This is a genomic window from Megasphaera massiliensis, from assembly GCF_036305205.1.
Taxonomy (GTDB): Bacteria; Bacillota; Negativicutes; order Veillonellales; family Megasphaeraceae; genus Megasphaera; species Megasphaera massiliensis.
Map to the genome: position 1 here is coordinate 1 of NZ_JAXIXE010000031.1, position 43501 is coordinate 43501.

Annotated in this window: 38 protein-coding genes and 1 tRNA gene; 31 read left to right on the top strand and 8 right to left on the bottom strand. The window is 48.4% G+C overall.

Annotated elements, in window-relative coordinates; all coding sequences use genetic code 11:
* The first annotated feature begins 65 nt into the window (after positions 1–65).
* The 16 genes from UCI88_RS05785 (at position 66) to UCI88_RS05860 (ending at position 18680) form a co-directional block, all read left to right on the top strand.
* A tRNA-Val gene (locus tag UCI88_RS05785) sits at positions 66–141 on the top strand.
* 208 nt (positions 142–349) lie between these two features.
* Positions 350–1588, top strand: a complete 1239-nt coding sequence (locus UCI88_RS05790; protein WP_256180297.1) for a hexokinase family protein — start codon at positions 350–352, stop codon at positions 1586–1588.
* Between the two features lie 109 nt (positions 1589–1697).
* Positions 1698–2477: a MurR/RpiR family transcriptional regulator gene (locus tag UCI88_RS05795; RefSeq protein ID WP_044505255.1), complete on the top strand. Its 780-nt coding sequence runs from the start codon at positions 1698–1700 to the stop codon at positions 2475–2477.
* A 201-nt stretch (positions 2478–2678) separates the two neighbouring features.
* Positions 2679–4841, top strand: coding sequence for an alpha-glucoside-specific PTS transporter subunit IIBC (locus UCI88_RS05800; protein ID WP_044505256.1), 2163 nt, complete (start codon positions 2679–2681; stop codon positions 4839–4841).
* A 9-nt stretch (positions 4842–4850) separates the two neighbouring features.
* Entirely contained in the window at positions 4851–6518 is a 1668-nt protein-coding gene (locus UCI88_RS05805) for a glycoside hydrolase family 13 protein (RefSeq protein WP_330024104.1), read from the top strand.
* A gap of 11 nt (positions 6519–6529) precedes the next feature.
* Complete coding sequence (locus UCI88_RS05810) at positions 6530–7309, top strand: HAD-IIB family hydrolase (protein WP_256180299.1); 780 nt, start codon at positions 6530–6532, stop codon at positions 7307–7309.
* Positions 7310–7326: 17 nt separating this feature from the next.
* Positions 7327–8736 (top strand): S-layer homology domain-containing protein, encoded by a 1410-nt coding sequence (locus UCI88_RS05815; protein ID WP_256180300.1) that lies wholly within the window; start codon positions 7327–7329, stop codon positions 8734–8736.
* A gap of 291 nt (positions 8737–9027) precedes the next feature.
* A complete protein-coding gene (locus UCI88_RS05820) occupies positions 9028–9279 on the top strand; it encodes a hypothetical protein (RefSeq protein ID WP_330024105.1) in 252 nt (83 codons plus the stop codon).
* 205 nt (positions 9280–9484) lie between these two features.
* Positions 9485–10294, top strand: a complete 810-nt coding sequence (locus UCI88_RS05825) for a DeoR/GlpR family DNA-binding transcription regulator (protein ID WP_330024106.1) — start codon at positions 9485–9487, stop codon at positions 10292–10294.
* 9 nt (positions 10295–10303) lie between these two features.
* Complete coding sequence (locus UCI88_RS05830; protein WP_256180302.1) at positions 10304–11524, top strand: four-carbon acid sugar kinase family protein; 1221 nt, start codon at positions 10304–10306, stop codon at positions 11522–11524.
* Positions 11525–11859: 335 nt separating this feature from the next.
* Positions 11860–12843, top strand: coding sequence for a 4-hydroxythreonine-4-phosphate dehydrogenase PdxA (gene pdxA, locus UCI88_RS05835; RefSeq protein WP_044505263.1), 984 nt, complete (start codon positions 11860–11862; stop codon positions 12841–12843).
* A 33-nt stretch (positions 12844–12876) separates the two neighbouring features.
* On the top strand, positions 12877–13755 hold the full coding sequence (gene dapA, locus UCI88_RS05840; protein ID WP_065360304.1) for a 4-hydroxy-tetrahydrodipicolinate synthase: 879 nt from the start codon (positions 12877–12879) through the stop codon (positions 13753–13755).
* Between the two features lie 22 nt (positions 13756–13777).
* Entirely contained in the window at positions 13778–14755 is a 978-nt protein-coding gene (locus tag UCI88_RS05845) for a hydroxyacid dehydrogenase (protein WP_044505265.1), read from the top strand.
* A 186-nt stretch (positions 14756–14941) separates the two neighbouring features.
* The gene (locus tag UCI88_RS05850) at positions 14942–16249 is read left to right on the top strand and encodes an MFS transporter (protein ID WP_044505266.1); all 1308 of its coding nucleotides are present in this window, start codon (positions 14942–14944) and stop codon (positions 16247–16249) included.
* Positions 16250–16348: 99 nt separating this feature from the next.
* Positions 16349–17503, top strand: coding sequence for an amidohydrolase family protein (locus UCI88_RS05855; RefSeq protein WP_154651923.1), 1155 nt, complete (start codon positions 16349–16351; stop codon positions 17501–17503).
* A gap of 28 nt (positions 17504–17531) precedes the next feature.
* A complete protein-coding gene (locus tag UCI88_RS05860) occupies positions 17532–18680 on the top strand; it encodes an iron-containing alcohol dehydrogenase (protein WP_256180304.1) in 1149 nt (382 codons plus the stop codon).
* 62 nt (positions 18681–18742) lie between these two features.
* On the opposite strand, the gene UCI88_RS05865 is transcribed toward UCI88_RS05860, so the two are convergent.
* From UCI88_RS05865 to UCI88_RS05875, 3 genes are read right to left on the bottom strand one after another with little or no spacing between them, the layout of a single operon-like run.
* Positions 18743–20149 carry a vWA domain-containing protein gene (locus tag UCI88_RS05865; protein ID WP_044505269.1) on the bottom strand — a complete coding sequence of 469 codons (1407 nt, stop codon included), beginning with the start codon at positions 20147–20149 and terminating at the stop codon, positions 18743–18745.
* Between the two features lie 5 nt (positions 20150–20154).
* On the bottom strand, positions 20155–21228 hold the full coding sequence (locus UCI88_RS05870; protein ID WP_256180305.1) for an ATP-binding protein: 1074 nt from the start codon (positions 21226–21228) through the stop codon (positions 20155–20157).
* A gap of 10 nt (positions 21229–21238) precedes the next feature.
* Positions 21239–22018, bottom strand: coding sequence for a hypothetical protein (locus tag UCI88_RS05875; protein WP_288159946.1), 780 nt, complete (start codon positions 22016–22018; stop codon positions 21239–21241).
* A gap of 339 nt (positions 22019–22357) precedes the next feature.
* Between UCI88_RS05875 and UCI88_RS05880 the strand changes: the two genes are divergently transcribed.
* The 8 genes from UCI88_RS05880 (at position 22358) to UCI88_RS05915 (ending at position 30647) form a co-directional block, all read left to right on the top strand.
* Entirely contained in the window at positions 22358–23230 is an 873-nt protein-coding gene (locus UCI88_RS05880; protein ID WP_044505272.1) for a LysR family transcriptional regulator, read from the top strand.
* A 52-nt stretch (positions 23231–23282) separates the two neighbouring features.
* On the top strand, positions 23283–23975 hold the full coding sequence (locus UCI88_RS05885; RefSeq protein WP_044505273.1) for an iron-sulfur cluster assembly scaffold protein: 693 nt from the start codon (positions 23283–23285) through the stop codon (positions 23973–23975).
* A gap of 12 nt (positions 23976–23987) precedes the next feature.
* Complete coding sequence (locus tag UCI88_RS05890; RefSeq protein WP_044505274.1) at positions 23988–24998, top strand: GGGtGRT protein; 1011 nt, start codon at positions 23988–23990, stop codon at positions 24996–24998.
* A gap of 148 nt (positions 24999–25146) precedes the next feature.
* Positions 25147–26073, top strand: a complete 927-nt coding sequence (locus UCI88_RS05895) for a C40 family peptidase (RefSeq protein WP_044505275.1) — start codon at positions 25147–25149, stop codon at positions 26071–26073.
* 129 nt (positions 26074–26202) lie between these two features.
* Positions 26203–27552, top strand: coding sequence for an MFS transporter (locus UCI88_RS05900; protein WP_044505276.1), 1350 nt, complete (start codon positions 26203–26205; stop codon positions 27550–27552).
* 129 nt (positions 27553–27681) lie between these two features.
* Entirely contained in the window at positions 27682–28602 is a 921-nt protein-coding gene (locus UCI88_RS05905) for a substrate-binding domain-containing protein (protein ID WP_256180306.1), read from the top strand.
* Position 28603: 1 nt separating this feature from the next.
* On the top strand, positions 28604–30046 hold the full coding sequence (locus UCI88_RS05910) for a HAMP domain-containing sensor histidine kinase (RefSeq protein WP_256180307.1): 1443 nt from the start codon (positions 28604–28606) through the stop codon (positions 30044–30046).
* On the top strand, positions 30027–30647 hold the full coding sequence (locus UCI88_RS05915) for a response regulator transcription factor (RefSeq protein WP_044505279.1): 621 nt from the start codon (positions 30027–30029) through the stop codon (positions 30645–30647). The genes UCI88_RS05910 and UCI88_RS05915 overlap by 20 nt, the downstream gene beginning before the upstream one ends.
* Before the next feature lie 69 nt (positions 30648–30716).
* Here UCI88_RS05915 and UCI88_RS05920 read toward each other — a convergent pair whose 3' ends face one another.
* Positions 30717–31670 carry a LysR family transcriptional regulator gene (locus tag UCI88_RS05920; RefSeq protein WP_330024110.1) on the bottom strand — a complete coding sequence of 318 codons (954 nt, stop codon included), beginning with the start codon at positions 31668–31670 and terminating at the stop codon, positions 30717–30719.
* A gap of 224 nt (positions 31671–31894) precedes the next feature.
* On the opposite strand from UCI88_RS05920, the gene dinB reads away from it, so the two are divergent.
* The 3 genes from dinB to nagA all read left to right on the top strand — a co-directional run bounded on the left by dinB (position 31895) and on the right by nagA (position 34981).
* Positions 31895–33070 (top strand): DNA polymerase IV, encoded by a 1176-nt coding sequence (gene dinB / locus UCI88_RS05925; protein WP_044505281.1) that lies wholly within the window; start codon positions 31895–31897, stop codon positions 33068–33070.
* Positions 33071–33211: 141 nt separating this feature from the next.
* Complete coding sequence (locus UCI88_RS05930; RefSeq protein ID WP_330024111.1) at positions 33212–33370, top strand: hypothetical protein; 159 nt, start codon at positions 33212–33214, stop codon at positions 33368–33370.
* Between the two features lie 453 nt (positions 33371–33823).
* Positions 33824–34981 carry an N-acetylglucosamine-6-phosphate deacetylase gene (gene nagA, locus UCI88_RS05935; RefSeq protein ID WP_256180309.1) on the top strand — a complete coding sequence of 386 codons (1158 nt, stop codon included), beginning with the start codon at positions 33824–33826 and terminating at the stop codon, positions 34979–34981.
* A gap of 72 nt (positions 34982–35053) precedes the next feature.
* Here the strand turns inward: nagA and UCI88_RS05940 are convergent, their stop codons facing one another.
* Entirely contained in the window at positions 35054–35932 is an 879-nt protein-coding gene (locus UCI88_RS05940; RefSeq protein WP_256180310.1) for an ROK family protein, read from the bottom strand.
* A gap of 125 nt (positions 35933–36057) precedes the next feature.
* Between UCI88_RS05940 and UCI88_RS05945 the strand changes: the two genes are divergently transcribed.
* On the top strand, positions 36058–37902 hold the full coding sequence (locus UCI88_RS05945; RefSeq protein ID WP_176698869.1) for an alkaline phosphatase: 1845 nt from the start codon (positions 36058–36060) through the stop codon (positions 37900–37902).
* 95 nt (positions 37903–37997) lie between these two features.
* Here UCI88_RS05945 and UCI88_RS05950 read toward each other — a convergent pair whose 3' ends face one another.
* The 3 genes from UCI88_RS05950 to UCI88_RS05960 all read right to left on the bottom strand — a co-directional run bounded on the left by UCI88_RS05950 (position 37998) and on the right by UCI88_RS05960 (position 40231).
* Positions 37998–38834 carry an Mrp/NBP35 family ATP-binding protein gene (locus UCI88_RS05950; RefSeq protein ID WP_044505285.1) on the bottom strand — a complete coding sequence of 279 codons (837 nt, stop codon included), beginning with the start codon at positions 38832–38834 and terminating at the stop codon, positions 37998–38000.
* Positions 38827–39192 carry a DUF134 domain-containing protein gene (locus UCI88_RS05955; RefSeq protein WP_044505286.1) on the bottom strand — a complete coding sequence of 122 codons (366 nt, stop codon included), beginning with the start codon at positions 39190–39192 and terminating at the stop codon, positions 38827–38829. The genes UCI88_RS05950 and UCI88_RS05955 overlap by 8 nt, the downstream gene beginning before the upstream one ends.
* Before the next feature lie 343 nt (positions 39193–39535).
* Positions 39536–40231 carry a FadR/GntR family transcriptional regulator gene (locus UCI88_RS05960; RefSeq protein WP_256180311.1) on the bottom strand — a complete coding sequence of 232 codons (696 nt, stop codon included), beginning with the start codon at positions 40229–40231 and terminating at the stop codon, positions 39536–39538.
* Between the two features lie 312 nt (positions 40232–40543).
* Between UCI88_RS05960 and UCI88_RS05965 the strand changes: the two genes are divergently transcribed.
* From UCI88_RS05965 to kdgT, 3 genes are read left to right on the top strand one after another with little or no spacing between them, the layout of a single operon-like run.
* Positions 40544–41524: a C-terminal binding protein gene (locus UCI88_RS05965; protein WP_256180312.1), complete on the top strand. Its 981-nt coding sequence runs from the start codon at positions 40544–40546 to the stop codon at positions 41522–41524.
* 29 nt (positions 41525–41553) lie between these two features.
* Positions 41554–42399, top strand: coding sequence for a 5-dehydro-4-deoxy-D-glucuronate isomerase (gene kduI, locus UCI88_RS05970; protein WP_256180313.1), 846 nt, complete (start codon positions 41554–41556; stop codon positions 42397–42399).
* Between the two features lie 24 nt (positions 42400–42423).
* Positions 42424–43389, top strand: coding sequence for a 2-keto-3-deoxygluconate transporter (gene kdgT / locus UCI88_RS05975; protein ID WP_330024114.1), 966 nt, complete (start codon positions 42424–42426; stop codon positions 43387–43389).
* Positions 43390–43501 lie beyond the last annotated feature (112 nt).

The following is a 43501-nucleotide window of genomic DNA, read 5'->3' on the forward strand; positions in this document are numbered from 1 at the left end:
GTGGTCTAAGACATCGCCCTTTCACGGCGAGAACATGGGTTCAAATCCCGTAGGGGTCACCACATGGGCGATTAGCTCAGCTGGGAGAGCGCCTGCCTTACAAGCAGGATGTCAGCAGTTCGATCCTGTTATCGCCCACCAAATTTTATTCAGGGACAGTGCATGAATGATATCTTCATGCACTGTCCCTTTTCTTGTATTATGATGGGGTGTACCGAAGTTCACAATATGTACCACCGTCCAAGGCGGTTTCATGGGAACAAAACGGCCCTTGTCGGTTGTATTCCCGATGCATTTCCTTTATGATGGAGGCATAGATGTTTAAAGTACAGACAGGAGGCCTACAGCAATGGCAGATACGATAAAGGACTTTAAGACGATGCAGCAGAAATTGAATTTAGACGGCGCCGATTTATGCCGCTTGGCTCAGGATTTTCGCCGGACGGCGGAAGATGCCCTGGCCGGTAAAAAGAGCTCTCTTTCGGCCCTGCGTACCTATTTGGGACTCCCGACGGGATTGGAAACGGGGACCTTCATGGCTCTTGATTTCGGCGGGACCAATGTCCGGGCTTCACGTATCACCTTATCCGGCGCAGATGGATTTACGATTGAAACCAAGGTATCGAAGCCTTTAAGAGGTGACGCTTATGACTACACGACTTCGTCGACGACGGCAGAGGCCTTGTTTGACTTCATCGCCAATATCGTAAAAGAAGCGGCCGGCGGCAATGAGCCCTATAAGTTGGGATTTACCTTTTCCTTTGCCGTCAATCAGACGTCAGCCAAAGATGCCAGCCTCATCGCCTGGTCGAAAGAAATCGATGTCCCCGGTGTTGCCGGTAAGTCGATCAACGGTCTTCTTAAGGAAGCCCTCGTTCGCAATGGAATGGACCGTATTGAACCGGTGGCCCTGTTGAACGATACGACAGCGACCCTCTTGTCGTCTGTCTATCAGCATAATCCGGCCCAGATCGGCATCGTCTGCGGTACAGGCTTCAATATGTGTTATTATGAACCGGCACTTTTGATGATCGTCAACTTAGAAGCCGGGGGTTTTTCGGGAGGACCGCGTACCGATTGGGATCGCCGTGTCGACGAAGAATCGCAGCAGCCCGGAGATCATTGTTTTGAAAAGATGATTGGCGGCCGTTACTTGAACGAGCTCTTCCGCGTCATGGTGATGGATTATTTGGATCGCGACGATGTTCCCCGTTTTACGACGCGCTGTATGAATGAACTTTTCTCCGGTGAAAAGACGGTCCGCGACGTTCTCGGCTTTGACGTGACGCTGGCCCAAAAAGAAGGCCTCTGTGCCTTGGGCGGAGCTGTCTTTACGCGGGCAGCACAGATGATCGGCGCTGCCAGCTTCGGCATTCTCGGCCATTTGGCGGGAGAAGAAGAACTTAAGGAACAGGCCATTGCTATCGAAGGCAGCCTTGTCGAAAAAATCGCCGGCGTCCCCAGCGTTATTGAAGGGGCTGTCTGCCGTTCCTGCATGGGTCTCTCTGAAGGAACGCCGATTCACATTGTGCCCAACAGCCACGGCGCCTCCATCGGGGCCGCCATTGCTGCGGCTCTCTGCGTCTGATGCCGGTTCCCGACTCTTGACGCCCTTCCCCTAATTTTCTATAATAAAAGCATAATTCCGGCCCTTGCGGAAATCTCCGCAAGGGCTTTTTTGCAAGGGAGGAGCGGCCATGGCACTGGAGGAACTCATCAATGAACACCGACAAGAATTAAATAATACCGATATGGGTATCTGGAAGTATATCGTACAGCACCGGGCTGAGGTTCGCCGCAGTTCGATTCACGAATTGGCTCGAGCCTGCAATGTATCGACGACGACCATTGTCCGCTTTGCGCAAAAATTGGGCCTCGAAGGCTTTGGCGAATTCAAGCTGCTCCTCAAACGGGAACAGGCGAAATCCTTCGAGTATGATGCCCATACCTTGGAAGGGCTGAATCGATTTTATGCCCAAACCGTCGATAAGGTCTGCAATCTTAATTTTGATCGGGCCAGTTCCCTCATCCATGAAGCCAATCGGATTTTTACGTATTCTTCGGGCTATGTGCAAAATAACGTCGTTCAAGAACTGAAGCGCCTCTTCTTCTATGACAATATTTTGATTTACGATGTGCCGGCGCGGGAAGAATTCCGCAATCTTGTCCATTCCCTGACTAAGGACGACTTGTTTATCATTGTTTCTTTTTCCGGCGAATCGCCGGCCGTAACCGAATTGGGCCATCTCCTGAAGGCGCGGGATATTCCCTTTATTTCCGTTACCCGTCTGCAGGATAATACCCTGGCCTCGTTGTCGACGGTCAATTTCTATATTTCTCCGGGCCAGTTCCAACTCTACGATAAGGAAGAGGAACACGTCCCCTTCCAGTCTATGATGCCTTACTTTGTCCTCATCGAAGTCTGGTATGTCAATTACTGTATGTACTGTCATCGCCTGCGCCAAGGTGACGAATGATATGTACCAAAGTACGTATTTTGTACCAGATTACAGCCCCGTGCCGCAGTGCCGGAAAGCCGCGAAACTATTGTGTTCGCGGCTCTTTTTTTATATCCTGTTAGTAAAGATAGCTTCAAGGAATACATCGAATGACGTCTTCGCTATATGACCGAGAATGCTAAGGACTTATATTTTTATTTTAAACGGGAGGAAACTGTTATGACATTCAGCAAGGAACGCAGTATGCAGGAATTGCAGCGCTTTGGCGGCGCTATGTATACGCCGGTCATTTTATTTGCTTTCTTCGGCTTGACTGTTGCCGTGTCGATTATTTTCAGTAATACGGGACTCTTTGGCAGCTTAGCTGAAGAGGGGACCTTGTGGTACGATTTCTGGTACGTCGTCCAGCAAGGTGCCTGGACGGTATTTAAGCAGATGCCGATCCTCTTTGCCATCGCCGTTCCCATTGGTTTTGCCAAGAAAGAACAGGCACGCTGTGCCATGGAAGGCTTCGTCATTTATATGATTTTCAACTACTTCATTTCTGGCCTCTTGAGTCTCCACGGCAGTTATTTCGGCGTCGATTACAGTCAGGAAGCCGGAGCCGGTACGGGGCTGGCTATGATTGCTAACATCAAGACCTTGGATATGGGCATGCTCGGCGCCATCTTTATTGCCTGCATTTCTGCCTATCTCCACAATCGCTTCTATGATACGGAAATTCCCGACTGGCTCGGTATCTTCAAAGGTCCGGCTTTCGTCGTCGCCGTCGGCTTTTTGGTCATGCTGCCGACAGCCCTTCTCTTCTGCTATATCTGGCCGCCCATTCAGCACGGTATCGAACAGTTCCAGTTCTTCCTCAAGACCAGTGGTATCTTCGGTGTCTGGGCTTATACGTTCTCCGAGAAGATGCTCCTGCCGGCAGGCCTTCATCACTTCATTTACCTGCCCTTCATTTTTGGGCCGGCTGTCGTTGACGGCGGCATTCAGGCCTACTGGTTGGGACACATCAACGACTTTGCAACCAGTGCCCAGTCATTGCGGGATATGTTCCCTCAGGGCGGTTTTGCCCTTCACGGCAGCGGTAAAGTCTTCGGTCTTCCCGGTGCAGCCTTGGCCATGTATTACTGCGCCAAACCGGAAAAGCGTAAAAAGGTAGCAGCCCTCTTGATCCCGGCTACGATCACAGCTGTCCTCTGCGGCATTACCGAACCGATTGAATTTACCTTCTTGTTCGTCGCCCCTGTGTTGTACGTCGTCCATGCCGTTTTATCGGCGACGTTGTCGTCCATCCTCTACTTTATCGGCTTGTCTGGCAACTTTGGCGGCGGCCTCATCGATGCCTTCGTCCAAAACTGGATTCCCCTGTTCCGCTTCCACGCCGGGACGTATATCATGCAGATTGCCATCGGCCTCTGCTTTACCGCTATTTATTTCGTCGTTTTCCGTTTCTTGATCCTTCACTTCGACTTTAAGACGCCTGGGCGGACCGATGATGGTGAAGACGATAAATTGTTTACCAAGGCGGAATATAAAGCCAAGAAAGAAATGGAAAAGAAGGGCATTGCCGGTGGTGCCGATGCCTTGAAAGCTCAGGTCTTCCTCGACTGCCTCGGCGGTCCGGACAACATTCAGGAAGTCACCAACTGCGCGACTCGTCTGCGGGTCACGGTCAACGATCCGGATAAAGTTGCCGGGACGAGCAAGTTTACCAATGCCGGGGCCTTTGGCTTGGTGAAAAACGGCCGTGCCGTTCAGGTCATCGTCGGTCTGTCCGTGCCGAACGTCCGCAGCCATTTCGATGCCTTGCTGAAAGGCGATTATACGCCGATTGCTGAAACCGTGCCGACAGAACCGAAAGCGGCTGAATCGGATGGCACTAAGGCGGAACCCGTTGCTGCTGTCGCTTCTGTCGATGAAGATTCCCGCTCCATGCGGCTGAAAGCCTTCGTGTCCGGCGACCTCGTCGATATCAGCGAAGTCCCTGATGACGCCTTTTCTCAGATGATGATGGGCGACGGCGTAGCCATTAAGCCTTCCGGCGATACGATTGTGGCTCCGGCGGACTGCGTTGTGTCGATGATTATGGAAAGCTCCCTCCACGCCGTGGGCTTGGAACTGAGCAATGGCGCTGAAATCTTGATTCACATCGGTCTCGATACGGTCAATTTGAACGGTGAAGGCTTTACCCTCTTGACGGAACAGGATGCACAGGTAAAAGCAGGTGATCCCTTGATTCGCTTCGACCGCGATGTCATTGCTAAGGCCGGCTATGACGATATCGTCATCATGGCCGTTACCAATTCTCCGGAATATCCGCAGATGAAGAAAGAACCGGACCAGCCTGTCGTCGCTGGTGAAACACCGATTGTCATTTTCTAGGAGGTTTTTATGGATACGTTAAAATGGTGGCAGAAAACAGCAGTCTATCAGGTTTATCCCCGCAGCTTTCAGGATACGACAGGAAGCGGCGAAGGCGATATTCCCGGCATTACGCGTCATCTCGACTATTTAAAAGCCTTGGGCATCGGTGCGGTCTGGTTGACGCCGGTCTATCCGTCGCCCATGGTCGACAACGGCTACGATATCAGTGATTATACGGCCATCGACCGTCGCTACGGGACCCTGGCCGATATGGAAAAACTCATTGCTGAAGGCAAGAAGCGGGATATCCGCATCGTCATGGATTTGGTTTACAATCACACTTCGGACCGGCATGACTGGTTCCAAGAATCGAAACGGAGCCGGGATAACGATAAGGCTGACTGGTATATCTGGCGTGATGCCAAGGAAGACGGTTCGGCTCCGACGAACTGGCGGTCCATCTTCGGCGGTTCGGCCTGGACCTGGTGCGAAGAACGGCAGCAGTATTACCTGCATACCTTTGCCGTCGAACAGCCGGATCTGAATTGGGAAAACCCAGACGTCCGCCAGGCCTTGTATGACGCGGCCAACTTTTGGCTCGATAAAGGTGTCGGCGGTTTCCGTATCGATGCCATCGTCTATATCAAGAAGCCGGCTGTCTTTGAAGACGGCCCTGTCGATGGAGCTGACGGCTTGTCGTCGATCCATCAGATGATTGCCAATACGCCGGGTATCCTCGACTTTCTCCATGAATTTCGCAGCCAGGTCTTTGACGGTCACGATATCTTCACCGTCGCCGAAGCTAATGGGGTGGCACCGGAAGAGTTGCCCCAATGGGTCGGCGAAGACGGCGTTTTCAGTATGCTCTTTGAATTCAGCCATTCGAACGTGGAATTTACGGATGATGAAATTTTGTGCAAAGCCTCTTCGTGGCCGCTGACGAAGCTCAAAAAAGCACTGTCTGCCAGCCAAAGGGCGACGGCTGATAACGGTTGGTATCCGATTTTCTTTGAAAATCATGACCGCAATCGCTGTGTCAATCACTACTTCCCGGAGGGAACGGATACCCAAGCGGCGGCGAAAGCCATGGCGACGGTCTTGTTCGGGCTTCGGGGGACGCCTTTCATTTATGAGGGGCAGGAATTAGGCATGGCCAATACGGCGTTTGAACGGATTGAAGACTATAACGATATTTCGACTCATGGCCAGTATCAGATGGCTTTGGAGGAAGGTCTTGAATCGGCAGAAGCCCTGAAGGTCGTACAGTTCCACAGCCGGGACAATGCCAGGACTCCCATGCAGTGGACGACGGAGGCGCAGGCCGGATTTACGACGGGGACGCCGTGGCTTCCCGTTCATGACGACTTTGCCTCCTGCTGCGCTGAAGTTGAAGAAAAAGATGATCAATCGGTCCTTTCTTACTATCGTAAACTCCAGCATGAACGATTCCGGGGGGAAGCGTCGCAGATTTTGCTGCAGGGCAGCTATGAAGAACTCTTGGCTGACGATGAGTCCATCTACGCTTTTAAACGGACTTTGGGTAATCAGGCTGTCCTGATCCTGGTCAATTTCACGAATGATACGGTTCGTTATAATGTCGACCTTGTACAGGGCGCCTCGGTACTTATTGGGAATTTTGAAAATCCCCGGGCCGGTGAATTACGACCGGCAGAAGCCGTCATCTATCGTATATGAGGAGGAATATTATGTTAAAAGTTGCTGCCAGTGATTACGACGGGACTTTATTCCGAGACGATATCATTACAGCTGAAGATGCGGAAGCCGTTCGTCAGTGGCGGGCTGCGGGCCATAAATTCGGCGTCGTTTCCGGCCGTGACCACGGCATGCTTTGGCCCCAGCTCAAGCACTACGGCATTGAATATGACTATTTGGCCTGCAATAACGGAGGCCTTATCAGTGACGGACAGAATCGGGTCCTTTGGGAAGCCCGTATCGAGCCGGCCGTTTTAAAGAAAGCCAGTGAACTGCCTCTGGTCCGAAAATCTTTCCATTTCTCTTTTTCATCAGAAGACCGGACCTATCTTTGCCACGATATGGAGGGGACCTGGGTTTGGCGCGAGGCTGAACAGTGGGACTATACCTTGGTTCCTATTACAGAAGAGGATATAGAGCACTTGCCGCAGATCATTCATCAGTTTTCCTTAGGGTTTACGAACGCGGAAGATGCCCTGGCGGCTAGTGAGGAAGTCAACGCTAATTTTGGCAACGTGATTCATGCGTACCCCAATCGCTGCGCCGTCGATATTATTCCGGCTGACATCAGTAAGGAACAGGCCATTTCCCATACGCTCGCCCTCTTCGGGTGGGACGGCGCCGAAATCTTGGCCATTGGCGATGAAATCAACGACCTGCCCATGATCCTGGGATACAACGGCTATACTGTTTCCACGGCCCGACCGGCCATTCAGGCTCAGGCCCGCAAAGTCTATGACAGCGTAGGGGCCATGCTGATCGATAACTTATAAGAAAAGAGGTCCTTACGATGTATTTTAATAAAAAAGCCTGTGCGGTCTTAGCGGCCTTGACGTTGGAACTGTCCGGCGCGGCATGGGCGGCATCGGCCGACAGTTTCTCCGATGTACCGAAAGACCATTGGTCCTATGAAGCCCTCGATTATCTGGCTCAGGAAGGGGTCATCGAAGGCATGGGCGACAATACCTTTGAAGGTGGCCGCACGATGACTCGCTATGAAGTGGCCAGCATCGTTGCCAAAGCCATGCAGAAGGGCGGCGGAAGCTTTGGCGATAAGGCGGTTCTTGAAAAGCTCCACGGGGAATATGCTGATGAAATCAGCGTCCTTCAGCAGCAAGTAGCGGCTAACACCAAGCAGATCGACCAGAATACGAAAGATATCGATGAATTAAAGAACGGCATCGCCGGCAAGATGGAACTCAGCGGTTTTGTCCGCGTCCAGTACGACCATGATAAATACAGTGGTCAGGTGCAGAATAACAGCGACCTGTACAAGGATAATAATCGCTTCTATATGAGCCTTAATGGGGCATATAAAGTAAACGACAACTGGAAAGCTAAATTCCAGCTAGAAAAAAATTCCTTCTACAACGGCGGTCACGACCACGAGAATGAATCGGGTTCATGGGCAGCCGACGGGAAAGACAAGGGCCGTGCCAAGCGCTGGTCCGGTCACGATGGTAATATCCAGCGTATCTGGGTCGAAGGAACGGATCCTAAGACCGGAGCTTGGATCAACATTGGCCGGGCATGGCGCGGTTTAGGGCAGCAAAACGTCCTCTTCGGAACCGAATCCGATGGTGTTCAAGTTGCCGTACCAATCAAGGGGACGAATCTGATGGCCAGTGGTTTTTGGATGGCTTCGACCGGGGCCGGCAACCACGAAAGTTGGTACGGCCTTGGCACGTGGGGGAATGTAGGGCCGCGAGCCGGCATCAACTTGGCTTATGCCCTCAACTCCAAGAATAAGGGCGATGTTTACGAAAAGAACACGACCCATCTTGAAACTTGGGGCGAAGAAACTGTCGATTACGATAAAGCCTACGTCTTAAGCGGCTGGTTTGACGTCTCAAAAGACGTCCGCTTCCTGGCCGACTATGTTCGTACTAATGCCGACTATCAAAACAGCAGTACCTTCCTGCGGTTGAACTACAAAGAAACGGACCTGAAGAAGCCAGGAACCTGGCAGGCTTATGCTCGATGGTATCGATATGGAACGAACGGTACCATTGCTGGCGACGATGAATGGGGCTCCCTGTTCTACAATGGCAGTGCCGGAAGTAAAGGCTGGATCCTGGGCTATAAATACGTTCCCTGGAAGAATATCGAATGGGAAACGCTGTACTCGAAACAAGAACAGATTTCTAACTCCGATAATAAGCGAACCCTCATCCGTACGCAGATGGACTTCCATTTTTAAAGTAGCAAGAAACGACTAAATGTTTTAGAAAATCCCCTGGGTAATGTGAACCGCCCCCCCTAAAGTTGGACCTAAAAATCTAACTTTAGGGGAGGCACATCATACTGGCTCAGGGGACTTTTTGGTTATGGAATAGACTTTCTGATTATAATATTGCCATCTTATGGATAGGAGATATTTGAGATCCTTGGATTTCTTGAATAATCCGATTTTTATTCATCAGAATGCTGAGTTAGACAGAAAATAAGGTTTCGTTTGGATATAAATGAGACGAAAAAGTTTTCGTTGCATTTGCGTTTCTTTATTACTGATAATGCTGTTCGCATTACTTTGCCAGTCCTAGATGCGGTTCCTCAAATGACACAGGATGAATTGCTCGTCTTCAAGGTGTTGCCGGAAAATCGCCTCATGAGTCGAAAAGAAATCGAAGAGCAAACTCCATTCACGAGAGTTAAAGTAATACGTGTATTAAATGAACTGGTTCAAAAGAAGGCCATACGCAAGACTGGGGTGGGACGGGGAACGAAATATATGCGGGCATAAAAAATAAGCTGCTTCAGTGAAATCGTGTAAATGATATGCTCCTCTTCAAGAAACATGCGATTTTATTATTTCTCATGTCTACCCCGAAGTGGACATATCATACTTTTTTGTGCGAGGTCTGTTTTGCTATGTTTTCCTTCTTGACGCTTCTTTTCCCTCTTGATATAATTAAATAACACAAAACAACAAATATAAACAACGAATTGTGAGCGAACTATGTGAAGATGAACATGAGGTGAAGGATATGCTACCGGCAGAACGACGGCAATTTATTTTAAATGAATTGTATAAGAGTAAAGCCGTTACTGTAAACGACTTAGCACAACAACTGGACGTAACGACGATGACGATTCGTCGGGATTTACAGCATTTAGAAGAAGGAGGGCTCGTTGAAAAGAGCCATGGCGGAGCTGTTTTAGTGGAATCATCCGTAAAGGATGCCACGTATCGGAATCGAAAATTGGTCCATATCGATGAAAAGCGAAAGATGGCAGCCGCAGCCCTGCCCATGATAGAATCGTCGATGAGTATCTATTTGGATGCGGGGACGACGAATTTTGAGTTAGCTGAATTAATGGCCAAGCAGCATTGGGAGAATTTGACCGTTGTCACCAATGACTTAGCCATTTCACAGGTTTTGACACCGGTTTTAGGGGTATACGTCATTCTTTTGGGCGGTCATATTGACGTCGAATCCAATTCGACCTGCGGTGTTTTGGCGACCAATATGGTGCAGACCATGCATTTTGATATCTGCTTTTTTGGGACACAGGCCATTACGCCGGACTGGCGAATCATGACGGCCAATGCTGAAAAAATTGATGTTAAACGAGCTTGTTTGCAGGCGTCCGATAAGGTGGTCCTCCTTGCCGATCATTCTAAGTTTAAGAAGCATAAACTCTATTATATTTTCGATATCTGGGAAGTTGACACCTTGATCAGTGATTATACGGCGACGGCTGAGGAACAAGGGCTGTTTGACGAGCATCAGGTAAACTTTATTCATGTGCAGTGAGGTGGTAGTATGCATCATTTTGTTATCATCGCCGATGATTTTACAGGGGCGAATGATACTGGTGTCCAGCTTTGTAAACGGGGCATTCCCGCTGATGTTATCCTGGATATAGATCAAATTGAAGATAATGAAAATAGTCTGGCTATTGATAGTGAAAGCCGCGTCGTATCGCCTCAAGAGGCTTATGACCGAGTTTATCATGCCGTGACGCAGGTAATGCGGCAAGGGGGGTGTCGCTTTTTGTACAAAAAAGTGGACTCGACCCTGCGCGGTCATTTGCAAGAAGAAATCCGTGCTGCTTTAGACAGTTATGGGCCGGAACTCATCATTTTTGCGCCGGCTTATCCCGAAATGGGACGGACGGTAGAACAAGGCCGTCTTTGCGTTCAGGGGACGCCGCTTCTCGATACGGAAATTGCCCGTGATCCGAGAAACCCTTTGGAAGAAGACAATGTTCAGAAGATCCTGTCGGCCTGCCTGACAGAACCCGTACTGCATTATGACTATCATGATCTGGCTGAGGGAGCGATTGCCTTGACGGGGCGAGCCTATTCCTTTGATACAAAGGAGCCGGCACAGTTGGAGCATATTGCTATGGCGGCCATGAAGACGGGAAAGAAAATCCTTTGGATCGGTTCAGCCGGTCTCGCTCAGGGGATATTACAGGTCAGTTGCCGGAGTCTTCCGGTATTGGCAGTCATCGGCAGCATTAGCAGCAAGACGATGGCGCAGATTGCATACTGTCGAGATAAGGGAGTGAATATCGTTTCTTTGGATATGAAAGAACTTTATGAAGTGCCGGGCACCGGTGACGTTATACAATCGGTTGTCTCACGTTTACAGGAAGGTCATAATGTCATTTTGACGGGAGCGGACTGCCGTCAGGCGTACGAAGATTTTGCTGCCTATGGTCGTGAAAAGGGGCTTTCTACGGATTCGCTGGCCGAGTTTACGAAACAAACCTTGAGTCAACTGGTGCCGGCTGTTTTAAAGGATGCCGCCGTAAGCGGACTGTTTTTGACGGGCGGAGATACGGCCATTGCTGTCACACGCCGGTTGGCAGCACACGGATCCCGGATTGAACGGGAACTTGTGCCCGGTTTTGTTCAAGGGAGACTGTTGGGCGGTGTTCGAAATGGCCTGCCCATTGTGACCAAGGCCGGAGCCTTTGGAACGGAAAAAGATATTTACAATTGTATAGAATCTTTAAGATATCTGCCGGAGCCGTGAATTTTCGGTGCATAGAAATCGTTAAAAGCCATTAGAATAGGTAAGGAATGTTGCCTATTCTAATGGCTTTTTTGTTCTTATCTGTTCTATTATGTTAAAATATCATGATTTAAAGAGGCGGATAAATGGGGATAAAGCCACTGACTATCTAGCCTTAGCAATTGCTTTTTAAGAATTTTCAGCAAATTAAAAAGAAAAAACAATGATAAATAGGCATTGTTGACATTATAAAAAGTTGTTGACTTATTCGAACAAGTGAAATATAATTTAAACAACAAAAATAAACACATAACAACATAACAAAACAACGATGTTGTGATAAAGGAGGAGATACAGTGGCAAATAAATTTGTGGGCATCACCATGGGGGATCCGGCCGGAATCGGACCGGAGATTTCGCTCAAAGCCATAGATGCTAAAAAAGAGTATCAGCAGTCTGTATTGATCTACGGCAGCTATGATGTACTCCAATACTACCACCAACAGCTCCGCTTGACGACGCCGCTGGTACGTATTCAGAATATTCAAGAATTTCAGCCGGGAAAGATTAATGTTATCTCTGTTATAGACTTGGCCATCGGAAAAGATTTTGAAATCGGAAAGGTTTCTCCCGTTGCCGGAGATGCTGCTTACCGATATATCGAAAGAGCCATTTCGGATGCCTTGAAGGGTGACATCAAAGTCGTCACGACGGCGCCGTTAAATAAAGAAGCTCTTCATAAAGGCGGGCATCAATTTGACGGTCATACGGAAATCTTTGCAACCCTTACGGGCACCAAAGCCTATACCATGATGCTTTGGAGTGAAAAGATGTCGGTCGTTCATGTATCGACGCACTGTTCTCTGCGAGAAGCTTGTAATCGAGCAAAGAAAGCCAGAATTTTGGAATGTATCCATTTGGCTGATGGTGCGATGAAACAGTTAGGCGTTACGGAACCGAGAATTGCCGTTGCCGGACTCAATCCGCACAGTGGGGAAGCCGGAATCTTCGGACGTGAAGATATTGATGAAATCATACCGGCTATTGAAGAAGCAAAGAAAGAAGGACTTTGCGTGGACGGACCGGTTTCACCGGATACGGTTTTCTTGAAGGCTTACCGCGGTGTTTACGATATTGTCGTTGCCATGTATCACGACCAAGGACATATTCCGATGAAGCTGGTGGCCTTTGATTCCGGTGTCAATGTCACTTTAGGACTTCCCATCATTCGTACCTCCGTCGACCATGGTACGGCCTTTGACATTGCCGGTAAAGGCATCGCCAAGGCAGACAGTATGTGTTATGCCGTTGATTTAGGTAAACGTTTTGCAGATCATTAAATTTCTATAGATGCACAAAGGAGCGAATATATTATGTTTAAAGCAGAAGGTTTGATTACCCCCGTTGTTACGGCGTTGACAGAAAACGAAGAATTTAACAAAAAGGAATACCAGGCGTTCATCGATCATCTGATTAAAGCCGGCGTCCATGGTATTTTCCCCTTAGGTACGAACGGTGAGTTCTATGCATTTTCTTTCAAAGAAAAATTGGAAATCATTGAAGCTGCTGTGGAAGCCGTTCAAGGTCGGGTTCCCGTTTACGCCGGTACGGGCTGCGTTACGACGAAAGAAACGATCGAAATGTCGAAGGCTGTGCAGCAGATGGGCGGTATCGATTGCCTGTCCATCATCACGCCGTACTTTGTAAAAGCTTCTCAGGCTGACTTGATCGAACATTTCAGCGCTGTCGCGGAAGCCGTTGACCTGCCGATTCTGTTGTATAACATTCCGGCAAGAACGGGTAACGCCATTGACTGGAAGACGGTTAAAACCTTAGCAAAATATGAAAATATCATCGGTATTAAAGATTCGAGCGGCAATTTCGATAATATGCTGAAATATATTGAAAATACCGATCCTCGTCTCAATGTACTGGCCGGCAGTGATTCCCTGATTCTTTGGGCACTCATGGCAGGCGGCACGGGCGCCATTTCCGGCTGCTCCAATGTCTTCCCCGAACTGATGGTCAGCATCTATAACTACTGGAAAGAAGGCAACATCGAAAAAGCTAACGAATCGCAGAAGAAAATTCGCGCTTTCCGAAACGTCATGCAGATGGGTAATCCGAACTCTGTCGTAAAACTTGCGGTGAACATGCGCGGTTATCACGTAGGTCCGGCTCGTCAACCGTCGAACTGCACGGATCCGGCTATTAAAAAGGCCTTGGAAGATGTTTTTAAACTGTATGAATAATTGACGTAAGGAGATGTAATTCATGGCTAAAGTTGTAATTTCACATCGTCTGCACGACGATGGCATGGCTGTTCTTGAAAAGGCCGGTGTAGAGGTCGTTATTACAAATAGCGGCGACCCGAAGGTTATGCTTCCGGAATTGAAAGATGCTGATGGTGTTATCATTCGAATCGGTTCTATTGATCGGGAAACGATGGAACAGTGCCCGAAATTGAAAGTTATTGGACGACCCGGTGTCGGCGTTGACGATGTCGATGTTGAAGCTGCAACGGAACTCGGAATTCCCGTCGTCATTGCCCCAGGGGCCAATAGTCGTTCTGTTGCAGAACATGCGATGGCAATGATGTTTGCCTGCGCTAAAGATATGATTCGCAGTGACAAAGAAATGCGTAACGGTAACTTTGGCATTCGCAGCTCCTATAAAGCCTATGAGTTAGGCGGTAAAACTCTTGGTTTGTTGGGTTACGGCCATATCGGAAGTATTTTTGCCGGCATGGCTGCCGGAATTGGCATGAAAGTCTTGGTTTACGATCCGTTTATTAAACGAGAAGCGGTTGAGGCACAAGGCTATGGATATCGTGAAGATATGCATGATATCTTAAAGGAATCCGATGTCGTTTCCATCCATACCCCGCTGACGCCGCAAACGCGGAATATGATTGGGGAAGCGGAATTGCAGATGATGAAAAAAGATGGCATTTTGATAAACTGTGCTCGCGGCGGTATCGTTGACGAAGCTGCGCTGAATAAAGCGTTAGATGAAAACCGAATTCACAGTGCCGGGACTGATGTTGTCGTACATGAACCGATTGATCCGGCAGATCCTATTTTCCATCATGATAATATCGTTGTTACCCCTCATATGGCAGGACAGACGCGAGAAGCGGCTTCAGGTGTTGCAACCCTGGCGGCAGAAGGAACGGTAGCTGTTATAAACGGTCAAAAGTGGGATAAGGTATGCAATCCCAAAGCATACGACCATAAGCGATGGAACAAGTAAAAGGCTGATCTATACTGCTGCATATATAGCAAAAAGCATGAAAACATTGCATTTTTTGAGAATGGGCGTCCTCGGGTTATGCAATAATTCATGCTATACCAATAGTATAGCACGTTGATCTGGCCACACCAAATGAAAAACAATAGTTAATTCTATATTTAATAATAAGGAAGGTGTGACTTATAAATGGAAGAAATGATGAAAAAAACTAACGCACGCTGGAATATATTTTTTATGTTAGCTATTATTTGTACTATCAACTACATTGACCGTGCCGTTATTTCCGTATGTATGCCTCAGATTCAAGAAGAATTGAACTTTTCACCAGAAGTTGTTGGCGCTATTTTAAGTGCATTTTTTTGGGGATATGCATTGATGCAGATTCCTTGTGGATGGCTTTGTGACAGATTTAAACCGGGTAAGATTTTGCTGATTGGCGGTTTATGCTGGGGGATATTTCAAGCCATTACAGGGATTTTAAGTAGTAGTAAACTCTTTATGTTCATTCGCGTTTTGCTAGGTATTTCTGAAGCACCTATTTATCCAGCAGGCGCTAAGCTGCAATCTATATGGCTTCCTGTTACGGAACGCTCCAGAGGAAGTGCGCTCGTTGATGTCGGGTCCTCTTTGGGGAATGCTTTTGGGGCGCCGTTAGTTGCCTTGTTTGTTCTTTGGTTAGATGGATGGAGAGAGGCTTTGATTGCCATTGGGGCTTTAACTGCTGTTATTGTTATTATTTGTGGCCGACGGTTAATGTCGACACCGGATACAAATAAGCGGGTTAATCAAGCTGAACGTGATTATATTAAAAATGCACTGGAAGAAGAATGGAAAGCCAATCAGGCCGACAGTGTTGCTACAAAAGTCAAGGTGCGTTTAACGACATATTTTATGCATAAAGATTTTTGGGGAATGTGCTTTGGGTTCACTTGCGGTAATGCCATTGCCTATGGTTTGATGACCTGGGGACCAATGTATTTAGCAACTGTACACCATTTAGATATTAAAGGATTGGGCGGAGCTTTATTTATCATCTATGGCGTTAGTGTGCTTGGCGGTTTATTAGGTGGTACGATTACGGATACTTTGAAAAGAAAATTTGGGAAAGAACACTATAATAAGATTATGCATTACAACTTATTATTAATCGGGGTTATGACAGGCGGCGCCATGTTGTTGCTCAGTCAGTCTGACTCGCTTTACATGGCTATTGGCTGCATTACTGTCGCATTATTCTTCCAAAAATGGTCTGGGTGCTTGTACTGGACAGTTCCGGCTGCATTAGCACAGCGTGAAAATATTGGTACTGTTGGTGGCTGCATGAACTGTGTAGGCAATATTGGCGGAGCTATTATTCCTTTAATCATTGGGGCAATTGTTGGTTCCACGGGATCTTATTTCTTAGCACTCGTATTGTTTGCTTGCTTCGGTATTGGCATTGGACTGTTTTCCTTACTCATTAACTTTAAAAAGAAAATTGGTGTTGAAGCGTAGTACACTTTAGCTTAATGTAGTTTGCCATAAACGCCTCTCCGGCGACTTCTTGTTTGAAGGGGCTGGAGAGGATGTTTTATTAATGAAAAGGAGCGAAACATGATGGCTGAAACAATAGATGTTTTAATTAAAAATGGTAATGTTATTGATCCAGATGATAGAAAGATTTCTAAGCGATCCATTGCTATACGTAATGGCAAGATTGTAGACTATGATCCGGACGTAATTTATAATGTCAAAGATGAAATTGATGCGGAGGGTTATTATGTTAGTCCCGGATGGGTTGACTCTCATGTACATGTATTTAAAGAAGGAACCGAACCTGGTTTTGATGCTGATTTAAATTTGATTCCAATGGGCATTACCAGTGCCATTGATGGAGGCAGCTCGGGTGTCGGAAATTGGCCTATTTTCAAACGAAATGTGGTGGATAATTGTTATTTAAATATTTTCTATTCAGTGAATGTTTCTACGTCAGGGCAAATTACTGAAAGCTATCCTGAAAACGTCGATCCCAGATATTTTGATGAAGAAGGGCTTCGTCGCATTTTTCAAGCAGATCCTATTCATGCAAGAGGTTTGAAATTAAGATATGGTGAAGAGGTCGTAGAACCTTTTGGTCCGATTGTTTTGGATAAAACCATTGAATTAGCTGAAAAGTTGAAATGTTCAATTACTTTACATGTTACTAATGCAGCGAGCACAATGGAAGATATTGTAAATAAGTTGCGACCGGGGGATGTTGTTTGCCATATTTATCAGGGAAAGCAGAATACCATTATTGATGAAGATGGAAAGATTAATAAAGCTGTTTTTAATGCAAGGAAACGCGGTGTATATTTTGATTCAGCGGATGCAAGAATCAACCACTGCTATAGGGTCATTTATCCTGCAATAGAACAAGGCTTTTATCCCGATATTATCTCGACGGATATTACTAAGAATGGTTTGTTTAATAATATGTTATGGGGGCTTCCTGTGGTTTTGTCAAAATGGCTGAATTTAGGATTGCCGTTAATGGATGTTGTCACTGCATGCACTTTTAGCCCAGCAAAAATTCATAAACTGCCGTGGGGGATTGGTACATTAAAGTCTGGTGCAAACGGTAATGTAACGATATTCAGTGTAGAAGATCGCCCATTCCATTTAAAAAATAGAATGGGAGAAGAGTTTGATGGTGAAAAAATGATTATGCCACAAGCTACGATCGTTAATGGAAATCTTCGGTTTAAGAGTTTATATTTTCCGTTTTAAATAAGTATAAAAGGTGGAGGTAATAAACATGAAACAATGCCAATTAACGATTCCGGGCGTCGTTTATGCAGGTCCCGGCAGTGTTGAAAAAATCAGTGAAGTATTACAGCGAGAAAAGGCGCAGTCCGTCCTTCTCTTTACGGATAAAGGCGTTCGCGGCGCAGGTCTTACGAAACGAGTCGAAGAAATTTGCTCTTCTTTGAAGCTGACGGTCATTGATGATTTGGCGACAGAACCGTCTTATCAGGATGTTGAACGCGTCATTGCCGAAGTCAGCCAAGCCAATATCGATTTGGTCATTGGTGTCGGCGGCGGCAGCGTCATGGATGCGGCGAAGTTGGCCAGCATCGTTATCGGTGCCGAATACGGTGTCCGCGATTTGCTTAAGGACCCGACGATTGCCAAGAAATACATCAAATCGCTGATGATTCCGACGACGTGCGGTACCGGTTCTGAAGCGACCTGCAATTCGATTGTCGCCATTCCGGAAGAACAGTCGAAACAAGGGATTGTCAATAACTGCATGATTCCCGACTATGTCATTTTAGATGCCGAAATGATCCGTCATCTGCCGCCGAAGGTTTTGGCAGCTACCGGTGTCGACGCCTTAGCCCATGTCGTAGAATGCTTCACATCGAAGAAAGCGACGATTTTGAGCGATACCTATGCCATTGAAGGGGCCAAGAAAATTTTCCACAACATCCGGGAAGCCTTTGTAGATGGATCTGACATGGACGCCAAAACGGAAATGCTTATTGGTGCCTTTTATGGCGGCGTGGCCATTACCGGCTCGGGGACGACGGCTGTTCATGCCTTGTCCTACCCCTTGGGCGGGAAATATCACATTGCCCATGGTGTTTCCAATGCCATCCTCTTTACCCATGTCATGGAATTCAATAAGGATGCCTGCACGGATCGACTGGCTGCCCTTTGCGATGCGGTCTATCCGGAAAAATACGCTGAAACGGCAGATGCTAAAGCGGACTATATCATTTCCGAAATCAAAGATGTCGTAGAAAAAGTTCAGATTCCGACTAAATTGGAAGAATTCGGTGTTAAAAAAGAGGACCTCGATTTTCTGGTCAAGGCCGGAAGCCAGCAGACCCGACTCTTGGTCAACAACTGCAAAGAATTGTCTCTCGACGATATTCGCTTCCTCTATGAAAAATTGTTCTAACCTTGGCATATAAAAAGACCGCACGCAACCCACGCGTGCGGTCTTTCTTTGTAATGTGGATATTAGAGCTTACTCGTGTGTTCTTGGTTGGCCATGGAGAAACCTCCGCCTCGGACGTCGTCGAAGTCGAGGCTGGGGTCGTAGTCAGGGAGCTTGGACAAGCGTTTTACAAGGCCATAGGGGTTCTTTAAGGAGAGGGTTTCACCGTGGCCTGAGAGGACCCAGAGGACTTTATAGCCTCGCGGTGATGTTTGAAGTTTTTCTTCTCCTTTGCCGTCCGTGAAGTAGACCAAGAGGTCGATGTTTTGGGTGTTGGCATAGTCGAAGACCGGTGAATAGGCGGTGCCGCCGCGAATGTCCAGGCGGCCTTTCACGTCTTCGAGGTCGCGGATGCGATAGGTCCGGCGAATCTGGTCGTCGCATTCGGCGACGATGATTTCATGGTCGTAGCAACGGACGAGCTGCAGGACTTCACCGATGGCCTGGCGGAATTCGGCGTCGGTGATGCTGCCGCTGATGTCAAGGCCGACGAGGATTTTTGCCGTATGAGAGCGCAGCTTGCCCGGCAGATCGAGGCGGTCCGGCTGGCGGCGGTTGCGTCGCATGGGCGTCCGTTTCCAACTGCTGGTAACCGAACCGATCAGTTTTTTCAGGTACCAGTGCCAGGGAAGGCTGTCTTTGTTGTCTTTTAAAGCCTTTATCATGCTCTCTAAATAGTTGGAGAGGTCGCCCTTTGACGAGGCATCGACGTATTTTTCCGTGAACTTTTTCAAGGTTTCATCGTCGACGGGATCGCTTTCATCCCAAAGTTCGTGGGTCGTAATGGGGTTATAGGAGACGGCGACGGTTTCGTCAGCATCACTTTCCGGTTCCGGCAGATTTTTGTTCTCTGTCCGTATGTCCAGGGCGGTCTGAATCTTATCGACGTAATATTCCAGACTTTCGAAGGGCTTTAGGAGGAGGGAAAAATTGGTGTTGACCCATTCCAAGGTCGTCGAAAAAGGCGGCAGATGGTCGAGGTAGGTATTGACGACGACGTCCATGGCCAGGGTGATGGCTTGCTTGCTGTAGTTTTCTCGCAGTTCCTTGGCTCGGATGAGGTGCAGGGAGACGATGTGAAGGATTTCGTGCTTGATGGTGCTTTCCATCTGTTCCGGCGACAGAGTCAGGAACAGGAGGGGATTGAAGTAGATTTGATAGCGGGTGCCCTTAAAGTTGACACCTGTCGGGGACGCCAAATCGAAGCGGATACTCTTTGTCATCTGGAAGAGAAAGTATCCGAAAAAATTATCCTTGTCTTCCATGAGGTGGCCGTTGATGCGGCCCAGGAAGGCGAAAAATTCATTTTGAAAATCAGCCGGTATCTCCGCTTCCGGATCGGGCCGGACCGAATCTTGGAGAATATTGTCGGCGATTATCGATGCCTGCTGGTAGAGGAGAGTGGCTTCAACGGAAATGGACTGTTTCATCCGTTTTACCGCAGGGAGCGAAAGGCCGCAAAGTAACTGTCGATGAAGTCGGCGTTATCCAAAGCGCAGGCATAGACTTTGGGGTTGGCGGCTTTCATGTCTTTCATGACACCTAAACGAAGATCGACGGGATAGAGGGAAAGGAAGGCGACGAAGCGCGATAATAAGGCCTGATTGTCGCTGTCTTGGGAAAGGTGGTAGTCTAATTGTTTTAGGACGTTTTTGGCCGTAAGGTAGAGGCGGGTATGGCTTTCGCCGGCAACGCGGCCGCTCAATTCCGGAGCCAGGGTTTCGTCGCTGAATACGTCATTATAGGTGATGAGGGGAGAGGCATCGGAGTTGACGAATTGGATGAATTCTTCGGCGATGAGTTTTCCGACGTTGCCGCGGATGACGTTGTGGAAGACGGATTTTGGAATGCTGCCGGAATCATTTTTATAGATGGTGTAGAGCTTTGAAATTCGTTCATAGCTGCGAGGGGTGGCGTTGATATCGTCTTCGTTGGTCTTATCGAGGTACTCCGGATAGGTGGAAATGAATTCCATGACCTTTTCTTCAATGCCGGCCGACGAGGCCCAATCGAGCCACTGCAGGTAATCGGGCTCCATGTACAGCCAAACGAAGCGGTTCTCTTGGGCGGCGTCCATTTCGACGACTTCATAGTCGTAGGCATCGGAGGGGTTCATGGCGGCGATGATGTGGACCGACGGCGACAGGGCGTATCCGTTGATTTCGCGGTTCAAGATGAGGTTCATCAATTCTTGCTGGACGGCGTGGTCGCAGCGATTGATTTCATCGATGAACAAGAGGACCGTTTTGCCCTTAGCGATTTCTTCGTCGATGGTACGAAGTTTATGATGGACGGCGTAGACCGTCGTTCCATTTTCGACGGTCGGAAGGCCGCCGATTTCCCCTTCTTTTAATAAGTTTCCGTCGATTCCGACGAGGCTCCAGTCGTGACGACGGGCCAGTTCGCGGGCAAGGGAGGTCTTGCCGATACCCGTTTCACCGACGAGAAGGGGAACTTCACCGGCAGTGAGAACGAGTTCTACGCTTTTATAGGTATCTGTAAAGTTCATGTCGTTACTCCTATTTCATGGTCAATTTTTCATCTACAGTAATGCGTCGGGCCTTTGGGCTGCCATAGTCATCGACGAGGAGTACCTTGTCGACAGGCGATAAGTCGACGGCGCTGCAGGTAATGAAGTTGCGGACGTATTCTTCGGATACGTCTTCTTGGGCGAGGATAGCCTTGAGGGTATCGCGCCAGTCATCCGGCGTGAGGCTGATATCTTTGGGGATGTATTTACTGACCAGGACGTTGAGGCCCAGGTAGTGGAGAAAATCTTCTTTTCCCAAATTGCGGATGAGCCGCAGGGCTTGGGCATCTTCGACGATGGCCAGGTCCTTTGCTTCGTCCGTCGGATTTTCGATGTAGCGAAGGGCTTCGTAGTTGCCTCGGACGGCGGCCAGTTGGACGTCTTCTGCCGGATCTTTGATGTATTTGACGGCGTCGTAGTTTTTGTTGACGGCGCGGAGCTGCAAATCGTGGCCGGCATCTTTGATGTATTTAATGGCCCAGCCGGACTGGTCTAAGGCGGCGTCGATGAGTTCCTGCGACGGATTTTCGAGGTAGCTTAAATTGTTCCAGCCGGCGCGTACGGCTTGAAGTTTGATGTCTTCTGAGGGATTGTCGATAAACTGGATCGCCCGGGCCGTGTTGGCAATGGCTGCTTCCTGGACGGCAGGCGAAGGATTGGTAATATATTGGAGAGCCTGGCCGTTTAACTGTACGGCCAGAAGCTGCATTTCTTCTGTTGGATTTTCGATTCGCCCAATGACATAAGGATTGTTACGAATCATATTCATATATTGTTCTGTTGTCATATCGGGTACCTTTCCTTGAAATAACAGGTTTTTTTATTTCTATTATACAATAATCATTATTAATAAGATATATTTTGTTGTTATCGATTATAGTTAATATATATTACATCTATTAATAGGGATACGGCTAAGGATCGTTTGGATATGAAAAAAACAAGAGTAGAGGGAAGCGGTGATTTGGCAGGCCCTTGTTGAGAATACGTTCCATTGGGAACAATGTCGTCCCATCAGTATACTGAAATTGCCCACTTTGTTCTTGATAAAACGACTGAAATATCATAAAATTATCTTATGGAAAACGCAAAGAAAGGAAAGGGTGCCATGTTAGATTTTCGTATCCATACATTTTTGTGCGTTTGCCGTCACATGAATTATACCCGGGCTGCCGCTGAACTCCATATTACGCAGCCTGCCGTTTCTCAGCATATTCGATATTTAGAACGCGAATACGGGGCCAAACTTTTTAGTTACAAGGGGAAACATCTGCAGTTGACACAAGCCGGGCACATTCTCTGGAATGCTGCGACGGCTATTAGTCATGATGATACGCTTTTAAAAGAGCATCTGCATGACTTGCAGCAGCATAACCGCTCCTTGTCTTTTGGCGCGACGCCAACAGCCGGCATGGGAATTCTCGATAAATTGTCACTCATTCTCAAGCAGAATGGAGACATGAATCTTCATATGGAAATTGCCGATGCCGATAAACTGCTCCAGTCCTTAGATAAGGGAAACATTGATTTTGCCATTGTCGAAAGTTCGTTTGATCAAGGGCATTACGATTCGCTTTTATTTTCTACGGAACCCATCGTTGCCGTCTGTTCGGACGGGTACGATACGCCCGTCGAAATGACCTTGTCGGATCTTATGCACCATCGTCTCATCATCGGCGAACGCCATGCCGGTGTCCGGCGGATCTTAGAACGGAAGTTGGCGGAAAAAGGGTACACCCTGGAGCATTTTCCGTCCCGCTATGAAGTGGGCAGCCTGTCCGCTGTAAAAGGGCTGGCCTGCCGCGACTGCGGTATTGCATTCTTATATGAAAAATCAGTTCAAAAGGAACTGGCTGAGGGAAGGCTCAGACGCATCGCCATTACGGACTTTTCCGTTATGCACGCATTTTCATTCTTGTGGCGCAAGGGCAGCATGTACCGCGCTTTGTTTACACAGATATATGACCAGTTGAAAGATTGAGTCGTATACTTGCTGCCGTTTATTTCATAGATTTTGAAAGGGTGAAGAGAACATGTTGTATTCAACAGAAGTTAAGAATATGTGTCCTGTCACAAAGGGAGCATATCATGGACCAGCACCGATTCCGGAAGAAGGCGAATGGGTACAAGTAAAGGAAATTAAAGATGTCAGCGGTTTGACACACGGTGTAGGCTGGTGTGCCCCTCAGCAGGGTGCCTGTAAGCTGACCCTCAATGTCAAAGACGGCATTATCGAAGAAGCCCTCGTCGAAACGATCGGCTGTTCCGGCATGACTCATTCTGCAGCCATGGCTTCGGAAATCCTCCCGGGCAAGACCCTTCTCGAAGCCCTTAATACGGACTTAGTATGTGACGCTATTAACGTAGCTATGCGCCAGCTTTTCCTCCAGATCGTATACGGCCGCACACAGACGGCATTTTCTGAAGGCGGTCTCCCGATTGGCGCCAGCCTCGATGACCTCGGCAAAGGCCTTCGCAGCCAGACCGGCACCATGTTCGGTACGAAAGCGAAAGGCACTCGTTACCTCGAAATGACCGAAGGCTATGTCACCCGCATGGCCCTTGATGAAGAAAATCAGGTCATCGGCTATGAATTCATCCACCTCGGAAAAATGATGGAAGCCATTAAAAAAGGCATTGAACCGGCTAAAGCTATGGAAGATGCTAAAGGTCATTATGGCCGCTTTGAAGAAGCAGCTTCGTACATCGATCCGAGACAGCAATAGGAGGGCAAAACAATGGAATTATTTGAAAGCTACGACAGAAGAATCGATAAAATCCTCGGCGTACTGAAAGAATACGGTATCGGCAGTGTTGAAGAATGCCGCGATATCTGTGCAGCTGCCGGTTTGGATCCTTATAAAATCGTCAAAGACGTACAGCCTATTGCCTTTGAAAACGCCGGCTGGGCTTACACCGTCGGTGCCGCTATTGCCATTAAAACCAATGCGCGGACGGCTGTAGAAGCTGCCAAAGCTATCGGTATCGGTCTCCAGTCCTTCTGTATCCCCGGCTCGGTTGCGGAAGACCGTAAAGTCGGCCGCGGCCACGGCAACCTGGCTGCCATGCTCCTTCAGGATGAAACGAAGTGTTTCTGCTTCCTCGCCGGCCATGAATCCTTTGCCGCTGCTGAAGGCGCTATCGGTATCGTCCGCAACGCCAATAAAGCCCGCAAGGTACCCCTTCGCGTTATCTTGAACGGTCTTGGCAAAGATGCAGCGCAGATCATTTCCCGCATCAACGGCTTCACCTATGTTCAGACCCAGTTCGACTACAAGACCGGCGAATTGAACATCGTTCGTGAAGTACCGTATTCCAAGAGTGAACGGGCTAATGTCCGCTGCTTCGGGGCTGACGACGTCCGCGAAGGCGTTTCCATTATGCACCACGAAGGCGTTGACGTTTCCATTACGGGCAACTCGACCAACCCGACCCGTTTCCAGCATCCCGTTGCCGGTACTTACAAAAAAGAATGTATCGAAATGGGTAAAAAATACTTCTCCGTTGCTTCCGGCGGTGGTACAGGCCGTACCCTCCATCCGGACAACATGGGTGCAGGCCCTGCTTCGTACGGCATGACCGATACCATGGGCCGTATGCACAGTGACGCTCAGTTCGCCGGTTCTTCGTCGGTTCCGGCTCACGTTGAAATGATGGGCTTCCTGGGCATGGGCAACAACCCCATGGTCGGTGCTTCCGTCGCCGTTGCTGTTGCTGTTGAAGGCGCTGCCAAGGCCGGTAAGTTCTAATTCACCTTCGATCCTTAAGAGACTTCACAACTCGGTTGTGAAGTCTTTTTTTCGTATTCACGATAAAGATTAACCTGAAATCTACTAAAAAAGAGAAAAAACTGGTATAATAAACGTATATTTTACAAAGCGGAGAAAGGGGTATTCGATGAATACGACAAAGAAAATAGCAGCCGCACTGGGATTCTGCGTCCTGACTTCCGTATCGGTCGTCGGCGCCACCTTCCATCCCGGTGACCGAGGCGACCAGATTGTCACCATCCAGCAGGCACTGTCCAGTAGAGGCTATGCCGTCGCTGCTGACGGTGATTACGGGGTCTCGACGCAGGCTGCTGTCCGGAAGTTCCAGGAGGACCAGGGCCTGGATTCCGATGGAATCGTCGGAGCTGCGACGTATGCAGCGCTCACCGGTTCATCTATGCCGGAAAATGATGCTGTCGCTTCAGCCTTTGTTACCAAGGCGACGGCAGACAATGAAATCCTCCTTATTCAACAGGCTCTGGTAAATGCCGGATACAATGTCGATGTAGACGGTATTTTTGGCGCCGGCACAGAACGGGCTGTCCGTTCTTATCAAGGCGACCATGGACTTGAAACGGACGGTATCGTCGGTCCGTCGACCTTTTATGCCTTGACGGGGCAGCAGCTTCCGACAGGTCCCATACGCCGTTTCGGCAACGGCGGCTATAACGGTGTACCCCGTATTGCCAGTTCGGAAGCAACCCATATTCTCGACATTGCCAATCAGTATATCGGCGTTCCTTACGTCTTTGGCGGCTCGACGCCGTCGGGCTTCGACTGCTCCGGCTTTACGCGCTATGTCTATTCGGCAGCCGGTATCGACCTGCCCCGGGCCGCGGATGAGCAGTATGACGTCGGTGAATCGGTATCCATGGCCAATTTAGAACCCGGTGACTTGGTCTTCTTCTCGACCTATGAGGCCGGAATTTCTCACGTCGGAATCTATATCGGCAACCATCAGTTTATCAATGCTGCCAGTGACGGAGTCAGCGTATCTGATATGGACAGCAGTTACTGGTCTGCCCGATACGTAGGCGCTAAGCGCATCATGTAGTGTAAGAAAAACTCCTACAGAAAAATCAGAATTTTTCTGCTACCGTTGTTAGAATTTGTTTATTATAATAAAGCCGTACCATACGGATTTATCATTATTCGGATTCATGCAACGGAAGGAGTTTTTTTTATGCTCAATTTAATCTGGAACTTTTTCAGAACGGCACCGGACGCCGTACCAATGACGGATGGCGAGGCCATCAAGAAAAAGTTTAACGCCATGCGTTGGCGCGTATTTGCTTCCATCACGATCGGATATGCTTTTTATTACATCATCCGCCAGAGTTATTCGGTTATTAAGAAGCCGCTTCTGGCATCGGGGATCGTTACGCCGACGGAAATCGGGATCATCGGCTCGGTATTCTTCGTAACCTACGGTCTTGGGAAATTTACCAACAGTTTCCTGGCAGACCGCATGAATAACAAGCGATTCTTTTCCTTTGGCTTGTTCATTTCTTCACTCACTATGGTCGGCATGGGGCTTGTCAATTCCTTCGTTCCCTTAGCCGTCTTGTGGGGTCTTAATGGCTGGTTCCAGTCTTATGGTGCCGGTCCGTCCATTGTCTCCCTGAATCAGTGGTTCAGCAATAAACAGCGCGGAACCTTGTATGGCATCTGGTTTACGAGTCACAACCTGGGCTCATCTTTCGCTTACTTTGCCATTGCTGCCATCGTTTCCATGTACAACTGGTCTATGGGCTTCATTGCGGCCGGCATCATCTCCCTTATTGGGACGGCCTTCATTTACTTCGGTATGAGCGACCGTCCGGAAACGCAGGGACTGCCGAACGGCGCCGTCTATTACGGAGAAAAGACGCAGGAACAGATCGATGCGGAAAAAGAAAAATCAGTCGGCACCATGCAGTGGAATGCCGTCGTCAAGAATCCTGCCGTTTGGATTCTCGGTCTTTCCTCACTCTGTGTCTATATTGCCCGCTATGCCATTGAAAGCTGGGGCGTCGTTTATCTGACGTCGCAGAAGGGCTATGATATGATGGGGGCTGCCGGCGTCATGGCTTATATGCAGGTGGCCGGTATCTTCGGGGCGCTCTTGTGCGGTGTTATTTCAGACAAGTTCTTCAATCACAAGCGCAATATGCCGGCCCTGTTATATGGGATCTTCTATTCCCTGTCCATTGCAGGATTCCTCTGGGCGCCGCAGTCCTTTACCATGGATATGCTGTGCATGACCTTCTACGGCTTCACCATGGGGGCTTTGGTTTGCTACATGGGCGGTCTCATGGCTGTCGATATCGTGCCCAAACGTGTTACCGGTGCGGCTATGGGGATGATCGGTCTCCTCAGCTATGCCGGCGCGGCCCTGCAGGAATTCATTACGGGGAAACTCATGACCATTACCGTCGTCAATGGCGTTAAAGTCTATGACTTCGGACTGGCTACGGAATTTTGGGTCGGTGCAGCCGTCGTCTCGACGCTGCTGGCTCTCCTCGTTTGGAATGCAAAACCGAAAGAAGACTAAGGATGAAGGCGTTGTCCGAAGGGACAGCGCCTTTTTTTCGCATAGCCTTGCGGCAGATTGTAAAACCCTACTCAGCCGGGCCGATTCAGGGTATAATAAATGATATAAATTATATGCAGGGGAGGCATTATGAAACGGGTTATTTCTATGATGCTGCTGACCTTAGCCTGTCTTTTCAGTGCGGCCTGCGCCCATCCTCAGGGCTATATCGACTTTACGCAGCCTGAGGGCGCTCGCCCGGCTGTAGAGCAGTCCGGTGTAAAACCGCTTCGCATCGCCTTTGCGTCGGTCATGTCGCCGAGGGAAACGCGGCAGGTGTATCAGCAGATCGTTACTTATATTGCTCAAAAGCAGCAGCGGCCGGCTGTTCTCATCCAGCGCCGGACCTATGAGGAACTGAATGCCCTCTTGGCCAACGGCGACGCCGATATTGCCTTTTCCTCGACAGGCGCTTATGCTGCCTATCAGGGGCAGGTTCCGATCGAACTGTTGGCCATGACCGAGACCAATGGCACGTCCCATTACCAAACGTATATCATCACGGCGGCTGACAGCGATATCCATGATTTTAGTCAGCTTCGGGGCAAGGTTTTTGCTTTTACGGACCCTTTGAGCTATTCAGGCTGTTTGGCCATTAAATTTTTGCTGGCCCGAGATGGAACGACGCCGGAAATCTTTTTCAACCGCTTTTTCTATACCCATGGTCATGACAAATCACTGTGGTCTGTTGCCAATCATCTGGCCGATGCAGCCGGTATCGACAGCCAAATTTATGAGCTCATGGCGGATACCAATCCGGCCCTTTCCAAGGAAGTACGCATCATTGACGCCTTGCCGGAAGCGCCGACCGGACCGATCGTCGTCCGCAGTGATTTGGATCCGGCGGAAAAAGAAGAGCTCCGCCATATCTTTTATACGATGCATGAAGATGCGGATTTAGCCAAGGCCATGAAGAACATCGTCATCGACCGGTTTATTCCGCCGGATTCTGAGGCCTATGAAGCGTTCAAACAGCAGTATCAGGCACAAAAACGATTGGCAGGAACGTAAGATGAGAAACTACACGTTATACGTAAAATTTAATGCCCTCATCGTCGGCACGATTTTTATCTGCGGACTGCTGACGGCGTCGCTGTTCCTCTATTCGACGAGTGAGTACATGAGCCATGAACTCGAGGCATCCGGGAAGGAACTGGCCGTGTCCATCGGACAGGTCGTCAGCAATGACATCCTCGTCGACGACCGTTTTGATATGACCGAGCAGCTGCTCCATGCTCAAAAGACGAACGACCAGGTCCGCTACATTCTGGTGACCTATCCGGACGGACGTATTCTGGCCAGTACTTTTACGGACGGACTGCCGAAGGGCCTTCCGGAACGGCGGGATATGACTATGGAAGGCGTCGGGCAGGCAGTGACTTTTGACAGCACCGAAGGCTATATCCGAGAAATTCTCGTTCCCATCGACGGCGGTTTAGTCGGATATTTTCGAGTCGGTCTGTCCGAGCGGCCCATGATGCAGCTCATGTGGAAGCGCTTTGTCGAGACGATGCTGATTATCCTGGCCATCTGTCTGGTGGCCTCTGCTTTGGCTACGCGATATGCCAGGGCTTTTCTGCTCCCCGTTCAAGCTCTGGCGAAAGCCATTCGTCAAATCGGCCGCGGGAATTACAACGTTCGCGTTTCCGTCGAAACGAAAGACGATGTCGGCCAGTTGGCTAAGGCGTTCAATGTCATGAGCAACCGTCTGTCGGTCAAGGATCGGGAAAACTCGAAACTTTTGACGGCCCTTCGGGAAAAGGAGAAGAATAGAGTTTGGCTCATCGATCAGCTGTTTTCGGCTCGTGAAGATGAACGGCGCCGTATTTCACGAGAGCTCCACGATGAAACGAGTCAGTCTATGGTATCGATCTTAGCCTACCTGCGGCTCATTCAGGACCGGACTGAAAGTCCCGACGTGCGGGAATTGGTGACCGGTGTCCGTGAATTGACGAGAGAGACTCTGGAAAGCCTGCGCCATTTGGCGGTCAACCTCCATCCGCCGCTCCTCGACGATTTAGGCCTCATCGTAGCCATTGAAAAATATCTCGATACGTATCGGCAGACCCAGCCGAATCTTTCCGTGTCTTTCTGTCATGACGGCGATATTGCTAAAGTGTCGCGGCCAGTTGCTTTATTTTGTTACCGCATGGTGCAGGAAGGGCTGACCAACATCGCTCGCCATGCCCAAGCTCATACAGTGACGATTGAACTGAACATTCTGCCGTCGTCCTTGTCTTTACGTATTGCCGATGACGGCGTCGGTTTCAGTGCCGCCCGGGCTGAGCAGGCACGGCTTGATAATCATTTAGGGCTGGTCAGCATGCAGGAACGGACTGACGTGTTGAATGGCACTTTTTATATCGACGGCCGACCGGGGAAGGGAACGACCCTGACCATAATGCTGCCGTTACATCTGAGTGAGGAGATAGAAGATGAACATACTATTGGCTGATGACCACCGCATTTTGCGGACGGGCCTCAAATTATTGTTAGCTTCGCAGGACGACTGCAAGGTCGTTGCCGAGGCCTCGAACGGACAAGAAGTCCTCGATATACTGGAAGAGACAGACGTCGATGTCGTCCTTCTTGATCTATCGATGCCGGTCATGAACGGCATCGACTGTTTACGGGAAATCCGTCGCCGCCATTATGCAGTGAAGGTCCTGGTCCTTACCATGTACAGCGAGCAGGAGTACGTGACTGAATTGATGCAGCTCGGTGCTGACGGGTACTTGTGCAAAGATACCCTTGATGCAGAGCTCTTTAAAGGCCTTCGTGCCGTCGCTTCCGGCGAGCGTTATCTAAGTGAACGCGAAGCCCGGAGTCTCCTTAACGGTGTCTTAGCAGAGAAAAAAGATATGCCGACCTTGTCGGAACGGGAGCAGGAAGTCCTCGTTGCCTTAGTACACGGCCATTCGCTGTCGTCTATCGGGGATACGCTGCACCTTTCGGTAAAGACCGTGTCGACGTATAAAACGAGGCTTATGCAAAAGCTCAATTGTAAGACGAAGTCAGAGCTTGTAGATTATGCCTTAAAACACCACTTGATGTAAGTCTTTTGGGCATAAAGAAAGCATTGCCCGCAGGCAATGCTTTCTTTATTGATATTTACGGCAGACAGCTTAGTCTTCACTAGGCGTGTCCGACAGGAAAGGCTGGTCGGCAGCTTCATTTTGAATCATCGTACTGGCATCTTTGAAATACTCTTTAAAGGACTGGACCCAGGTCCGGGACGGATGGGAGAGGTATCCCTTGCTTTTCCAAATGAGGGCCAGCGTCCAGTACAGGTGTGGTTTGACCAAGGGAACGGATACAGCAAGATCCGGCGAAATGCGCTGACAAATGGTGTGCGGCATGAGGGAAATGCCCAGTTTGCCCGATACCATCTGGGCCAGGAAGTCCCAGTTGCTGGAACGGCAGACGATTTTCGGATGGGCCATGATTTCCTGAAACGCCGAGCGCAGATAGGGATTCAGCGAAAATCCATTGGGATAGAAGACGAAGGTTTCGTCTTTGATATCGGATAAGGTCAGGGACGGACGGGAGGCCAGGGGATGATCCGGCCAGAGGACGACGTCGAGAGGCTCTTCATGGAAAATGAAGAATTCATAAGGGATTTCCGTCGTAATCGGCAGGGCGACGAAGCCGACCTGGATGAGCCCGTCGTCGATGGCTGAGACGACGTCTTGGGAGCCGACTTCCTTCATTTCCAATTCGATTTTGGGATAGGTATTGATGAAATGAGCGATAAACGGCGCGATGACAGACGACCCGATCATGGGCGGGACCCCGACGGACAACTTGCCGGAATTGAGGAGCTGCGGCAATTCCATTTCTTCATTCAACTGGGTAAAGCCCTTGATGAGTTCTTCGATTTTAGGAAGCAAATAGGAACCCGTTTCCGTCAGCTCTACATTTTTACCCTTGCGGTCAAATAATTGCACACCCCAATGTTCTTCCAGGGCCTTGATGCCCTTGCTGATAGACGGCTGGCTGATGTGCAGGGATTTTGAAGCCTTTGTGAAGCTTTTTTTGTGAGCGACTTCGATGAAGTATGTCAATTGGAATAAATCCATAATATACTATTTCACCTCTCTTTAGTATTCTTATAGTTTACCATATTACGGATTGAAAATCCAATGATGTGCAGTCTCGTTAATTAGCGTAATGACGCCATTTTTACAGAAAATTTGATTTCCGGCACCGGTCCCAAAGTCTTGCGGCCGAGCCGTACCGGGAAGCGCCGTATTTACAAGATGTCTCTCGTGTATCATAATAGAGAGTATAAAGGAGGGAGCTTATGGCAACGCGATGGATTATGCACGTCGATATGGATGCGTTTTACGCGTCTATTGAACAAAGAGACAATCCGGCCTTGAAGGGACTGCCCGTCGTTGTCGGCGGCCTTATGGACCGCGGCGTCGTAGCAACGGCATCCTATGAAGCGCGGCGCTATGGCATCCATTCGGCCATGAGCATGAAGGCGGCACGGAGACGCTGCCCGAACGGCGTCTTTTTACCGGTACGGATGGCGGCCTATCGAAGGGTGTCGCATCAGATCCGCTTGATTTTATCTCACTATTCTCCCTATATCGAACCCTTGGCTCTGGATGAAGCTTTTTTGGACGTATCCGGCATGGAACGCCACTATCCCAATATCGTCGATATCGGAAAAGCCGTCAAAGACGAGATTTTTCGGACGACGGGCCTCGTCGCCTCGGCAGGGATTGCGCCCAATAAATTTTTAGCGAAACTGGCTTCGGATTTAAGAAAACCGGATGGCTTAGTTTGGATTCCCTATGGGACGGAACAAGCGGTATTGGCGCCGCTGCCGATCAGTCGATTATGGGGCGTCGGCAAGGTGACGGAAGAAGCTTTAAAGAAGGGCGGATACCATAGGATCGGCGATATTTCGGCGTCCAGCCCGGAGGCCTTAAAACCCCTCTTAGGCAATCAGGCCGAGCGCATTTACCGATTATCTCTCGGTCAGGATAAGCGACCTTTGGAGGTACGGCGGCGGCCTCAGTCGGTTGGAAATGAGCATACGTACAGCCGTGATTTGACACTGCCTTCTGAAGTCGATGAACAGTTCCGCCTCTTAGCCAATGAAGTGGCCTGGCGGCTGCGTCAGAGCCGGCTCATGGGACGGACGATTACGATCAAGATCCGCTATGCTTCCTTTAAGACCGTTACCCGGTCGCTGACCCTTAGCGATATGGGGACGGCGTCGGAAGAACAATTATATTTTTCGGCAAAAAGATTGTATAATAAGGATAAAGGACATGAGCCAATCCGACTGCTGGGTCTCACCGTCAGCCAGCTTCAGCCGTATCAAGTCCAGGGCGATTTATTTTCCGAAGACGAGGAAACGAAGGAGAAAGTCATCGAGGCCATCGATAAACTGCAGCAGCGATTCGGTCGTACGGCCATTATGAAAGGGTTTTTGTGGGAAATGTCCCATGAGAAGGATACGTAAAAAAGGAGTTTTAGCCATGGCAATTTTTAAAGTCGTCGCCCATACCGGTGACAATAACAACGGATCGAGTATAATACGGAAACGAAGGAGCTGGGCGTTCATCTGAATGATGAAGCTGTCAACGAACGCGCCCGGGAGTATTTGACGACCGAGCGGGTCCTGCATCAGTATACGGACCTTTCGCAGTATAAAACCATCAGTGCCGTTCCGACGTCGAGCTTGGAAACGTTGAAATTGGCCATGTGTTATATGTGGCGGGCGACAGGTGTCCACATCGATTGGAGCCGTCCCGTCGAATAAGACAGCTTTAAAAGTATTCACAATGTATCCACATTTTCTGTGTACAACAGTGACAGAAATGTGGATATTTTTTTGGAATCCGCATAGTTGCGCTGATTTTTTTCAGTGGATACTTATATCAAGTGATGTTGGGAAATGTGGATAAGTCGCGCGGATAAATATATATCCCCAGAGGAAACACAACGATAACGGCATGGTTGAGCGATTGTACGTGGGAGAACAAATGAACAAAGTGATGTGTATAATTCCTGTAGAAATGTGGATAAGTTGATTCGGAGATTTACACACAATATGTGGATAGATTGTGGAAAGATATCCACAGGAGGACAAAGCATAAAAACGCCATTTACGGACCTATTCACAAGTTATCCACTTTACATATCCACAATTTCCACAGATTTTACGTTTGTGGTATACTGGAAATAGTGAATACGATTTTAGGAGGAATTTATTATGAAAGCAATTTTCGACGGACTGATTGTCCTGCCGAATGAAATTGTCAACGGACATGTTATTCTGTATGAAAAGGATATATGGCGCATCGTTCCGCGTAAGCAGTTCAGAGCCGGCATGTGCTCGGAATTCATCGATGCCAACGGCGGTTTTGTCGTCCCCGGCTTTATTAATGAACATATTCACGGCTGTGCCGGTGCCGACGTCATGGATGACGACGATCAGGCTTTGCCGACGATTCAGCAGGCCCTGCCGGCGACGGGCGTTACGTCCTTTGCAGCGACGACGATGACTATGGAACAAGCGGCTATCGAAAAGGCCTTGCAGAGAATTAGAACGGCAAAGGAAAATTACGCCGGTGGAGCACAGGTCCTCGGCGCTCATCTGGAAGGCCCTTTTGTAAGCCCCCTCTATAAGGGGTCCCAGTCCGAAGACTGTATACAGGATCCGGATTTTTCCTGGTTGGAACCCTATGGGGACATCATTAAAATCATTACCTTGGCTCCGGAACAGTTAAAGAATAAGCAATTTTTAAAGGCTTGTAAGGATCGGGGCATCGTCGTATCTCTCGGCCATTCGGGGGCTTCTTTTGAACAGGCCATGGACTGTATGGAAACCCTCGGAAACTGCCATGTCACCCATCTGTATAATGCCATGACCCCCTTCCGCCATCGGGAACCGGGCCTTGTCGGAGCAGCTCTTCTCCATAAAAATGCCTGTTGTGAACTGATTTGTGATGACCTCCATGTTCACCCGGCGGCGCAGAAGTTGGCCTATCAGATGAAAGGCCGCGACGGGCTCATCTTGGTCACCGATTCGATGAGGGCCTGTCTCCAAGGCGACGGTGAATCGAGTCTTGGCGGCCAGAAGGTCTTTGTAAAGAATGGTGAAGCCCGATTGGCTGACGGGACTTTGGCTGCCAGTGTGGCCCCTATGAACGAAGTTGTCCTCCATTTCCTTATCAATTCGGGGGCATCCCTTCCCGATGTCGTAGCTATGGCTACCATCAACCCGGCGAAAGCTCTCGGGGTGTACGATCGGATCGGCTCTCTGGAAGAAGGCAAACAGGCCGATATCGTCGTCTTGGACAGCAACGACTTCCATGTAAAATCGACGGTCGTCGCCGGTGAATTGGTTTATAACGAACCGATACAATAAAATCTATTATATGTAATGAAAAGAAGGCCAAGGTGCTTTGTTCCCTTGACCTTCTTTTTTGTCGGAAAGAATCTATCCGAGCGCTGATTTTTTATTTTTCAATACATATAGAGCGCCTAACAAGCCGGCGTCGTTTTGGAGTCTTGCAAAGGCGAGGCCTTTTGGGGGGAGCATCCGTTCCGGCAGACGCTCTGACAGGGCCTGTTCAAGGGGCTGGCGGATGATGGATTCCCGGTTCATGATGCCGCCGCCGAGGATGATTCGTTCGGGATTGAAGAGACTGATGATATTGGTGAGGCCGTCGGCCAGATTCTGACAGAAGATATGAAAACAGCGAAGGGCCTGAGCATCGTCGCTTTCAATCAGTTGGAAGGCCCGGTAGCCGTCCATTTCTTTGGGAGGAATGCCTTTTTTGCTGGCGATTTCACGGCAGAGAAAGGACGCCGAGGCGACGTCGTGGAACCGGCCTGCCGGGAGGCTCATATAGGCGATTTCTCCGGCAGCATGAGTGGCGCCGTGGAGTACCCGACCTTCTTCGATGAGGGCTCCCCCGATGCTGGTGCCGACGGTTACGGCAAAGAAAGACGAGACGTCCTTTCCGGCTCCGAGCCAATATTCGCCGAGGGCGGCACAATTGGTATCGTTTTCGACGCTGACAGGGAGTTTAAATTCTTCCTCGAACATCGTTTTCCAAGGCGTTCCTGTATAGCCGGGGATGGAGAGGGCGTATTCTACCGTGCCGGATTCGGTGTTTACAATGCCTGCCGTCGACAGGGCGATGCCGGCAAGCGATACTTCTTTCTGCTGCTGTCGGACAAGGTTTCGGACCGCAGCGACGATGGAAGGCCCGTCTCCGGAGGGGATGAGACCTCTTTTGTGGAAGCGGCCCTCTTCATCGATGAGGCCGAATTTGATTGCCGTTCCGCCGACATCGAAGCAACTGTACATCATTATAGTTCACATCCTTTTTACGAGAGAAAGTTAACTTATACAAATATTATACATGGATTTGACAATTTCTATGTAAAAGGCCCCTATACTGTTCTTATCAATGTAGTCTTTTAGGAGGTCATGATATGAAACGACAATGGTTAAAAAGAGCAATTCTTTCTATGGTAGCTTGTGGTTCCCTGTTGGGCGTCGTCCCGGGCGTACAGGCAGCCGATGTCCGGATTTTACCGGTAGATACGGCTAAATTCTTGGCAGGTGCTAAATTCGACTTTGATGTTGAAGTTTCTAACGCGAAAGACTTGAAGAACGTCGATATTACGATTAATGGTCAGAATGCCAATCAATTTTTCGGACAGAAAGTAGAAGGAAAAGATTTGGGCAACGGTGTTGTTTCTTATCGTGTCAACCAGGTAAATTTCCCGAAGACCGGTAAATATACGGTCCGTGTTTCGGCTACCGATGCTGACGGCACCAATTCTGCCGATGCACGCTATACGGTTGTTCAGGAAAAAGCTCAGAAACAGGCTAAAAACGTCATCCTCTTCGTCGGTGACGGCATGTCCCTGCAGGCTAGAGAAATGGCTCGTATCATTTCCAAAGGCCTGACCAACGGGAAATACAACGATCTCTTGGCTATGGAAAAAATGCCCCATAACGCACTGATCACGACCAGCGGATACGATTCCTTGACGACGGACAGCGCTAACTCGGCATCGGCTTATGCTACGGGTCATAAATCGGTCGTCAACGCCATGGGCGTTTATGAAGACTCGACAAAGGATCCTATGGATGATCCCCGCGTTGAAAACGTTGCCGAAATCCTGAAGCGTACGCGCGGCATGTCCATCGGTGTCATCACTCAGGCTGAATCTACAGATGCTACGCCGGCCGCTATGATTGGTCATACGCGCCGTCGTGCTAACCAGGATTTATTAGCTTCTCAGTACTTGGAAGACTATCATCGTCCGGACGTCATCATGGGCGGCGGTTCCAGCCGTTACATTCCGCAGACGGAAAAAGGTTCCAAACGCCATGACAATGAAAACGTCATCCAGGAATTCAAAAATAAAGGCTACACCTTCGTTACGAACTCGAAGGAAATGATGGCTGCCGACAGTAATAAACCGCTCTTGGGCCTCTTCCATCCGAGCACGATGAACGTTTATATCGATCGTGAAATGCTCAAGAATCCTGAAGTATTAGGTAAATATACGGATCAGCCGAACCTCATCAACATGACGAAAAAATCCTTGGATATCCTCAGCAAGAATCCGAAGGGCTTCTTCGCTATGATCGAAGGCGCATCCATCGATAAACAGCTCCATGCCATGGATTGGCAGCGTGCTACGTACGATACGATCGAATTCGATAAGGCTATCGAATATGCTCAGAAATGGAATAAGGAACACGGCGATAATACCTTGATCATCGTCGTTGCTGACCATGCTCACGGTGCTTCCATTACCGGTACCTACCATGAACACGACGGCAAGAAGGGCATTGAAGCTGTCCGCACCTATGCCGATTCCATCTTCCCGACCTTCAAGGATGCCGACCACGACGGTTTCCCCGATAATCCGGATCCCGATGTAACCTTGGCTGTTCAGTATGCTAACCATCCGGAATATTATGAAAACTACCACTTCCAGCAGAAACCGACCTATCCGACGATTTCCCAGACTGTTACCAAACAGGAAGCTCAGGTTGCCGGCGATAAGACCGAATACCATCAGGTTTCGACCGTCGTTGCTAAAGGCAATCCGGCTCGTCACCACGCAGGCGATCCCATGGAACTCGTTCCGGCCAACATCCCCGCTACCATTGGTGATGAAACTCACGCAGCCGATGATGTCCCGTTGAATGCAGAAGGCCCGGGTTCCGAATACTTCAAAGGTGTCATGGACAACACGGAAGTATTCTTCGGTATCATGCGTGCCCTTGGCGTCGACGCTACGAAAAACGCAAAATAAAAACGGACTACGATAGCAAGGCTTATCTTGCTCGGTTACACCGCCGTTTCATAAAAAATGCTGCCGCAATTCATATTGCGGCAGCATTTTTTTGCTTACTGACCGAGAACGCTGTCGAGGTAGGCAGCGGTATCCGATAAGAAGCTGGCCGGATAACCTTCGATATCGCCCTTATCGCAGTGAGCTGCGAATTCCGGATCGATGGGCAGTTTTGCCGTATGAGGAATCGAATATTTCTGCGCCGATTCTTCGACATGGCTGTGTCCGAAGATTTCGTGTTTTTCCTGGCAGCTGGGACATTTGAAGTAGCTCATGTTTTCGATCAGGCCCAAGACAGGAACGTGCATCATTTCCGACATGTTCAAGGCCTTTTCAACGATCATGGAAACGAGTTCCTGAGGAGACGTGATGACTAAGATGCCGTCGACGGGCAAGGACTGGAAAACCGTCAAGGGGACGTCGCCCGTTCCCGGCGGCATGTCGACGAACATGTAGTCGATGTCGCCCCAGATGACGTCGGTCCAGAACTGTTTAACGGCGCCGGAAATAACCGGTCCGCGCCATACGACCGGAGCCGCGACATCTTCCAACAGCAGGTTCATGGACATGACTTTGATGCCGGTCTTGGTCGTAACGGGGTTGATGCCGTCATCGTTGCCCGTGGCATGACCGGTCAAGCCGAAGACTTTCGGGATAGACGGGCCGGTGATATCGGCGTCGAGGATAGCAGTTTTAAAGCCGCGGCGCTGCATTTCTACAGCCATCAGGGACGTAACCAAGGATTTACCTACGCCGCCTTTGCCGCTGACGACGGCAATGACGTGCTTGATGTGAGAACCTTCGTGAGGCGCTGCCTGGAGGCTCTGAGGCTGGTTGCGCTGTGCGCAGGAGCTGCCGCAGCTGGAACAGTCGTGTGTACAATTTTCACTCATTGGGATCATTCTCCTTTGAACTTTTCTTTCCGGCACGGCAGCAGTCGTGATGGCACGAGCCGGAACGTTCACAAACTTGAATATGGCCGCCTTCGATGACGAGGTCTTTGCCATGAATGAGGGCGTCGGCCAGTTTGTGGCGGGCTGAATTATAAATACCGGTCACCGTCGTGCGAGCTACATTGATCTGAGCGGCACACTCTTCCTGCGTCAGTCCGACCCAGTCGATGAGGCGGATGACTTCATATTCATCGATTCCCATGGCAACCGTATCGTCCGACTGACGTCGGTCAACCGGTCCGAAGGCTGATGAAACAGGCAGTGAACAAACACGTCGGCACCGCGGTGGTCTCGGCATAAAATCCCTCCTTTACGCTATTTATTATAGTTAGATAGCTGACATATGTCAAATTTGATAAGCGTTGCCAACATATTCTTTATTTTCCGGATGACCTTGTCATCGTCGAAGAAAGTGGTGCAGTTTTTCTGAAAGTAGTAGAGAAAACCGAATTATTCTGTGATAGGAAACAGCTTTTACTGTCTTTTAGATATAGATGAAATGCCGTTTATCAATAAAATCTATCAATGGGAGGCCGTTAAAGTTCCCGGGTTTTTAAACGGATTTTATAATAAATGACAGACGTTAAAAGCCAAGATTTTCTCTAGCTGTTTTACTAGGAAAGGCTTGGCTTTTTATGATATCATTGGTGATTTTTTATTTTACTTACAATGAACTCTCGCAGTGCTCCGACGTGGCATATCATTGAATTTTCAGCACTGATAGGATCGTGACGGGCAATTGCTTCTACTGTTTTTCGGTGATAGATATACGTGTTGCTGTCTTTTAGGGAATCAGAAGTGGCGACAATCGTTTTCCTAACAGAGGAGGTTAAAATATAGGATAAATTGATGAGAATACGGTTACCGCTGGCTTCGCAGATCATCGTATGCAGCTTGACATCTTCTTTTTCGTAGTCTGCATTTGACTGTATTAATTTTTCTACGAGTGTACATTGATCCCTTAATTTACGACACTGCTCTTCTGTAGCGTTCATTGCCGCCAGCATAGCGGCTTTAGGTTCAATCATGACTCGGACATCCAATAAATCGATAGCGAGTTGATCGGCGTCATAAATAAAAGTGAGTCCTAAAGGATCGTCAGGAACGCCCCGTCGTGGAGAGATATATGCTCCGGATCCTTGGCGGATTTCTAAAATATTGCGGGCACTGAGGATACGTATGGCTTCACGGATCGTTGATCGGCTGACGCCCATTTTTTCGATTAATTCAGCTTCCGTAGGCATTCGATCGCCTGGAATCATCTGGTTCGTGGTTATATATTCGATCAATAAGTCTGCTGTTTGGGCTGCCATAGACTGCGCTTTATTTTTTACCATAAAAACCCCTTCCTTATCAAGTGTTATCTCTTATTTATACAATATTATATCATCTTATTCATCATACGAATATATAAACTAATTAAAAATATGGTGAATTTATGTTATGTAAAAGTCATGGGTGTATGATGAATTATATTAAATCATCATACATAAATAGGATATATTGCTAATTAAGCTGGAAAATGCTATTATAATCACAAGAAACATCTGATGAATTTAAACGTATACATATGATGACTTTTTTGATTTATCATATAAAAGAATGCAATGCGTGAATGAGGTCCATTCTGGAAAGCCGGGTGACAATTTATGGATACGGTGTATATCACTGAATACGACTATCCCTCCTTGGAGATAGAACAAAAAATGTTTCGTGAGATAGGTATTCCCTTTATACCGACTCAAAGTCATTCAGAAAATGACATTATAAAGAACTGCAAAGACGCAGCCGGGTTGATGGTTCAATATGCCCATATCACTGAAAAGATAATGAGCAGTCTTCCTAATTTAAAAGTGATTGCTCGCTATGGTGTCGGAGTGGATAACGTTGATTTGGAGGCAGCTACCAAACACCATATTTGTGTTGCCAATGTACCTGATTACAGTATTGATGAAGTTTCTACGCAAGCGATTGCTTTAATGCTTGATTGTTGGCGGCGAGTTACTTTCCTTCATAACTCGATTCATCAAGGGCATTGGGATTATGCGATTGCACAGCCTATTTGGCGCCTTCGAGGGCATAAACTGGGCTTGGTTGGTTTTGGGAAGATTGCTCGCGAGGTGGCCGTTAAAGCTCAGGCTCTTGGGCTAGAGGTTCTTTCTTACGATCCTTATGTACAGCCGGAATCGATGAGAGCGATGGGGGTCTTATACCAGCCATTCTATCAGTTGCTTCGTGAAGCAGATATTATATCTCTCCATACACCCCTTACAAAAGAAACGTATCACTGTATTAATTCGGATACGCTGGGGTTGATGAAAGCTTCTGCTATTTTAATTAACACGGCACGAGGTCCGCTGGTGGATGAGAAAGCACTGCAAACGGCTTTAACGAATCATCAAATTGCAGGGGCCGGTTTAGATGTGCTGGAAGTTGAACCGATTCGATCAGATAATGGATTCCTGTCAATGGATAATGTTGTATTGACTCCTCATGTTTCTTGGTATTCTGAGGAATCAAATAAAGAAATGAAGACCAAAGCGGCTATGGGAATTATTGAAGTCTTACAAGGCCGAGTCCCAACCTATTTAGTGAATAAGGATGTTTTGCCTTATCTATCCTTAAAATAAATTATTTATTATTGTTCGGAGGTATTATTATGGATATTCGTTATTCTACAAACCCGCAGGATTTTAAAAAGTACACGACGGAAGACATTCGTCGGGAATTCCTTATTGACACCTTGTTCCGTCCCGATGAAGTTATGGCTACTTATTCTCATGTTGATCGTATGGTAGCGGTTGGCTGCATGCCGGTGAATGAAGTTGTTCCTATTGATAAAGGGATTGATTGCTGGAAAAATTTCGGTACGCACTATTTCCTTGAACGTCGTGAAATTGGTGTTTTTAATGTCGGAACCGGTGCTGGCACCATTGTAGCAGACGGTCAGACTTATAACATGGGACCAAAAGACTGTCTGTATATCACGATGGGGACGAAAAAAGTTACTTTTGCTTCTGATGATCCTAACAACCCGGCTAAGTATTATATGGTTTCTGCACCGGCTCATAAGGCTTGCCAAACCAAATTTATTTCCATTAAAGATGCGAATAAAAGACCTTGCGGAGACGCAGCATTAGCAAATAAACGTGTTATTAATCAATTTATTCATCCTGATGTTGTTGAAACATGTCAGCTTTGCATGGGACTTACGGCTCTCGACGAAGGCAGTGTTTGGAACAGTATGCCGCCGCATACACATGAACGCCGGATGGAAATTTATTTCTATTTTGAAGTACCTAAAGATCAGGCTGTATTCCATATCATGGGGCAGGAACAGGAAACGCGACACCTTGTCATGCATAATGAACAGGCTGTTATCAGTCCGTCTTGGAGCATGCACTGTGGCTGCGGTACGCATAATTACACCTTTATCTGGGCTATGGGCGGCGAAAATAAAGAATTTGACGATATGGACCACATTGAAATTAAAAATATGAAATAAATTTTTAGCAGGGAGGAATTCATTATGCATATTTTAAAAGCTGTCAAAAATGTTCCTGGTGGATTGATGTTGGTACCACTTTTACTTGGGGCTTTGTGTCATACCTTTACACCCGGTGCCGGTAAATATTTTGGATCTTTTACTAACGGCCTGATTACAGGTACGGTGCCAATTCTGTCGGTATGGTTCTTCTGCATGGGTGCCAGCATTAACTATAAAAATGCCGGTCTCGTCCTTCGGAAATCGGGTACCATTGTAGTTACAAAAATTATTGTAGCTTGGATTGTTGGATTCATTTGTGTCGCTTTCATGCCAAAAGGGATGATCCAGACCGGATTCTTTGCCGGGTTGTCCACTTTAGCTATTGTTACTTCTATGGATATGACAAACGGTGGTCTGTATGCATCTTTGATGCAGCAATACGGGACAAAAGAAGAAGCCGGTGCTTTTGTACTGACTTCTATCGAATCGGGCCCGCTCGTTACGATGATGATTCTTGGTTCGACGGGTGCTGCATATTTTGAACCACACCTTTTTGTGGGTGCTGTTCTTCCGTTTATTATTGGCTTTATTCTTGGCAACCTGGATCCGGAACTCCGTGATTTCTTTACGCCGGCTGCTACCATCATGATTCCCTTCTTTGCATTTGCTTTAGGCAATACGATTGACCTTACGGTCATTTTCAAGACTGGCCTTCTTGGCATTATGCTGGGTCTCGGGGTTATTGTGGTTACGGGTATTCCTCTTATACTGGCTGATCGTGTTATTGGTGGCGGCAATGGGGCTGCCGGATTGGCTGCTTCGAGTACGGCCGGGGCCGCTGTTACCAACCCCATGATTGTTGGCCAAATGATTCCTGAATTCCAAGAAATTGTTCCGGCGGCGACTGCCTTGGTTGCAACAAGTGTTGTTGTTACTTCGATTGTTGTACCGATTATTGTTGCTTATTGGGTAAAAGGGGTTGGCAAGAAGCATAAAGATTTGGGTTGATTGTATAATGAATTCGGACATATAAAAAAAGACATAAACGGAGATCTCTGTTATGATAGATTCACCACAAAACACCATTAGGAGGTCTCCGCCATGTCTCATGTCCATTCTA

Excerpts from the sequence above, each read along its gene's own strand:
- UCI88_RS05790 (WP_256180297.1), top strand. The coding sequence starts at position 350 with ATGGCAGATACGATAAAGGACTTTAAGACGATGCAGCAGAAATTGAAT.
- UCI88_RS05795 (WP_044505255.1), top strand. The coding sequence starts at position 1,698 with ATGGCACTGGAGGAACTCATCAATGAACACCGACAAGAATTAAATAAT.
- UCI88_RS05800 (WP_044505256.1), top strand. The coding sequence starts at position 2,679 with ATGACATTCAGCAAGGAACGCAGTATGCAGGAATTGCAGCGCTTTGGC.
- UCI88_RS05805 (WP_330024104.1), top strand. The coding sequence starts at position 4,851 with ATGGATACGTTAAAATGGTGGCAGAAAACAGCAGTCTATCAGGTTTAT.
- UCI88_RS05810 (WP_256180299.1), top strand. The coding sequence starts at position 6,530 with ATGTTAAAAGTTGCTGCCAGTGATTACGACGGGACTTTATTCCGAGAC.
- UCI88_RS05815 (WP_256180300.1), top strand. The coding sequence starts at position 7,327 with ATGTATTTTAATAAAAAAGCCTGTGCGGTCTTAGCGGCCTTGACGTTG.
- UCI88_RS05830 (WP_256180302.1), top strand. The coding sequence starts at position 10,304 with ATGCATCATTTTGTTATCATCGCCGATGATTTTACAGGGGCGAATGAT.
- dapA (WP_065360304.1), top strand. The coding sequence starts at position 12,877 with ATGTTTAAAGCAGAAGGTTTGATTACCCCCGTTGTTACGGCGTTGACA.
- UCI88_RS05845 (WP_044505265.1), top strand. The coding sequence starts at position 13,778 with ATGGCTAAAGTTGTAATTTCACATCGTCTGCACGACGATGGCATGGCT.
- UCI88_RS05850 (WP_044505266.1), top strand. The coding sequence starts at position 14,942 with ATGGAAGAAATGATGAAAAAAACTAACGCACGCTGGAATATATTTTTT.
- UCI88_RS05855 (WP_154651923.1), top strand. The coding sequence starts at position 16,349 with ATGATGGCTGAAACAATAGATGTTTTAATTAAAAATGGTAATGTTATT.
- UCI88_RS05860 (WP_256180304.1), top strand. The coding sequence starts at position 17,532 with ATGAAACAATGCCAATTAACGATTCCGGGCGTCGTTTATGCAGGTCCC.
- UCI88_RS05865 (WP_044505269.1), bottom strand. The coding sequence starts at position 20,149 with ATGAAACAGTCCATTTCCGTTGAAGCCACTCTCCTCTACCAGCAGGCA.
- UCI88_RS05870 (WP_256180305.1), bottom strand. The coding sequence starts at position 21,228 with ATGAACTTTACAGATACCTATAAAAGCGTAGAACTCGTTCTCACTGCC.
- UCI88_RS05875 (WP_288159946.1), bottom strand. The coding sequence starts at position 22,018 with ATGAATATGATTCGTAACAATCCTTATGTCATTGGGCGAATCGAAAAT.
- UCI88_RS05880 (WP_044505272.1), top strand. The coding sequence starts at position 22,358 with ATGTTAGATTTTCGTATCCATACATTTTTGTGCGTTTGCCGTCACATG.
- UCI88_RS05885 (WP_044505273.1), top strand. The coding sequence starts at position 23,283 with ATGTTGTATTCAACAGAAGTTAAGAATATGTGTCCTGTCACAAAGGGA.
- UCI88_RS05890 (WP_044505274.1), top strand. The coding sequence starts at position 23,988 with ATGGAATTATTTGAAAGCTACGACAGAAGAATCGATAAAATCCTCGGC.
- UCI88_RS05895 (WP_044505275.1), top strand. The coding sequence starts at position 25,147 with ATGAATACGACAAAGAAAATAGCAGCCGCACTGGGATTCTGCGTCCTG.
- UCI88_RS05900 (WP_044505276.1), top strand. The coding sequence starts at position 26,203 with ATGCTCAATTTAATCTGGAACTTTTTCAGAACGGCACCGGACGCCGTA.
- UCI88_RS05905 (WP_256180306.1), top strand. The coding sequence starts at position 27,682 with ATGAAACGGGTTATTTCTATGATGCTGCTGACCTTAGCCTGTCTTTTC.
- UCI88_RS05910 (WP_256180307.1), top strand. The coding sequence starts at position 28,604 with ATGAGAAACTACACGTTATACGTAAAATTTAATGCCCTCATCGTCGGC.
- UCI88_RS05915 (WP_044505279.1), top strand. The coding sequence starts at position 30,027 with ATGAACATACTATTGGCTGATGACCACCGCATTTTGCGGACGGGCCTC.
- UCI88_RS05920 (WP_330024110.1), bottom strand. The coding sequence starts at position 31,670 with ATGGATTTATTCCAATTGACATACTTCATCGAAGTCGCTCACAAAAAA.
- dinB (WP_044505281.1), top strand. The coding sequence starts at position 31,895 with ATGGCAACGCGATGGATTATGCACGTCGATATGGATGCGTTTTACGCG.
- nagA (WP_256180309.1), top strand. The coding sequence starts at position 33,824 with ATGAAAGCAATTTTCGACGGACTGATTGTCCTGCCGAATGAAATTGTC.
- UCI88_RS05940 (WP_256180310.1), bottom strand. The coding sequence starts at position 35,932 with ATGATGTACAGTTGCTTCGATGTCGGCGGAACGGCAATCAAATTCGGC.
- UCI88_RS05945 (WP_176698869.1), top strand. The coding sequence starts at position 36,058 with ATGAAACGACAATGGTTAAAAAGAGCAATTCTTTCTATGGTAGCTTGT.
- UCI88_RS05950 (WP_044505285.1), bottom strand. The coding sequence starts at position 38,834 with ATGAGTGAAAATTGTACACACGACTGTTCCAGCTGCGGCAGCTCCTGC.
- UCI88_RS05955 (WP_044505286.1), bottom strand. The coding sequence starts at position 39,192 with ATGCCGAGACCACCGCGGTGCCGACGTGTTTGTTCACTGCCTGTTTCA.
- UCI88_RS05960 (WP_256180311.1), bottom strand. The coding sequence starts at position 40,231 with ATGGTAAAAAATAAAGCGCAGTCTATGGCAGCCCAAACAGCAGACTTA.
- UCI88_RS05965 (WP_256180312.1), top strand. The coding sequence starts at position 40,544 with ATGGATACGGTGTATATCACTGAATACGACTATCCCTCCTTGGAGATA.
- kduI (WP_256180313.1), top strand. The coding sequence starts at position 41,554 with ATGGATATTCGTTATTCTACAAACCCGCAGGATTTTAAAAAGTACACG.
- kdgT (WP_330024114.1), top strand. The coding sequence starts at position 42,424 with ATGCATATTTTAAAAGCTGTCAAAAATGTTCCTGGTGGATTGATGTTG.